The sequence below is a fragment of the Lysobacterales bacterium genome (assembly GCA_014946745.1).
Taxonomy (GTDB): Bacteria; Pseudomonadota; Gammaproteobacteria; order Xanthomonadales; family Xanthomonadaceae; genus Aquimonas.
This window is the reverse complement of the sequence record JADCRD010000002.1, coordinates 691,279-748,949: the sequence shown is the minus strand read 5'-3', so window position 1 is coordinate 748,949 and position 57,671 is coordinate 691,279. Positions and strand designations below refer to the sequence as shown.

The window sequence follows — 57,671 nt, the reverse complement described above, 5'->3', positions numbered from 1 at the left end:
AGATCGAGCTGTCATCGCCGATTTCGACGTCGCCGATCACCGCCGACATCGGGTCGACCCAGACGCGCTGGCCGAGCTTGGGGCTGCGGCCCTGGAAGGCGCGCAAGGGGGAGTAGGGGGCTGTGCTCATGGGCGCGGAGTGTAGCAAGCGCCTTGCCGGCGCCCCGCGCTGCTCTACACTCGGCCGTATGGACCTGCCCAGCACCCCGCTCGAAGAACTGCCGAAGCGCCTCGCCGTGCTGCGCGCCCAGGCCGAACGCGCGCCGCGCACCTACGCCGAACGCCGCGAGGATCTCTACGACCTGCGCGCCGCGGTAAAGCTCAACCTGCCGGAACTCGTGCGCGCCATGGACGCCGATTTCGGCTGCCGCAGCCGGCACGAGAGCCTGGTCTCCGACGGCATGACGGTGCTGTCCGAGATCGACCATCTCATCGCGCATCTGAAGAAATGGATGCGGCCGCGGCGGCGCTGGATCAGCCCGCTGTTCTGGCCGGCTACGGCCGAGGTGCGCTACCAGGCCCTGGGCGTGGTGGGCGTGATTTCGCCCTGGAACTATCCGGTCAACCTGGCCCTGGTGCCGCTGGCGACCGCGCTCGCTGCCGGCAATGCGGTGTATTTGAAGCCCAGCGAGCACACCCCGCGCACCAGCCAGGCCCTGTTCGACCTGCTGCGCTCGATCTATCCGCGCAATCGCGTGGAGGTGGCGCTGGGCGGCGCCGAGGTGGCTGCGGCGTTTGCCGGCCTGCCCTTCGACCATCTGTTCTTCACCGGCTCGACCGCGGTCGGCCGCAAGGTGATGGCCGCCGCCGCGCCGAACCTCACCCCGGTGACGCTGGAGCTCGGCGGCAAGTCGCCGGTGATCCTGGCGCCGGGCTACCCGATCGAACGTGCCGCCGCGCGCATCGCCTCGGGCAAGTTCATCAATGCCGGCCAGACCTGCATCGCCCCCGACTACCTGCTGGTGCCGCAGGACCAGGTCGAGCCGCTGGTGGCGGCGCTGAAGGCCGAGGCGCGCGCGCGCTATCCGGACATCAGCATGGGCCCGGACTACACCCGCATCATCAACCGCGCGCAGTACCAGCGCCTGGTCGACTGGCGCGAAGAGGCCCGCGCCCGCGGCGCTCGCGTCGAGCCCTTGATCGAGGTCGAGCCGGAGCTGGCCGACAGCCAGCGCCTGATCGCGCCCACTCTGGTGCTGGACGCGCCCGAGGACTGCCGGCTGATGCAGGAGGAGATTTTCGGCCCGCTGCTGCCGATCGTGCCCTACCGCGAGTTCAGCGAAGCCATCGACTACGTCAAGCGCCGCGACCGCCCGCTGGCCCTGTATTTGTTCGACCACGAATCGCGGCGCATCGAGCACCTGCTGGAGCACACCATCGCCGGCTCGGTGGCGATCAACGACACCGTGCTGCAGTTCGCCCAGAACAACCTGCCCTTTGGCGGCATCGGCCCCAGTGGCATGGGCAGCTATCACGGTGAGGCCGGCTTCCGCACCTTCAGCAAGGAGAAGCCGGTGTTCCGGCAGGCGCGCTGGTCGGGCATGGCCCTGTTCAAGCCGCCCTATCGCGGTCTGGCCAACCGGCTGGTGCGGTTCCTCACGCGTTAGGAGAGCCCTGATGTGTCGGAGCTTCCGCCGCGCCCGTGGCGTCCGCTGGCGCTAAGGCAACGCTGAAGAATTCAGCGTTGCCTTAGCGCCATGGAGGGCGCGACCACGGATCAAGGCCAGGAGGGACTTGATCTGTGTTGCCCTAGGTTCTTCGCCGTTGCCTTCGGCCGCAGGACGTCGGTCGGTGGGTTGGCTGGGCGCTGGGAGCGGCGCTGTCACCTTGCGGATTCTTCGCCTCCGGTTCGCCCGCTGAACGAAGGCGGGCCCACCCCGGGCTGGGTTGAATTGGGAATATTCCCGCTGCGCCTGCTCTGATTCAGAGCTTTTCAGGCCTAGGCTGCTTGTCCGTGGCCGCGGGGCCATGCATGTTCAGCCGCTCAGTGATCTCCGGGGGCCTGCTTGGACGACTGCAGCCATACGTTTGCCAGCGCGCCCAGCCTTGGTGACTCGCTGGTGCAGGCCATTGCGGCCGGCAGCAGCGCGGCCGAGCGCAGCTTCATCGAGCGCTACGGTCGCGGCGTGCGGGCACTGGTCGTGCGAGCCTGCCGTCCGGGTGACCCGGTGGTCGACGACATCGTTCAGGACGTCCTTCTCACCGTGCTGGGACGCCTGCGCCAGGGCGCCCTGAAGGATCCGAACGCCTTGCCCGCCTACCTCCAGGCCACCATCGCCCATGCCACCCGCGGCGAGTACCGGCGTCGCCACCTGCGCGGCGAGCCGGTCGACAGCGAGTGGCTGGAAGCCCTGCCGGCCCCGGGCCCGGGGCCGGCCGAGTGCCTGCATCAGCAGCATCTGCAGCGCGCCCTGTCGGCGCTCATGGAAACCCTTCCGGTCGCGCGCGATCGTGCGGTCCTGCGCGGCTTCTACATCGAAGAGCGCGATCGCGACGAGCTGTGCGCCGAGCTTGGCATTGACGAGCCGCACTTCCGCCGCGTGTTGCATCGCGCCCGCGAGCGGCTGCGTGCTCTGATCGAATCCTCCGGCCTGGCGCCGGACGATTGAGAGCGGTTGAGAACCCTCCGTCGACTTCCACCCTCGGCGGCGGATCGGAATGCGTTTCGTCCGCCGACCCGGCGACGGTGCCTCTGAGGCCTTCGCTTCGTGCGCGCCAACCGCGTCACAAATCCGCCATCCCGCGTGCGCCGGGCTGGGACAGCCGGGTGAGCATGGGCTCTTGCGAGCAGCAGCCCGATCTCTTCCCGCGTGCCTCTCCATGAGCCTCCCCGACCCTTCGACGCCGCTGCGCCCCTGGCTGGAACAGGCCTGGCTGCAGCGCTATCTCGACCGCGAACTCTCTGCTGACGAGCAGGCCTGGTTCGAAACCTACCTGCTGTCGCGTCCGCAGCTGCTGGAAGCGCTGGAGGTGGACAACGCCCTGCGCGCAGTCCTGGTCGCGCAGACGTCCGGCCCGATCCGAGCCGAGCCATCGCCGCCGCCGCCCGCCGCGGCTGCAGCGCCCGAAGCCAGAACCGAGCGGCCCTCGCCGCCGTCCGGGCAGCGCTTCGGAGGGCTGCTGGCGCTGGCCGCCAGCTTCGTCGGCGGACTGGGACTCGCCTGGCTGCTGCTGCAGGCGCCGCAGCCACACAGTGACCCGCAAGCGGCGATCGAGGCGCCCTCGCGGGTGGTGTTCGATCTGATGCGCGGGGGGCCGGTGGAGCTGCGCGAGGATGTCGGCGACCCCCTCGCGCGGCTGATGGTGGTGGACATCGCGCTGCCGCTCGGCAGCCGCATCGCTTCGGCTCGCGCCGAGCTCGGCCCGCGCCGGGTCGAGCTGCCGGCCGCGCCCATCTCGGGCGAGGGCTTCGCCACCTACACCCTGCCGCGCAGCTGGCGGGGTCGTGCGCAGCTGCACTTCCGGCTGCAGACCGAGAGCGGCGCGGCGCTGCCCGCCGTGGACATCGCCCTGTGAGTCCAGCCGTCAGTGCGGGCCGCGGCTTCGACCTGCTGGCGGCGCGACGCTCGCTGGCGCGGCGCGATGCGCGACTGGCTGCGGCGATGCGTCGGATCGGTCCGATCGACGTCGGCGCGCGCTGGGACGAGCCCTTCGACACGGTGGACGTACTGGCCCGCTCGATCCTGCACCAGCAGCTGTCCGGGAAGGCGGCCGCGACCATCATCGCTCGCGTCGAGGCCGCGGTGGCGGCGGATCACCTGAGCGCGGAGGGGCTGCGACGCGTGGACGACCATGCGCTGCGCGCCTGCGGCGTCTCGGCGGCCAAGGCGCGCGCCCTGCGCGACCTGTGCGCGCGTCGAGAGGCCGGCCACGTGCCCGATGCGGATCGGCTGGCGCACATGGACAGCGACTCCATCGTCGAGCAGCTCAGCGCCGTGCGTGGCATCGGCCGCTGGACGGTTGAGATGCTGCTGATTTTCCGGCTCGGCCGGCCCGACGTGCTGCCGCTGGACGATCTCGGCATCCGTCGCGGCGCGCAGTGGCTGGACGGCCTGGACGCGGCGCCCAGCCGCCGCGCACTGGCCGAACGCGGCAGCGCCTGGGCGCCCTGGCGGAGCCTGGCGGCGCTCTACCTGTGGCGGATCGCTGACGGCGGCTGAGTGACGCCGAGAGCCCTCGGGCCTGCGGCGAACTGGGCGCGACGAAGGGGTAGGCCCGTGCCCACGGGTCGCGCCGACTTCGCGACGGCCTGGGCGGCTGCCGGACCAGACCGCGCTCGCTGGCGGCTCGGTAAGATGCGCGCTCTTTCTTTCGCGCCTGAACTGACCATGCAGCTTGGCATCGATCTCGGCACCACCCACAGCCTCGCTGCGCTCTATCGGGATGGCGGCGTTGAACTGGTTCGCAACAGCCTTGGCCATGTCCTCACCCCCTCGGCGGTGAGCGTGGACGAAGCCGGTCACACCCTCGTCGGTCTGGCCGCGCGCGAGCGCCTGGCGACGGCGCCGCAGGACACCGCGGTCGCGTTCAAACGCTGGATGGGCACCGAGCAGCGTCTGCGTCTGCGCGGTCGCGAGTTCCGCCCGGAAGAACTGTCCGCGCTGGTGCTGCGCGCGCTCAAGCAGGATGCCGAAGCGCACGCCGGCCGGAGCTTCGAGAGCGCGGTGATCACCGTGCCGGCCTACTTCAACCAGGCCCAGCGACGCGCGACCCAGACCGCCGCCGAGCTGGCGGGCCTCAAGGCCACGCGCCTGCTCAACGAACCCACCGCCGCCGGTCTCGCCTATGGTCTGCAGGAGCGACCCGAGCACAGCACCTTCCTGGTGTTCGATCTCGGCGGCGGCACCTTTGATGTCTCGGTGCTCGAATACTTCGAGGGCGTGGTGCAGGTGCGCGCCAGCGCCGGCGATACCCGGCTCGGCGGTGAGGACTTCGGCCGCGCCCTGCAGCAGCTGCTGCTGTCGAAAGCACCGCCGCCGCAGCGCGCCGCCGTCGAGGCGATGCTGCGCTCGGGTGCGCTATGGCAGGCGGCCGAGCAGGCCAAGCGCGAGCTCACCGACCAGCCGCGCTGCGAGGTGCGTCTGGTCTGCGCCGGTGCCGCGATCTGCATCGAAGTGAGCCGCGACGAGTTCGAGCAGGCCAGCGCCGAGCTGCTGGCGCGCCTGCGCAGGCCGATCGAGCGTGCGCTCGGCGACGCGCGCCTGCGCCCGGACCAGCTCGACGAAGTGGTGCTGGTGGGCGGCGCCAGCCGCATGCCCCTGGTTCGCCAGGCGGTGGCGCGATTGTTCCAGCGCCTGCCTTTGCGCAGCATCAATCCCGACGAGATCATCGCCCGCGGCGCCGCCGTGCAGGCGGGCCTCTTGGCGCGCGATGCGGCGCTGGAAGAGATCGTGCTGACCGATGTCATGCCGTTCTCGCTGGGCGTGATCATCGACGGCGACCGCTTCTCACCGATCATCGAGCGCAACACGCCGGTGCCGGTCTCGCGGGTCGGCCGCTACGCCACGGTGCAGAACCGGCAGGCGGTAGTGAACTTCGACATCTGCCAGGGCGAATCGCCGATCGGCAGCGAGAACCTGAAGCTCGGCCACGTGAGTCTGGACGTGCCGCCGCTGCCGGCCGGGCAGGCGCAGATCGACGTGCGCTTCTCCTACGACGCCAGTGGCCTGCTGGTGGTCGATGCCCACGAGCTAGAGGGCGGCCGCCAACGCCAGGTGGTGCTGCAGCAGCAGGCCGGTGCCATCGATCCCCCCGAGCAGGCGCGCATCCTGAAGGCCTTGGACGCACTCAAGGTGCACCCGCGCGAGCAGCAGGAGAATCGCTACCTGATCGAGCGCGCCAAGCGTCTGTACGAAGACCACCTCGGCGCCGAGCGCGCCCAGCTGCAGGAATGGCTGTACCAATTCCAGCACATCCTCGACCGCCAGGACCCTGAGGAAATCGCTGCCGCACGGCTGCGCTTTGCCGAGCTGCTGGACGGCGTCGACCGCGGCTTCCGCCTGTGAGCCTGCGGCTGTGAACCCCTGGCAGGTGCTCGGCATCGAGCCGATCGAAGACCCCCGCGCCATCAAGCAGGCCTACGCCCGCGCCGTGAAGCAGCACCGCCCGGACAGCGACCCCGAGGGCTACCAGCGCGTGCGCGAGTGCTACGAGTGGGCCTTGGGATGGGTGGAGTGGCGGCAGTCACAGGCGTTCGATCCGGGCGCGCCGGCGCCGCGCGCTTCCGAGCCTGCCCACGCGCACACGCCCGAGGTCGGCGTCGAGGCCGATACCGTCCGCGGCGATGCTGCGCCGACCGAGGCGGCGCCCGTCCCTGCGGCCACCATCGAGCCGGCGCCTCAGCCCCAGCCCGCGCCCGCGCCCGAGCCTCACGCTGCTGCGCCCGCCGCCCAGGCCAGCGACGGACTGGGCGAGAAGCGCAGCGATGCCGCGCCTGTCCCGATTCCCGACAGCGAGCCGGCACAGGAGCCCGCGCCGATCGAGATCGTCGAGCCCGCGCCTCTGCTGGCCTCTCTGCACCACTACTGGACGCAGCAAGGCGACGCCGCGCTGATCGATGCTCTGCCGCGTCTGCTGTTCGCCCTCAACGAGGTGCCGCTGGCCTACCAGGCGGAAGCCTCCCACCGCTTCGCCGCCTGGCTGGTCGAGAACCCGGTGCCGGAGGAAGTGGCGGCGGTGCTGCAGCGCCACTTCGGCTGGCGCAGCGACTACCGGGTGGATGCACAGCTCGGCCCCGAGCTTGGCGAAGCGCTGCGCGCGAAGCTGTCCGAACTTGGCCTCGACGGCACGCCGGGCACCCGGGCGGCGGCCGAGCGGGTGCTGTTCGGCGACCTGCGGCGCCTGGTCGAACAGCGCCGGCATTGGCGAGCACGCTGGCGCCTGCTTCGCGAGCCCGGACGCGCGGTGCTGAGGCTGAACCAGGAGCTCGAGCAGCTGACTCTGGGCCGGCCGCGGGTCAACCCGACCCACACCCTGATGAAGTACGCGGTCTCCAATGCCCACGCCCTGCTCTTCGGGCTTGCCGCCGTGGTCTTGGGTGGGCTCGCGGTCCTGTTCTCCGACTCCACGGAAGCGGGTTTTGGGCTGGGCCTGCTGTTTCTGTTCGCCGCCTATCCCCTGGGCATGCTGCTGCAAGGCTTCGCGCAGGGCATGGACCTGCTGTACGCCCGCCTGGGGCGCCTCGCTCCCGCAGGCCCCCGATTGCCCTACTGGCGACTGCTGGCGGCGCTCGCGCTGTGCGCCGCGGCGGTCTACTGGGGTGGCCTGCTGCCCCAGCCCTGGCTGCTGCTGCCGCTGAGCCTGCCGGTGCTGCAGCTGCTGTGGTGGATCGGAGGCCGCTGGAACCTGCTGCTGCTGCCGCTGACGCTGCAGTTCGCGCTGCTGCTGGGGCCGATGCTGCCGGAGCACTGGCCGGCCGCGGCGAGCTGGTGGATCGCGCTCGCCTGGGTCGGGGTTTCGCACTTCGGGCTGCTCCGGTCCGGCACCTATCCCCAGTTCTATCGCGACTCACGCGCGCTGCTGCCCAAGCGACCGCTCGAAGTCCTCTGGTATCTCATCGCCTTCAAGGCGGTGCTGTTCATGCTTGCGCTGGGCTATCTGCTGCTGCTGCCCACTACTCACCTGGTGCAAAGCCTGCGCGAATCGCCGCAGCGGCTTGCGGTCTGGTCGCTGCTCACCAGCGCGCTGCTGCTGCTGACCCGCGCCGAACCCGCGCTGGTGCTGCTGGTGGCGATCGCCTCGCCGCTGGTCTTTCTGCTGCTGGTGCGCTCGGTGGCGGCCTTGGCTGCGCGTCTGCCGGCGAGCCTGCCGCGCTCTGGCTGAGCACGCGAGAAAGCCGGCTCCGCCTGCGGCGGCCACCCGCTCGACGCTGGCGATCTGGCCCACGTGCTCCGCTGCCGCATTGCGCCGCACGCGCCCTGCGCGCCGGCGGTGTTTCGGGTGGCGCCGTGGTGTTGCGACGGTGGCGCTTGAGCTGCGCGCCTGCCGCCCTCACTCTCCGCACCCATGAACGCCAATACCTCTGCCAACCCCCTGCTCGCCGACCACGGCCTGCCCGATTTTCCGACCATCACCGCAGACCACGTTCTGCCCGCCGTCGAGGCGCGCATCGCCAGCTACGAGGCCTGCGTCGAGCAGGTGCTTGCCCAGCCCGGCGAGCCCAGCTTCGACCGCCTGATGGCGCCGCTGGAACGCGCCCAGGCCGCGCTCGACCACAGCTTTGCACCGGTGGGCCATCTGCACGGCGTGGCCGATTCCGCCGAGCTGCGCGAGGTGTACGCCGAGGCCGAAGCGCGCATCACCGATTTCTCGGCGACGCTCGGCCAGCACCGCGGCCTGTTCGAGGCGGTGCGGCGGCTGCGTCAGTCTTCCGAGTTCGACACCCTGCCACGGCCCGAACGCGCGCTCATCGAGGACAGCCTGCGCGGCTTCGAGCTGTCCGGTGTCGCGCTCGAAGAGCCTGCACGCTCGCGCTTCAAGGCGATCCAGAGCGAGCTGTCGCGCCTGTCCACCGCGTTCGAAGAGGCCGTGCTCGACAGCACCGACGCCTGGTTCAAGCCGCTCACTGACGCCGAACTCTCCGGCATTCCCGAGTCCGCGCAATCGATGCTGCGGGCGATGGGTGCAGAACATGAGGTCGAGGGCGCCGTCGCCACGCTGAAAGGCCCGGCCGTGCAGGCGGTGCTGAACTTCGCCGACGACCGCGCCCTGCGCGAGGCTGTCTACACGGCGTACCAGACCCGCGCCTCCGACCAGGGCCCGCATGATCGCGAGCACGACAACAGCGCGCGCATCGGCGAGATCCTGGCCCTGCGCCATGAGGCCGCGCGGCTCTTGGGCTTCGCTTCCAGCGCGCATGTCTCGCTGGCCGACAAGATGGCCGGCGAGCCCGAGCGCGTGCTGCGCTTCCTGCGCGAGCTGGCGGCCAAGGCCAAGCCAGTGGCCGAACGTGAGCTGGCGGAACTGTCGGAATTCGCACGCACCGAGCTGGGCATCGAGGCCCTGCAGGTCTGGGATGTCGGCTACGCCGCCGAGAAGCTGCGCCAGAAGCGCTTCGACTACAGCGACGAAGATCTGAAGCCCTACTTCCCGGTCGACCGCGTGATCGACGGCCTGTTCGCGCTGGCCGGTCAGCTGTATGGGCTGCGCTTCGCACCGCGCGATGACGTGCCGCTGTGGCATGCGGATGCACGCTACTTCGACGTGCTGGATGCCGACGGCCGCCTGCGCGCCGGTTTCTATGTCGACCTCTACGCGCGCAGCGGCAAGCGCGGCGGCGCCTGGATGGACGTCTGCCGCGCCCGCATCGATGCGCTGGAGCACCCGCAGATCCCGGTCGCCTTCCTGGTCTGCAACGTGCCGCCGCCGACGCCCGAGCTGCCGGCGCTCTTGACCCACGACGACGTCATCACCCTGCTGCACGAGTTCGGCCACGGCCTGCACCACATGCTGACCGAGGTCGCTTGGCCGGGCGTGGGCGGCATCAGCGGCGTCGAATGGGATGCGGTCGAACTGCCGAGCCAGTTCATGGAGAACTTCGGCTGGACGCGCGTCGGCATCGATCTGCTCGGCGGCCACTACCAGACCGACGAGAAGCTGCCGCAGGCTCTGTTCGACAAGCTGCTGTCGGCGCGTCACTACCACGCCGGCCTGTTTCTGGTGCGCCAGCTCGAATACGCCCTGTTCGATTTCCGCCTGCATCTGGAGTTCGACCCGGCGCGCGGGGCGCAGGCGATGGCCCTGCTCGATGCCGTGCGCGACGAAGTCGCGGTGATCCGCCCGCCGGCCTGGCAGCGCATGCCGAACACCTTCACCCACATCTTCGCCGGCGGCTATGCGGCCGGTTACTACAGCTACCTGTGGGCCGAGGTGCTCTCCGCCGATGCCTTCGGTGCCTTCGCCGCCGCCGGCGTGCTGGATGCAGCAGCGGGTGAACGTTTCCGCCGCGAGATCCTCGCCGTCGGCGGCTCGCGCCCCGCGCTGGAGAGCTTCATCGCCTTCCGCGGCCGCGAACCCGAGCCCGAGGCCCTGCTGCGGAGCTATGGCCTGGCGGCGTGAGGAGCGGGGATTCGGGATTGGGGATTGGGGATTCGAAGCCAACCCCATGAAGCGCGACGCGGTGCTCTCCTCTCCCCTCGTGGGAGAGGGGCCGGGGGAGAGGGGGCAGCCCTGCGGCAGCGCCTGTTCCCCTGAACGTGTTGCGGACGGCCGCGCTTCGCACGGATGCCCTCAATGCAAGCTGCCAGCGAGCACTCCGAGCCACCGCGGCGGATGACTTCAGTCACCCGCTGAACTCATGGACGGTTTAGCGGAAGCGCTGCATGCTCCGCGCTCACCCACCGGAGCGCCCGCATGTCCCTGTCGCCGCGTCTGTTTGCCCGTTCGGCCCTGTTCCTTGCTCTCGCCCTCGGAGCGCACGCCGCGCAAGCGCAGACGCCGCCGCTGCCGCCCGCCGCCATCGAGGTGCGCGATGTCATGAGCGGCGGCGACCTCGATCGCGCCATCGAACTCGCCGAAGCCTGGGCCGAACGCGAGCCGCAGAACGCCCAGGCGTTTGTTTGGCTGGGCCGCGTCTATGGCCGCCAGGCCCTGGAGGCCAGCGTGTTCACCAAGCTGAGCTGGGCCGGCAAGTGTCGCGAGGCCTGGGAAACCGCGGTCAAGCTCGACCCGGCCAACATCGATGCCCGCTTCGATCTGCTCGGCTACTACCTGCAGGCGCCGGGCGTGGCCGGCGGCGGCCGCGACAAAGCCGAAGCGACGCTGCCCGAGATCGATGCCATCCATCCGTCCTACGGCCAGCTCGCCCGCGGCCAGATGGCGGCGTCCGAGCAGGACTTCGCGGCCGCACGCAGCCATTTCGAAGCGGCTGTCGAGGCCGACCCCGCCTCGATCCGCGCCCGCACGGCGCTGGCGAACCTGCATCTTCGCGAACAGCGCAATGCGGAGGCACGCGGGGTCTGGCAGCAGGCCCTGCAGCGGAAGGCGGATGACATCTATGCGATCTACCAGCTGGGCCGCCTCGCCGCGGTCACCGGCGAGGAGCTCGAAGCCGGCCTGCAGCACTTCGACCAGTTCCTGGCCGTCGAGGACAAGCCCAGCGATCTCAGCGTCGAGGGCGCGCATTGGCGTCGCGGTCAGATCCTGGCCAAGCTCGGTCGCACCGACGAGGCCCGCGCCGCCCTGCAGCTGGCCAGCGCCGGCGACAAGCAGATCGCCGAGCTGGCGCAGGCGGATCTGAAGAAGCTCTAGCGCGGACTCGTAGGTTGGGCCAAGCGCAGCGCGGCCCAACATCGCTTCACCACGCTTGCCACGGGGTTTCGTTTCCGAGCGTTGGGCCGCGCTGCGCTTGGCCCAACCTACCAAGGCGCGCCGCGGGCTCTTGCAGGTTGGGCGGAGCCGCAGGCGATGCCCAAGGTCGCGGCCTCCATGCAGGTGGCGCCAGTCGATAAGGCTGTGGACGTACGGGTGAGGCTCAGCTGCCGAAAACGTGCTGCAGATCGGTCTCGTCAAGCCGCCGCCATTGCCCCGCGCTCAAGCCCTCAAGCGTCAACCCACCTACCGCACTGCGGTGCAGTTCGACCACACGGTTGCCGAGTGCGCCGAACATGCGGCGCACCTGGTGATAGCGGCCTTCGTGCAGGGTCAGGCGCGCTTCGTTGTTGCCCAGGCGCTCGAAGCCGGCGGGTTTCAGCGGGGTGTCCTCGCCGTCCAGCATCAGCGTTCCGCTGCCGAACACCTCGGACTCGTCGCCGCGCAGCGGATCCGCCAGCACGGCCTCGTAGACCTTGGGCACGTGCTGCTTGGGCGAGATGATCCGATGCAGCAGGCTGCCGTCGTCGGTGAACAGCAAGAGACCCGAGGTCTCGCGATCGAGTCGGCCAACCGTCGACAGCACCGGGTCGCGAAAGCGGAAGCGCTCGGGCAGCAGCTCGTAGACGAGGCGGCCAGTGTCCTTGGTCGAGCAGGTGTAGCCGGCCGGCTTGTGCAGCATCAGGGTCAGCGGCGTGACCGGGTCGAGCTCCTCGCCGTCGAACAGCACGTTCGCGGGCTCGACGTTGGCGTCATGGCGCAGCGGCGTGCCGGCGCGATCGGTGATGTAGCCCTCGCGGCACCAGGCCTGCACTTCGCGGCGGCTGCCGTAGCCGAGGTTGGCGATCAGGCGGTCAAGGCGCATGGGACATCCACAGTCGATGGGGGCGCGATGATCCGGTCTGCATGGCGGTGGTGCAAATCCACATGAGGGCTGCGGTGTGCGGCGGCGAGCGCCACAGGTCGAGGGGCGGTGGGTCGAGACCCACCCTATGCCCGCCGGAGGATCGGGGGGATCATCGATCGCCCACAGGCCCTAGGGTGGGTCTCGACCCACCGCAGGCGCGCGATCAACCCGCCTGCACCCTTCCCTTCCACGCCGCCAGCACTTCCGCCTCGCGCTCGGGCTTGATGCCGGCGCGCAGCGTCGCGCGGCGCTCCTCGGGCTGGGCATCGAACCAGGCGAGCGTGGCCGCCACGGTCTCGGCCAGCGGCCGGAAGCTCAGGCCCTTGGCGAGCGCCCGATCATTGCGATGGCGCGAGAAGCCCGCGCTCTCGCCCTGGCCGGGCACCCACACCGGCATGTCGCCCCAGGGGCTGACCTGCTGTTCGGCCAGGAACTCGGCCGACGCCCAGTGGAAGTTCGCTGCCGTGCCGGTCACCGCCTGGATGCCGTAGAGCAGCTGGTCCATGCCCATGGTGTAGGCCGGGCCCATGGCGTTGAAGGCGCCGAACGCGCGCTGCTCGGCCATGCGGACGGTCCACTCGGCGAGATCGCGTGCATCGATGAACTGCACCGGGTCGCGGCCATCGCCCGGGGCGAGGATGTCGCCGCCGCGGCGCACGCGCAGCGGCCAGTAGCTGAAGCGGTCGGTCTCATCGCCAGGACCGACGATCAGGCCGGGCCGGATCAGGGTGGTGATGTCGGGGAACCACTTCAGCGCCTCGTCCTCGCAGGCCGCCTTCATCGGCCCGTACAGGGCCATGTTGGCGATCAGGCTGGCGCGCGTCTCGGCCAGGATGTCGGGGCCGGTGTAGACCGCGCGCGCGGCGTCTTCGTCCTGGCCCGGGGTGGCGCTGTCGCTGTACACCGACAGCGTCGAGATGAACAGGTAGTGGTCGACCTGGCCCTGTAGCACCTGGCCGACATCGCGCACCCAGTGCGGCACGCTGGTCGGATTGTCGATGCAGACGTCCCAGCGTCGACCCTTGAGCGCCTCGACGTCGCCGGTCTCGCGGTCGCCGACCAGCTCTTCGACCTCGGCCGGCCAATCCTGCGGACGCCGGCCGCGATTGAACAGGGTGATGCGGTGGCCGCGCGCCAGCGCATAGCGCACCTGGTGCGGGCCGGTGAAGCCGGTGCCGCCGAGGATCAGGATGTTCAGCGGTTTGGCGGCCCGGGTGACCGCAGGTGCAGCGGCGCTGCTGAAGGCGGGGGCGAGGCCGGTGGCGCCGGCCAGCGCCCCCAGCTTCAGCACATCGCGACGGCGGATCGGCATGGCGGCACTCCTCGACAGCGGCGGAGAGTGCAGCCTGCGCCGGCTCGACGCGCGATGCGCTGGCGGGAAGTCATGCCTGTGCCGGCTGCCACTGCAGGCGGCTGCGGCGCGGGCCGTCCGCGCTGACCACCAGCTCCAGCACCCGGCCCTCGCGCGCGAAGCGCAGGCGTTCGGCGGCCACGCTGGACTCCAGGGCCTCGACCTGCCAGCCGTCTTCGCCCAGCTCGCGGCGGTAGAAGTCGACGACTTCGCGCAGCGGCGCCGGGCCGGCGTAGGCGACGCGGGCTTCGCCTTCGCCCTGCTCGAAGGCGACGCGAACGAAGCCAGGCAGGCGCGGGACGTCGGCGGGGTCGCTGCCGCCGACGTCGCTGCTCGGCAGCTGCAGGGCTGCCAGCGCCGCAGTGGCTGCCGCCAGCGCCGCACCTCCTTGTTGCAAGGGCGCGCGCAGGGCCTCGCTGGCCTCCGCTGCGAGCCCGTCCAAGGGCTGGGTCAGGTTCGGCAGGTTCGCCTTCAAGGCCTCGGCCTGGGCCTGCAGCTCGGCAGCGCGCGCCGCGGCCTCGGGGGCCAGGGCTTCGACGACCTGCCCCGGATCGACCGCCAGCGCCGCCTGGCCTTCGGCGAGGCGTGCCTTGGCCTCTTCGGTCAGCGCGCGTGCTTTCTGCGTGGCCTCATCGAGCGAGGCCGCGCCCAGCGATTCCAGCGGCGCGGCCAGCGCGGGCACGCGCTCGGCCAGTTCGGTGCGGCCGCTCTCCACCGCCGCCGAGCCCCACTGCCATAGCCCAAACAGGGCGGCGGCGCCCAGCGCCAGCGCCAGCAGCGGCAGACCGATCAGGGCAAGGCCGCCGACCACCCAGACCCAGCGCGGCAAGCGCCGCAGCGACAGGTTCGCATTCATGGGTGACTGCCCTCGCTGGGCCACCGACTGAAGCGCGCGGGCAGCTCGGTGCGGGTGCGGCGCATCAGCTGGCGCAGCCGGCCGCTGCGTCGCCCCAGCGCGCGTGCGGCGCGTTCGACGGCGGCGGCAATCGCCGCGTAAAGATCGCTGCGGGTGTCCTCGACCACCACGTCGGGCCGGCCCGGCAGCTGCAGCTGCAGGCGGCAGCGCTTGTCGACGCCGCCGCGGTCGGCGTTGATGTCGGACAGGCGCACCACCACGCGCTGCACGCCGGCGCCGATGCGGCCGAGTGCGAAGCGCAGTCGTCGACGCAGGTGCTCGTTCAGGCCCTGGGTCAGTTCAAAGCCGTGGGTGTGGGTATCGATTTGCATGGTGGCCTCCTGGGGGGCGGATGGGGGCTGTCTGCCCCGGCTCAGGAATACGGCCGCCAACACCTCGAAAAAAGCAGGTATTGTCTTTGCCATTGTCAGGAATGAGCAGAAGCCCATGGAGCGCCTCAATTACCGTCAGCTGCAGCAGTTCTGGACCGTCGCCCGTGCTGGCAGCGTGCGCGCTGCGGCCGAGCAGCTCGATCTCGCCCCGCAGACCCTGAGCGGTCAGATCGCCGCGCTGGAACTGAGCCTCGGCACCGCGCTGTTCCAGCGCGTTGGCCGACGGCTTGAGCTCACCGAGACCGGGCGCATGGTGCGCGCCTACGCCGATGAGATCTTCGAGCTTGGCGATGCGCTGCAGGAGGCCGTGTCCGAGGCGCGCAAGGCGCGCGTGCGGCCGCTGCGCGTGGGCGTGGCCGAGGTGGTGCCGAAGTCGCTGGCCTACGAGCTGCTGTCGCCTGCACTGGCGCTGGATCCGGCGCCGCGCCTGCACTGTCGCGAGGACAGCCTGCCGCGGCTGCTCGCCGAACTGGCATTGCATCGACTGGATCTGGTGCTGAGCGATCGTCCGCCCACCGGCGAGGCCGAGGTCAAGGTGCATTCGAGCCTGCTGGGCGAATGCGGTACCGCCTTCCTGGCTGCGCCTGCGCTGGCCAAGCGCCTGGCCCAGGAGTTCCCGCGCAGCCTGCAGGGGGCGCCGTTCCTGCTGCCCGGCGCCGACAGCCGCGTGCGTGCAGCGCTGCAGCGCTGGCTGGACCAGCACAAACTGCGCCCGCGCATCGTCGCCGAGTTCGAGGACAGCGCGCTGATGAAAGCCTTCGGGGCGGGCGGTGCAGGCGTGTTCGTGGTGCCCGCGGTGGTGGCCTCTGAACTGTGCGCGCGCCAGAACCTGGTCGAGCTGGGCCGCGCCGAAGACGTTCGCGAGCGCTTCTACGCGCTGGCGGGCTCGCGCCGCGACGGCCACCCCGGCGTGCAGGCCGTGCTGGAGTCCGCGCGCAGCCGACTGTTCGCGGAGGCATGACGCTCAGGGCACGCGTGAACTTCCCGTCATGCCCGGCGGTCGCAGCGCCGCCAGCTTGGCGATCGGGAGAGATCTCATGAAGCACAGTCGTTGCCACATCCGCGGGGTTCTCGCCCTGATCGCGCTGGTCTGCTGCGGTCCGGTGGCCGCTGCCGAAGTCGAAGCCGACGCAAGCTTGCGCGCCACCGCTGAAGCCACGCTTGCCCGCATCGCGCCGAATCTGGCCATTGATGCGGTACGGCCGGCGCCGATGCCGGGCCTGATCGAAGTCGAAGCCGCCGGCCAGCTGCTCTATCTGAGCGCCGACGGACGCCATCTGCTGCAAGGCAACCTGATCGACACGATCGAGCGTGTCGACTTGAGCGAGCGTCGACGTCAGCACAACCGCAGTGAGGTTCTGCAGACGCTGGACCCGACGCAGGCCATCGCCTTTCCGGCCGTCGAGGAGCGCCACCGGGTGACCGTATTCACTGCGCTCGAGTGTGGCTACTGCAAGCGCTTCCACGCCGACATCGAGGCCTATCGCGCGGCGGGCATCAGCATCGACTACGTGCTCATTCCGATGCGCGGCGAGGGCTCGGAGGGCGATCTCGCCGGCGCGCGCGTGCACTGCGCGGCGGACCGCCAGGATGCCTTCACCCGCGCCACGGCCGGCGAGCGCATCGAAGGGCCCATGTGCGACTCCGGCTACGACGCCGGCAAGGCGCTGGCGGCGCGCCTTGGCATCCGAAACACACCCACGATCGTACGTGTGGATGGCAGCACCAGCGGCTACCAGAGCCCGGCGGAACTGAGCGCATCATTGGCGGCGCTGACGCGCTGACAGTGGAAGGGTTCGCAGTCGAACTCGAACACAGCTTCGGGCTTGAGCGGGTCGGACGCTGGTCCCACTCAAGGCGTTGCGCCGGCCCGGCATCCGGGCTCGGCTTTCCCGCGCGTGCTGTGGCCTGCGAGGACTTGGACTGCTGGGTGGCCTCTTGCAGCGGGTCGCTCACCTGCATCAAGGTGTCGGCGCCGCGCGTGCTGCGCCCACGACCTCTGTATCACCATGACCGCCGCCGCCTGCCCGCGTCCCCTGCCAGCCCTGCTGTTGGGACTTGCGCTTCCACCACTTGGCCTGCAGTACGTGGGAGCCAACGTGCTCGGCTATCTCTGCCTGCCCCTGCTCCTGGTGGTCGGGCTGCTGGCGTTGCTGTGGCCGAACGTGGGGCTGCCCGCGCTGATCGCTCTGTCGATCGCCGGCGGCCTCGGCTCGGCTCTGCTCGCAAGCCGAGCCCGGTTGGCGGGCGACTGACCGCGCAACCGGGCCGGCAACCTGCTGGTGACCGCTCTGGTGTTCGCGGTGGTGGCCTGGGCCGGTGTCCGCGTGCTGGTGCTCGATGTGCTTCGCGTGCCCTCGGTGGCGATGGCTCCTGCCGTCCAGTCCGGCAGCCTGCTGTTCGCGGATGTTCGTCCGCGGACGCGTGCATGGCTGGCCGAGCTCTGGCCGGCACTGAAGAAACCGGCACTGGCGCCGAAGCCGGGTGAGCTGTGGCTGTTCGACTCCGGGCGCGACGGCATGTGGCTGAAGCGGGTCATCGGCGTTCCCGGTGACCGCCTCGAAGTCGCTCGGGGCCGGGTGCGCTTGAACGGTGTGCAGCTGGACAGTGCCGACGACAAGACCTCTGAGCACTTCGAGCGCCTGGGCGGAGAGCGCTACCGGATTCTGCTCACCGATGGCCCGCTCGACCATCAGACCATTGAGCGCCAGCTGACTGACGACGAGTTCTGGATGATGGGCGACAACCGCGCCAACTCCATGGACAGCCGCCAGCTGGGGCCGATCCGCCGGGACGCGCTGGTCGGTCGTGTGGTGGGTGTGCTGAACTTCTAGCCCAGCCGCCAGGACAGTTCGCCGGAATCGGGATCGACACGCTCCGATCGAAAGCCCCGTAGCGCGCTTCAGCCCTGCGCCAGGCCGCTGCGCTGCGCGCGCGTGAGCCTTGACACCGCGGAGTTGTAGGAGCCGCGCAGCAGACCTTTCAGCTCGCCCATAGCGAGCGCCTCGGGTTGCGTGCGCTGCACCCAGTGCGCCCGCGCCAGATAGGGCGCCGGCCGCAGTCCGGGGCGATCGGTGAACTCGAGGAAGCGCTCGGGGCCGACCCGGAAACTGAGATGGCCGGCCTGCGCGCCGCGCAGGCAGAACACGGCGAACATCTTGCCGCCGACCGAGAACACCAGCTGGTCCTGCCACTTCACTTCGGCGACGACGCCCGGCCAATCGGCGCAGAACCTGCGGAGCGCGGTTTCGTTCATGGCCCGAATATCCATGGTCGTGCGGGTTTGCTGCGCAGCGGATCCGCTCGGATGCCCAGCGGGATGCCGAACACGAAGGAGCCGACCAGCAGGAAGGCCAGCGAGCAGGGCACCATCATCGGCAGCATCTCGCCGAGGCTGAGCTCAGGTCGGTCGCGGCGCATGAAGGCGAGGATGATGCCGGCATACATCATCATTGGCGACACCACAAAGCCCGCCGACGTGCGCGCACCGGCCGCGCTGTCCTGCTCAGCCGTCTGATCGCAGGCGCCTGATTCTCAGGGGCGCGGGCGTGGGCCGCGGGCACGCAGCAGCTTGAAGCCACGCGCGCTGGCGATGCCGTCGATGCGGACGAAACGCTGCGCCAGCACCGCCTCGTAGGGCAGGTGGGCGTTGGCGACGACCCAGGCCTCGCCGTCCGCGTTGAGCGCATCGGCGGCGGCGTGCAGGAAGGCCTGGCCGATCGCCGGCAGGCCGCGACCGCCTTCGTGGAAGGGTGGGTTGCAGAGGATTGCGTCGTAGCGCCCTTCGATGCCGCGGGTGACGTCGCAGCCGTGCACCTGCACCGGCACGCGCGCTGCGCGCAGGTTGTAGCGCGACAGCGCGACCGCGCGCGCGCTGGCCTCGAACAGGTCCAGCGAGGTGATGCCGGGACAGCGTTCGAGCGCTGCCGCCGACAGCACGCCCAGCCCGCTGCCGAGATCGGCCACCGCGCCCGCCAGCGTCGTCGGCAGGTGCTCGATCAGCAGCGCGCTGCCGGCGTCGATGCGATCGACCGCGAACAGTCCGGGTGCGCCCAACAGGGCGGTCGAAACGAGGCCTTCGCTGCGCAGCGGCCGCGCCGCGTCGAGATCGCGCCAAGCGGCCATCTGCGCGCAGTCGCGACCCGCGGCGCGGGCGATCAGCACGCGGCATTTGTGCTTGCTGTGCACCTCAAGCGTCGGGCAGAGCAGGCGCAGATCGGCTTCGAAGGCCTTGGCCCCGGCGTCGTTGGCAACGCTCGCCAGCAGCAGACCGTCCTCGGCCAGCGCCGCCAGTGCGCGGGCGGCTTCGGCGCGCGCCGCTTCGCGCTGGCGCGCCGGGCTCAGCAGCACGAGATTCTGGCGGTCGACAGGCACAGAAGCCTGCAGGCCGTCGCCTGCGGCCGGCGAAAGACAGCGGTAGCCCGCGCGCGAAAGCGCGTCGCTCCAGGGTGTGAAGTCCTGCAGGGCCAGAATCTGCAGGTCTGGCGGCAGATTCAGGCCCGGCCGCGCGCCGATCCACAGCGCGTGCAGCGGTGTCACCGTCGAAGCGACCGGCAGCGTGCGCAGGGCCCAGCCCAGTGCGGCCAGGTCGGCGTCCAACTCGGCCATGCGCCGCTCAGCCGCTGTGCGCGTAGGCGCGCAGAGCGTCCAGTGGCACCACGCCGAGGGCGTTCAGATGGGTCGACTGCAGCACCACATCCGGGGCCAGCCCGTGCTCGTAGGCTTCCATCCAGCGCATCGCGCACAGGCACCAGCGGTCGCCGGGCTTCAGGCCCGGAAAATCGTAGTCCGGCCGCGGCGTTGACAGGTCGTTGCCGCGCGACTTCGAGAACGCCAGGAAGCGCTCGGTCATCACCGCGCAGACGACGTGCAGGCCGCGGTCATCGGGGTCGCTGCGGCAGCAGCCGTCGCGGAACCAGCCGGTCATAGGGTCGGTGCTGCACGGCTGCAGCGGCTGGCCGAGAACATTGAGTGCGGTCATCGCGGTGTCCTGGATCACGGTGCGGCGGGGCGACGCACACCCCGAGGGTAGCCGAGCCCGCGTGATCGCCTCACGCTGCTGCGCGCCATCGAGCCGCCGCCAACCCTCACTCCGCCGGCGGCTGCCAGCGGAATCCCGAGCGCTGCGCAAGCGTGTCGGTGTCCAGCACCTCGCTGTAGCGCTGGCCGCGGATGATCCAGGTCGGATAGTTGGTGACGTTCTCGGAGACGCAGGCGAAAGCCACCGGTCCGCTGCGGCCGTTGGGGCTGCACTCGACGTAGGGCAGGTACTTCTGCGCGGCGCCGAAGCGCGCCTTCTGCTGCTGGCAGACCGGACACCAGAAGGCGCCGTAGAACTTCGCCCCGGTCGACTCCAGATGCTGGGCCAGCGCCACCAGGCGCGGATCCTCACGCGGGCCGATCCAGCCCATCGCGCTGGCGTGCATCAGGCCCAGCACGGCCGCCAGCACGATCGCGTGCTGGCCGATCCACGCGCCCCAGGCCGGCTTCACCGCACTGCGCTCGCGCTCAGCTAGCACCAGCACGAAGATCGCGAGGATCACCGCTTGTGAGGCCAGGCACCAGACGCAGACCGCCTGCAGGCCGATCAGGCCCGCCAGGGTGAGGTAGAGGCTGATGACGAGGCCGATCAGGGCGACGCTGAACAAGCGCTTCCAGCGCGCCGCGGGCTTGCCGCGCGAGAGCGCAAGGAACAGCAGCACGAGATAGGTCACGAAGCCCCACACCGAGACCGGCACGCCCAGGAAGCGCGACCAGACGCTGCCCTGTACCACCGCGCAGCTGGAGCCCTCCGCGCAGCCCGCGGGCAGGCTGCCGAACAGCGCACCCCAACTCAGGTAGGCGGTGATCAGCAGGCCCAGCGCGGACAGCGCGATCAGCGCCAGCTCGCGCGGGCGACGCGGCGCCGGTGCGCTGCGCACGGGTGCAGTCTGGGCGGGACGGGGCGCGGGCTTGCTGCGGGTCTTGCGGCTCATGGACGGTCGGTTCCCTGCGTGGGCGGCGGTGATGCGGTCCGCCATTTGAGGCAAGTCGGGGGCAAGGTGCAAGCCTGTGGGTTGCGGCTGCCGCCTGCGTCGAGCATGACTGCGGGCACTTGTCCGCACTTGTTCAGTGCGGCTACTTTCGACCGGACCTGCGCGGGGGCGCAGGCGGCACGCCTACGCGCGCCACTCATGATCGAGCGCCGCACGGGCCGGGAGCGCCTGTACGGCCACCATTTCGGGGATTCCACAATGCGCACCACACTGATCGCGGCCGCTATCGGCGGCGCGCTGCTCGCCGGCATCGCCGCGCTCTGGCAGCCTGAGCCAAGCCCTGCACCCAACCTCAAGCCCTTCGGCGGTGACTTCTGGGCGCACCGGGTGGCCTATCCCACCATGCACTTCAGCCCGAGCTGGTACATCGAGGCCGAAGCCGAAGACGCAAAGATCGCCTCGGGCGTGCCCGCCGGCGAGCAGCTCGCCTATCTGCAGAAGCGCAGCGCCTCGCCGATCCCGCTGGACACCGGCGCCTGGACCTTCTTGGGCCCGCAGCCCAAGGTGTTCAACAACTACGGCCGCGTGACCGGCCGCATCAACGTGATCGCGGTCGATCCGCGCGGACCCGACGTGCAGGGCCGCCACACGGTGTACGCGGCGGCCGATGGCGGTGGCGTCTGGAAAAGCGAGAACTGCTGCGGCGCCGAGACCACCTGGCGCAATGTCACCGACCAGCCCGACATCAACAGCATCGCGATCGGTGATCTGCACATCGATCCGCGCAATCCCGACGTGGTCTACGCCGGTACCGGCGACCTGCGCTACGGCTCGTTTTCGTTCGGCACGGCCGGACTGCTGAAGAGCACCGACCGCGGCGAGACCTGGAGCGTGCTGGGTGCGGACATCTTCACGCCCTTCTATCCGCCGTCCGCGGGCCTGGGCTTTCCGCAGTACCAGGCGATCGGCAAGGTGGTCACCAGCCCGGCCGACTCGAACACCGTCGTCGTCGGCACCAAGACCGGCCTGTACTTCAGCTACGACGGCGGTCAGCAGTGGAGCGGGCCCTGCTTTACCAACCCGCACGCCAGCCAGCGCCAGGACATCACCGCGCTGGAGGCCGTGCCGCGCGCCGGCGGCGGTACGTGGCTCTATGCCGCAGTAGGCACGCGCGGCAACCCGACCCCGGTGCAGCCGGATCTGGGCAACCTGGGCGCCAACGGCGTCTATCGCACCGAGCTGCCGAGCAGCGGCTGCCCGGGCCCGACCAACTGGACGCTGCTGAACACCGGCTGGCCCGCGGGCACCGGCAACGGTGATCCCGCCGGCAAGGTGCTCGGACGCATCGAACTGGCGATCGCGCCGTCCAACCGGCAGGTGCTCTACGCCATGGCAGCGCACGCCACCGCCAGCAATGTGCTTGGCGTCTGGCGCAGCAACGACGGCGGCGATACCTGGACCCAGACCGCCACCACCGCGACCGTCGAGGCCAACGGCTGCGGCAGCGCCGCGGGCGGCGGTTCGCAGATGTGGTACGACGCCAACCTGACGGTCGACCCGAACGACACCGAGCGCGTGCTGCTGAGCGGCGTGGATCTGTATCGCTCGCTCAACGGCGGCGCCAGCTTCCAGAACATCACCTGCGGCTACGGCAACGGCAATGTGCACGTCGACCATCACGCATCGGCCTTCCTGCCCACCGCCACCGGCATCAGCAGCGACCAGGTGCTGCTGGGCACCGATGGTGGCGTCTATGTCACCAGCAACGTGATGTTCGGCACCGGCGGCACTACGGCCGCCAACCGGCCGACCTACCTCTCGCTCAACCAGAGCATGGGCGCCATCGAGTTCTACTCTGGCGACATCAGCGGCAACTTCGCGACCAGCCCGACCCCGGGCGCCAACGGCGGCGCCCAGGACAACGGCAGCTCGTTCGCGCGCTGGAACGGCGCGGCACAGGGCCCGGCGGAATGGACCGTGCGCCTGGGCGGCGACGGCATCTACACGCGCATCGAGCCGGTGCTGGAACAGCGCTGGTACTGGTCCAGCCAGAACGGCAACATCGCGGTGTCGCCCAGCGGGCCGACCTCGGCGCCCCAGACCGCCACGCCTTCGATCGCCGGCTACAGCACCGACACCAAGAGCTTCGTGATGCCTTTCGAGCTGTACCGCCACGGCGCGCTCGATGCGCCCGGCAGCGGCTGCACCGCCGCGGGCGGCTGCAGCTACATGATCCTCGGCACCAACCGCGTCTGGGAAACCCTGCAGGGCGGCATTCCGCGCACCAGCTGGTATCCGAACAGCCCGGTGCTGACCAAGAACACGCTGGGCAACCGCAGCTTCATCAACCAGCTCGCGCATGCCGTGAAGACGCCCAGCGCGGCGATCGCCGGCACCAACGACGGCAACGTCTGGTACGGCTACAACCTCAACCAGGGCACGGCCGACAGCGCCAGCTGGGTCAACGTCACCGCCGCCAATGCGGTGCTGCCGAATCGCCCGGTGATGGACGTGGCGCTGGATGTGCCGAATGCCGCCAACCCCGGCAGCAGTGCGATCGGCTACGCCGCGCTCGGTGGCTTCGACCAGAACACGCCGAACCAGCCCGGCCACATCTACCAGCTGGTCTGCGAGAACCACTGCGCCACCTTCGCCTGGCGCAACATCAGCGGCAACCTGCCCAACATCCCGGCCAACTCGGTGGCCTTCAACCCGAAGAACCCCCAGCAGGTCTTCGCTGGCACCGACTGGGGCCTGTACTACACCGACAACGCCTTCGCCACCGAGGTGGTCTGGCAGCGCTTCGACAAGGGCCTGCCCAAGGTGATGATCTGGGACATGGCGATCGACCGCGGCTTCACCACGCTGGCGGTGTTCACCCGTGGGCGTGGCGCCTGGGCCTGGCCGCTGCCGGCGGCACCGGCCGGTGACGTCTTCGCCGACGGCTTCGAAGCCGCCGCCGCGCCGCGCTGACATATGCGGGGTGCCCTGGCAGGCGGGCTGAGCGGCCTGCCGGGGCGCTCTGCGCGCATGCATTCCGCAGCCGCGCCGGGGTTCCGCCCCGGCGACGGCTTGCCGTCGGTCCGGGCCTTGCATACGGTGGCCACCCCGGCTTCGGCGTTCCGGCCATGGCGATCTTGCAGCCGCGTCCCGCGCGGCCCTCTTCCGAATCTTCACCGCCTGCCAGCGACCCGGCGTCCCGGCACAGCGCGCTGCGCTCGTCGGCCTTGACGCTGCTGCTCGCGTTCGGAGCGGGCCTGCTCGGTGCGGCAACCGGCTCGGGCTGGCTGGCGCTTGGGCTGATTCAGGGGCTGGCCCTGCTGCTGGCGGGCGCCCTGCTGGGCGGCTGTCTGGCTCGCCTCCGGTGGCCTCCGTCGCCCGCCGCGCCTGCGAACGACGCCGCGCCAGCCGTGGATCCGCTCACGGGCGCGCACGGCTTCGAGCAGCTGCAGCGCGACCTTGAACGCCCGTTGGGCTCGGGCGCGCGGGGCCTCGTGGCGGTGCTCGACATCGATGGCTTCCGACCGCTGTGCGCGGAACTGGGCGTCCACGCCGGTCAGCGCGTACTGCTGGGCCTCGCGGAACTGCTGGATCAGCGGCTGCGCCGGATCGATGGCTTCTATCGGATCGGCGATGACGTGTTCGCACTGCGCCTGCCGGGCCTGAAGCTGGAGGAAGCCACGCCCCGCCTGTACGCGCTGCACGCCGAATTGAATGCCGGGCTGTCGCGCCTGCCCGGGCGCGCCACCCTGTCGATCGGCGCTGCTCACGCTGACCCGGACGAAGACGGCGGAAGCTGGCTGGCGCGCGCCCAGGCCGCGCTTCGCGAGGCCCGCAGCGAAGGCCCGAGCCGCGTTTGCGTGGACGGCGGCGTGCGTGCCCAGCGCGTCGAAACCAAGCACGTTCGGCGCGCGCATCCGCAGTTTCTGCCGCCGCCGCGCTGACGGCAGGCGCCGAAGGCGTCCGCCGGTGGTGGCCGCCGCTGCCGGCAGCGCGTTACGCGAACCCGGCGGTCATCGGGTTCCCCCGGGAAAGTCTGAACACCTGCATCCTGCAGTCGTTCAGAGGGCGCGAGTCCGGTGCGGGTCCGCCCTCACTCAGGCTCGATCCAGCGCGCGCTCGATCCGCGAGCGCGCTGGACTGGCGCGCGGAAAGCTCCGATAGCTCAGAGCTTCCCAAACGCCCTTGAGCTCGCGTAAGGCGCTTTGCCAGATGCGCTTTGCCAGGAGCGCCCAGAGACGCCCTCGCTACGGCGTCTGGATGTCTCCGACTCTCCGAGGCCTGCGCCGGCAGTGAACCGGCCTCAGCTGCCCAGCAGGCGCCAGCGCACGTTCTCGCCCGCGCGCATCGGCACCACGGTGTCGCTGCCGAAGGGGTAGGTCTCGGGCACCTGCCAGTCTTCGCGCGCCAGCCGGATGCGGTCGGTATTGCGCGGCAGGCCGTAGAAGTCGGGGCCGAAGTGGCTGGCGAAGCCTTCCAGTCGATCCAGTGCACCGGCGTCTTCAAAGGCTTCGGCATACAGCTCGATCGCGGCATGCGCCGTGTACAGCCCCGCGCAGCCACAGCTGGCTTCCTTGGTGTGGCGCGCGTGCGGGGCCGAGTCGGTGCCGAGGAAGAAGCGCGGATTGCCGGAGATCGCCGCCTCCATCAGCACGCGACGGTGCTCCTCGCGCTTCAGCACCGGCAGGCAGTAGGCGTGCGGTCGGATGCCGCCGGTGAACATCGCGTTGCGGTTGAGCAGCAGGTGGTGCGCGGTCAGGGTCGCCGCCACGCCCTCGCGCGCGGAGCGCACGAACTCGATGCCCTGACGGGTGGTGACGTGCTCCAGCACGACCTTGAGGCGCGGATAGGTCTCGACCACGCGCTGCAGGTGGCGCTCGATGAACACCGCCTCGCGGTCGAAGACATCGACCGTGTGGTCGGTGACCTCGCCGTGCATCAACAGCAGCAGGCCGGTGCGCTCCAGCGCTTCGAACACCGCTTCGCAGCGGGCGAGGTCGGTGACGCCGGAGTCGCTGTTGGTGGTGGCGCCGGCCGGGTAGTACTTCACCGCCTTGACGAAGCCGCTGGCAGCCGCCGCCTCGATTTCCGAGGCCGGCGTGTTGTCGGTCAGGTACAGGGTCATCAGCGGTTCGAAGCGCAGGCCCGCGGGCAGGGCGTCGAGAATCCGCTGGCGATACGCCGCCGCCTCGGCGACCGTGCGCACCGGCGGGCGCAGGTTCGGCATCACGATCGCGCGGGCGAACTGCGCGGCGGTATGCGGAAGCACCGCCGCCAAGCCTGCGCCGTCACGCAGGTGCAGGTGCCAGTCGTCGGGGCGCAGGATCTCGAGCATGGTCAGGGGCCTGGAGGGAGGGCGCGCGGATGTTAGCAGCCGCTCCCGATGACAGGGCCGCTGCGGCGTGGGACTTGCATCGACCAGGCTGGGCGTGCGCCCGAACCGCCGGGATGGGTGCCGTCCCCTCACGCAGGCAGGACGGCCTGCGTGCCGACCGCCAAGCTGGCTGCCCCGCAGGAGTGCTTTGTGCCAAGCCCGCTGCACCGAAACCTGGGTGTCCTGCTGGCTGCGTTAGCGCTCTACCTGCTGGCCGCGTGGCTCAGCGTGGGCTTCATGCGCAGCGCCGACGACATCGCGCTGATCTGGCTGCCGGCCGGCGTCGGGCTCGCGCTGATCATCCTGTTCGGCTATCGCGCTGCGCTGGCGCTGCTGCTGGCGGTGCCCTTGATGCATGCGCTGGTCGCACCTGTGCCCTGGAGCTTTCTGCCGTTCTCGATGCTCGCCAACACGCTCGGCGCAGTGGCCGGCGCGTGGGCCTTCAGCGCCCTGGGCGGCAGTGCAGCGAGCCGGCTCACCGTGGAGACCGGCTTCCATATCCTGATCGGCGCCTTCGCCCTGGCCGCGGTCAGTGCAGTGCTCGGCACCCTCGGACTCACGCTGTCGGGTCTGAGCCCGGCCCATGCCTGGCCGACCACGGCCTTGGCCTGGGCGCTGGGCGACGTCTTCGGAGTGATCGCGCTGTGCGCCACGCTGCTGCTGGCGATGGCGGCAGTACGCCGTCGCCAGCAGGGCGGACGTCAGGACGGGCCGCTGGAGCCTCGCCGCAGCCGCTTCGAGTACGCGCTGTGGTCGATCCTCAGCCTGGCCGTCATCGCCCTGGTCTTCGCCGTGGGCGGGCACAGCGGCAGCCAGGCGCTCGGCCTCGCCGGATTGCCGATGACCCTGCTGCTGTGGAGCGCGATCCGCTTTCCGCCCCTGCTCACCTTCATCCTCACCACCGTGTTCGCGCTGGTGGTGGCGGCCTTCACCGGGCTCGGCATCGCCGGCTTCACGGTGCCCAGCGGCGCGATCGAAAGTGCGGTGCTGGTGGGGTTTCTGTGCATCACCATGGTGGTGCCGCAGATCCTTGCCGGCGCCATCCACGAGAACCGCGTGGCTGCGCTGCGCCTGCTGCGGCGCGCGCTGCGCGATCCGCTCACGGGCCTGCCCAATCGCGCGGCCTTCGAGGAGGATCTGCGCACGGCGCTCGCCTCGCCCAGCGCGCGTCCCCTGCTGGTGGCCTACCTCGATCTCGACCAGTTCAAGATCATCAACGACACCCTGAGCCATGCGGCGGGCGATGCCCTGCTGCGCGAGCTGGCCGGGCTGATCCGCGCTGCTCTGCCCGAGCATGCCTACCTGTTCCGCATCGGTGGCGACGAGTTCGCCGTGCTCCAGCCCGGCTCCGAGGACGAGGATGCCCAGCAGACGCTTGAGCAGCTCTGCGAGCGCATCGCCGACTTCCGCTTCGCCTGGCAGTCCGGGCTGGTCTCGACCCGGGCCAGCATCGGCTGGGTGCTGGCCCGCGAGGGTGAGATCGACGCCGGCGATCTGCTGGCCCAGGTCGATGCCGCCTGCTTCACCGCCAAGGAGCTGGGCGGCAACCGCGTGCAGCGCGCCGACGCCGCCGACGCCGCCGTGCGCGAGCGCACCTCGGCCATGCACTGGGTGATGCGCATCAACGAGGCCCTGGAGCAGGACCGCTTCGAGCTGTTCTGCCAGGACATCTCGCCCCTCCAGGCCGACAGCCAGGGCCGCCACTTCGAAGTGCTGCTGCGCAAGCGCGAACCCGGCACCGGCGCCCTGCTGGCGCCCACCGAGTTCATTTCCGCCGCCGAGCGCTTCGGCCTGTCGGCGCGGCTCGACACCTGGGTGGTCAACCGCTGCCTCGACTGGCTCGAAGAGCATCCGCAGCAGGCGGCCAGCGTGCGCCTGTGCTCGATCAACCTGTCCGCGGCCTCGCTGGTCGACCCGGGCTTCGGTCGCTTCCTGCGCCAGCGTCTCGCCCGCTCCCGCTTCCCGCCGACGCGGCTGTGTTTCGAAATCACCGAGACCGGTGCGGTCAGCGACCTTGGCCGCGCGGTCGACTTCATCCGCAGCCTGCGTGCGCTCGGCTGCCGCTTCGCGCTGGATGACTTCGGCACCGGCTTCTGCTCGTTCTCCTACCTGCCCAAGCTGGAGGTGGATCTGCTGAAGATCGACGGCAGCTTCGTCCGCGAGGCCGCCGACTCGCCGCTGGCGCTGGCGATTGTGCAGTCGATCGTGCAGATCGCCCGCGTCACCGGCCGCCAGAGCGTCGCCGAGTGGGTCGAGAGCCCGGCCCTGGTCGAGCAGATGCGCAGCCTCGGCCTTGACTACGCGCAGGGCTACGCCTTCGGCCGGCCGCGACCGATGGCGGAGTATTTCAGTGAGGCCGGGAGTGGGGATTCGGGAGTGGGGATTCGACCGCAGGTCACGCCGGCAGCGCAGAGCTGAGCCTGCGCTCAGCGCGGCCACCGCGCAGAGCATTCAGCGCGCTATCAAGCCCGCCTGCAGACGCCGCAGCGCCGGCGTCTGCTCACCCCCGCGCGCGTCCATCACGCCCGGCCGCTGGGGTGGGCGCTCGGGTAGGGCGAGAGGTAGGCGGCCTCCTGCCGGCTCAGCTCGGCGCGCAGCGTCTCCGCCACGCTTGCCACCTGATCGCGGGTGAGCGCGCCCGGCAGCGCCGGCGGCGCGATCGGCGTCGGGAAGGGCGCGTCGTAGACCAGCAGGTTGATGGCTTCGACAGGATCCAGGGCGAGGTTGTAGAGCTCCCACTCGTCCGCCGCCGGCTGCGCGCTCCAGGGGTCGCAGTAGCGCACCAGCTTCCACTCGGCGGAGCGCAGCGCGCGCACATGCGCCGGCTGCGGCACCGGGCCGGGCCTGAGACCCGGCCTGAACCGATGCGGCGAAGCGCCTTCTGCAGGTGGCGTGCGCAGCCGGTCGACCGTGGCCAGGAACACCGCGTACTGCTGCTGTGACTGGACATTGTGGGGATCGTCGTCGAGCGGCAGCGGCTCGGTGATCATGTCGTCTGTCGCAAACAGCACGCCCTTGCGCGGCACACCGTCCGGGCCCAGCACCGGGCCGCCGCCCGAGTCGATCAGCGGCAGCAGATCGGCGCCCGGCAAAGGAGCGGCCGTGTGCGTCTTCGACAGCGATCGGCGGGCGCGCTCGATGGCGGCGCGGTCGGCGCCCGCGATCGCCAGCAGCGTGGGCAGAACATCGATGTGGCTGGTCTGCGCGTCGATGCGCTTGGGCGCGTTCCGCTCCGGGTTGTAGCGCGGGTGACTGATCAGCAGCGGTACGTGCAGCGCTTCCTGATAGGCCGCATGCCACTTCTCGATCATCATGCCGTGGGCTGCGCCGTACTCGCCGTGGTCGGAGCAGAACACCACCACGGTGTTCTCGCGCAGCCCGACCTCCTCCAGCGTTTGCAGCACCCGCAGGATGTGCCGGTCGACCATCGCGATCATGTAGGCGTAGTACTGCAGAAACCCCGTCGCCGCGCCCTCCGAATCGAGCTGCAGCTGGAACGGAATCGGAATCGAAAGAGTGGCTTCCACCGCGTTGTTGAGCACGGTCTGCGGGTCACCGCCCATCTGCTGTGCGATGGTCAGCCCCGTCTTCGCCGCCAGGCCCAAGGCCACCTTGTACGAGTAGTCGTACTGCGCGCGTGGCTTGTTGTTGCCGAGCAGATCTTCGTCCTGGGTTGCGGTGGCGCTGGCGCAGGCCTGCGGCAGGCCCAGGGGATTCATCGGAATCTGGAAGCTGCCGTTGCTGGGCGCAGCACTGAGCGTTCCGGGCAGGGGCACGGGCACCGAGCCGCCCGGGCCGAACTGCGGCTGCTGGAGCTTTTCGCCGTCAGGAAAACTCGGCTTGAGCGCCCGCGGCAGCGTGGGATAGGTGGCGATGTCATGCGGGTTGGTGAACGAACACACCGCAAAGAACGGCTTCGGCACTGGCACCTCAGACACTTCCGGCGCAGCGGCCGAAACGCGTCCGCTGCTGCGCGCGAACGGCACACCCAACGCCCGGCCGCGCAGGAAGCTGCAGGCGAGATCGGCGAACTGGTAGTCGCGGTAGGCGCCCAGGTTGTTGATCAGCGAGCCGTGCGGCTCCGGCCAGGACAGCTCCCAGTCGCCAAAGCCGAACCCTTCGAGGCTGTGTTCAGGCGGATCGCTGACGTGCCACTTGCCGAAGTAGTGCGTGCTGTAGCCGAGCTCGCGGAAGTAGTCGCCCGCAGTGGGCGCGCCGCCGGGCTGCAGCCACGGAAAATTGTGTGCGTCGCCGCTCTTGAACAGGCCGTCGGTCTGGGTGACGCCGGTGCGCGGGCCATACTGGCCGGTCATCAGGCTGGCGCGGCTGGGAATGCAGGCCGATTCCGCAATGGTGTGATCGGTGAACACCGCCGCGAACTCGCGCAGCTTGCAGAAGCCCGGAAAGTAGCGAGCCCAGGGATTGCGCTCAGGATCGGCTTCGCCGAGAAAGCTGAGCACCTCCTTGATGCCCTCGGCAAAGCCGCCGCTGTCGCGGCCGGGCTGCGGATAGAGCAGCTGATCGACCAGGATCAGCAGGATGTTGTCGCGCGAGCGCAGCGCGCCCACCGCGTCCTGCAGTGTCTCCTTCCGCGTCTGGGTGTCGTCGCCCTGTGCTGCATCGGCAGTGCTGTTCTGGCCCTGCATGACTATCGCTCCGTGTGCGCATGGTGGAAATCCGCGAGGCCTCGTGGCTGTCGCGACTCAGGTCCTATGCTGAGCGACAGCGCTGTCAGCACAAGCTGCTGAATCTGACAGGGGCGTGCGCGGGCCGTCGGCCGCCCTTCGCACGCCGCGGGCAAAGGCAAACGCTGGCGAGGGCGAGGGCGAGCGCAAGCGCAGCGCCTGTCAGGTGGCGCTGACAAGCGACGTACGTGTCGGCACCCACGCTTCCCGAAAGGTGCCCCAGATGTCCCACGCACTTCGCGCGTTCGCCGCACTCGCCCTGCTGTTCGTCAGCGCCGGTGTCCCTGCGCAGTCGCTCAGCGGTTTCGTCGATCCCAGCTTCAACGGCTACGGCTTCGCCCAGGGCCCGTTCCTTGGCGAGAACGAACGCTTCAGCAGCAGCGCCGAGAATGCGCAGGGCGTGCTGGTCGCGGTCGGCAGCCAGGGCAGCACCAGCTCGCGCTGTGTGCTGGTGCGCTATCGCGATGGCGCGCCGCAAGGCTCGGGCGGGCTGTCGCTGCCGGGCTTGAGCTCGCTGTTCTGCAGCAAGGTGCTGGCCCTGCCGGACGGCCGCTTCCGCGTGCTCGGCTTCGGCCTGCAGGGCAACGGCCGCTACTCCGGTCTGGTCATCGGGCTGACGGCAGAGGGCGTGCTCGACACCGGCTTCCAGCAGCAGGGCGTGCGCGTGCTCGAAGCCGACTTCAGCTGGCGCGAGAGCACCGCGCAGACCCTGCTGACTTCGGCGACGCTGGATGCGCAGGGGCGGGTGCTCGCCGTGGGCCGGGTGATCAACGCCGGGGACAACAGCCAGCGCGGCCTGATCCTGCGTCTGCTGGAAGACGGCAGCCCGGACCCGACGTTCGCGGTGGACGGCTCCCGACCGCTGGCCGACTACAACCCGCCGCGAGTGCTGGGCGTGAGCACCGCGCTCGACAGCAGCGGCCGCGTCTATGTGCTGGGCATCACCAGCAACCCGGGCATTCCCGACGCCGGCGTGATCTTTCGCCTGCTCGACGATGGCGCCGTCGACACCGGCTTCGGCAGCGGCATGGATGCGCCGCTGCGGACCGGCGACGGAGGCCGTGGCTTCGTGCGTCAGTGCTATCGCGTCAGCAGCCTGCTGCTGGACGCGCAGGACCGAATGCTGCTGGGCTGCCAGCCGGATACGAGCGGCACCACACCGGGCCCGATCCTGGAGCCCGGCGTGCTGCGCCTGCGCGCCGATGGCCAGCCCGACGGCAGCTTCAGCGGCGACGGCTACGTCGAACTGTTGCCCTCCGCGCTCTTGGCGGGCGTGCTTCTGCACGCCCCGCGGGTGGCCTTGAGCGACAGCGGTGAACTGGTGGTGGGCAGCACCCTGTGGCGCGGTTCGGGCAACGCCGATCCGCAGGACATCTACATCACGCGGCTGCGCGAAGACGGCAACCTGGTCGCCCGCTTCGGCGAGGGCGGCAGCCATCAGTCGCACTACACGCGCGAGCTCTGGCGCAGCAGCGATGGCCGCAACGACGAACTGGGCGAGCTGCGCCTGGACGCCCGCGGTCGCGTCGTCATCACCGGCAGCCAGGCCGATCCGCTCGCGGGCGTGGCCGGCACCGCGAGCCTGATCGCCCGCCTCGGCATGGCCGACCCCGAACGCCATGCGGGCTTTCTCGACCCCGACCACCGCACCCGCGTGATGCGTATCGATGAAGTCAGCGGGCCGCGCCGCTCGACCATCACCGAGGATCTGCGCATCGACGCCCAGGGCCGCGCGCTGATCGCGGGCACGCTGTATCTCGAAACCTCACCGGTGAGCGCGGTCTGCGGCGTCAGCCGCCTGCTGCCCGACGGCCAGCCCGACGCCAGCTTCGCCGGCAACGGCGAGCGCGGCCTGAGCCTCGTCGCGGGCGGCGAAACCTACTGCAACGCGGTCGAGCCCCTGAGCGCGGGCGGTCTGCTGCTGGCAGGCTCGCGCGGTGGTGCCGCGGCCGGCGGCGTGGTGATCAAGCTGCGCGAGGACGGCAGCATCGACACCGGCTTCTGGGGCGATGGCGTGCTCGACAGCGGCAGCGAACTCGGCCTCAACGCGCGGCAGATCCGGGTGCGCTTCAGCGCGGTCCGGCAGGACCCGCAGGGGCGGATCGTGCTGCTCGGCAACGGTGTCGCCACGGGCCCGCAGGATCCGCAGCTGCGCTGCGGCTTCGACCAGCCGAATGACGAGTGCGCCGTGCTGGTGCGGCTGCGGGCCGACGGCAGTCTCGACACCGGCTTCGGCAACGGCGGCCTGCAGGTGCTGGTCTCACCGACCAACCCTTCGCGCCTGCGCGCGAACGGGCTGGCCTTCGATCAGGCCGGGCGGCTGCTGGTGGCGGGCAGCGACGGCTCAACCACGTTCGACGAGTCGGCCGTGCTGTTCGACATCGCCGAAGACGGCCAGGGCCCGCGCAACGCGATCCGCCTGCGCAGCAGCACCGGCTGCCGCTTTGCCGGCAACGCGCTGGCGGTCGACGCTGGCAATGCGCGCCTGCTCGGCTGCAGCCTGGGCACGGGCGGCGCGGTGCTGCGCCTGCTGCCGAACAACGCGCCCGATCTCGACTTCGGTCTCGCCGGTGTGGTCGCCATCGACTTCGATCCCTCAAGCGGCGGCGACAGCGCCTCGATTGCCGCGGTCCTACCGCAGTGGGACGCGAGCGTGATCGTGGTCGGCACGCAGACGCAGGGCGCGCCCTGGGCGGCAGCGTTCGGCGGCGCCGACCTCGCGGTGACCAAGCTCGATCCCGCCGGCAACCGCGTGGGCTACCCCGACTTCGGCGCGGACACGGGCACGCGCCTGCGTTTTCCGGATCGGCCGGGCGCGTACGACGAGTACCCGGCCGCCGCGGTGCAGCAGGCCGATGGCCGCTTTCTGATTGCCGGAACGCTCGCCGACGCCCGCCCTGGGGTACCGCAGCAGGACAACACGCGGATGTTCCTCACGCGTCTCGGCAACCCGCAGCCGGTGCCGCTGTTGCCGGAGATCTTCCGCGACGGTTTCGAGTAGGCGAGGCGGCCGTCGACAACTACGTCTGGATGACGAGGACCCGCAGCCGCAGCTTCGCGCACTGCGGGTCCTCGCTCGGGCTCAGGCTCAGAGCGACTCGAAGCCGTCAGCGAACACCGGGCTCAGGGCATAGCGACCGACCTCGCTGGTATTGCCCTCGGCGTCGGTGGCCAGCAGCTGCACCGCGCCGTCGGCCAATGCTGAGAGCGGCAGCTCGATCGACACCACGGTCTGCGCCTCGGCCAAGGTGATCGTGCGCTGGGCCAGGTGTTCGAGCAGATCCGCGCCGCGCCCGCGGAAGGCATCGACGCGCAGCGGATAGGTCGCATTGCCCGGCGCGCTGTCGACGCGCAGATCGAGGCGGAAGCGATCGGCGCCGACCGGTACGGCGTCCACGACGTCGGGTGAGTTCTGCAGGCGGTTGCCGCCGCTGTCGGCATCGCCCGCGTCGTTGGCGGTGGGGCCGTCGGCGAAACTCGTGGCGGAGGTGTCGATCGCCATGCCGCGATGGCCGATGTGCAGGTTGCCGGCGGCCGCCACCCGCGTGCAGGTGCCGACCAGGATGCCCTGCGCGCCGCCGTGGGCGATGAGGTTGGATTCGCCGGCGCCGAAGCCACCGATCTGCACGCTGCAGGCGCCGCCGGCGAACAGCAGGATCGAAGGCTGCGGCTGGCTGGGGCTGGCCGCATTGCGGCCGTTCGGAATCGGCAGGCTGCCGCTCCAGTCGGTGCCGATGTGGTTGCCCAGCACGCGCAGGTTCGGAAACGTCGCCGGCGCCGTGCCGGCACCGAGCTGGATCGCGGTGAACTCGTTGCCCGAGATGACATTGCGCGCCGCCGGCGTGGTGCCACCGATGACGACACCACGGAAGCTGGTGAGGTCGATCCCGTAGCTGCGGTTCGCAATGGCCGCAGTGCCGGCGGCATTGGTGCCGATCAGATTGCCGCGGATGCGCAGACCGTTCGGCACCGAGAACGACACGATGCCGCTCAACAGGCCCGACAGCACGTTGCGCGCGGCCGGCGTCTCGCCGCCGATCACATACGGCCCCTCGCCCTGCACGCGCACGCCGATACCGAGGCCCGAATTGCCGGTCTGCGACGGCGCGGTGCCGCGGATGTCGGTGCCGAGAAAACAGCCCTCGACGCGATGCGCCGCACCGCCGCTCAGCACCACCTGCGAGGCGAAGCGGCTGATCGCCAGCCCGCGCAGCACGAGTTGCGCATTGAAGTTGGCACTGCTGCTGTCGATACCGGTGTTGGACGACTGCCCGGCATTGCGCAGCTCGACCTTCAGCACGGCGTTGCTGCCGCCGGCCTCGGGCGACTGCGTGTTGGCGAGCGCGCCGGGCTGGGTGTAGCCGTCGATCTCCAGATCACCCGCGTTGTTGGGCATCGCGCTCTGCGCCTCGATGCGCCAGTGCGCGCTGGCCGGCTGGTAGCCGGGGTCGCTCTCCAGCAGCGCGAACTCGATGCGGTCGGCGCCGGGCAGGCCGTTGGCGGCGAGGATCGCGCCGCGCAGCGAGCAGTCGGCCGGCGCCGGCGTGCAGGCGCTCAGCGCGGCATCGCTGCTGGTGTCGACGGTGAGCACGGCGGCCTGGCTGGGGCCGGCGATGAGCAGGGCGGCGGTCGCCCCGGAAGCTAGACGATTCATGGGCAGTCCTCGGGTCGAAGTGCGGGGTCGGCGTCACTCGCTGCAGCGCAGGTAGCCGTCCTCGATGCGCAGCGCGCTGCCAGCGCTGCTCATCAGCTGGCCGGTGAAGCGCGCTTCGACGCGGACGGGGTCGGCCGAGACCGCGAGCAGCTCGACGGTGATGTCGAAGCCCATCGCGCCGCCGTTGAGAATGCGCGCGGCATCCAGATTGGCCAGCTGGATCGTGTGCACCCAGGAGGCGCTGCTCTGCAGGTGCACGCGCCCCGGACCGTCGACGCCGGTGAGGTTCAAGTTGAAGGTCTGCTCGTTCGCATCCTTCGGGCCCAGCGAGGCGCTGACCAGCACGGCGCGGTCCATCCCCGGCGGATGCACGGCGCAGAAGAACTCGCGGTCGGCCTGCCAGTCGACGCCGTCGACGCGCATGCGCACGACGTTGCCGGTTTCAGCAGGGGGCGCCGCCGCAGCGGCAGCGGTGTTGGGCGCCGAAGCGGTCGCGGCGGGCGCCGCGTCGCGTTCAGCGGCATCGCAGGCGCCGAGCAGCAGCAGGCAGGGCAGGGTGAGGGGCAGCAGACGGCGCATGGGCGGAACTCCAGGTGGGCTGCCCGCACGTACGCCCTTGTGTGCCGGCGCCTGACAACGTGCAGGCAGCCCTTTGCGGAGCAGGTGTTCTTGGAGAAACCCGAGGTAGACCGCTCGCGCTTTTTGCAGCCTGTTTGCAGGCGACCGCGGCCTGCGCCCTGCACACCCCCAGCCGGTCGCGAGCAAGCTCGCTCCTACAAACAGCCGGGCTTCGCGGGGGCGAAGATCAATCGGCTCGCAAGCACTCCGCTTCTTCAGAGGGCGCCGCACGCGTAGCCCGCGCACGCGCCCCTGTCAGGTGCCCGCTCCGCAGGACGTACGTGCCCGCATGCACCCGATCCCGTCCGCCCGTCGCTCTCGCCCGCTCGCCCGCAGGCGAAGTCCGCCGCAAGCCCCGCGCCCGGCTCGGCTATCCTGCGCCGTGGCAAGGCGCGGGAAGCCAGGCATGACGACGTTGGGCGAGGCGGACATCACCGGCTGGCTGGCGCGCTGGGGCGAGGGCGATCTCGACGCGCTCGATCGCGTGCTGCCGCAGGTCTACGACGAGCTGCGACGCCTCGCCGCCCACACCCTGCGCGGCCACCGCGACCACGACACCCTGCAGCCGACCGCCCTGGTGCACGACGTGTTCGTGCGCCTGCTCGGCGCGCGTTCGGTCGACATCCGCGACCGCAAGCACCTGTTCACGACCGCGGCCAAGCTGATGCGTCAGGTGCTGATCGATCGCGCGCGCGCCGCCCAGCGCGACAAGCGCGGCGGCGGCCAGTGGCAGCAGGTCGAATGGGTGGAGCTCTTGCATCTGCCCATCGAAGCCGACATGGATCTCGCCGAACTGGATGAGGCCTTGAAGGCCCTGGCCAAGCACGACGAACGCATGGCGCAGATCGTCGAGTGGCGCTGCTTTGGTGGGCTCGAAGTGCTGGAGGTCGCGAACCTGCTGGAGGTCGACGAACGCACGGTGTATCGCGACTGGGCGATGGCCAAGGCCTGGCTGCGTCAGGCGCTGGATGCCACGTGAGCCACGCGCCGGACGCGGACTTCCAGCGCCTGCGCGCGGCTTTCCACGACGTCTGCGAGCTGTCTGACGAAGAGCGTGCGCAGGCCCTGCGCGACTGGCAGCAGCGCGATGCCGCCTTCGCCGCGCAGCTGCAGGGCTTGCTGAGCTATCTGCATGCCGACGACCTGCAGCCACCGGCGCTGGACCTGCCGCGTTTCGGCGCCTTCCAGGCGCGTGAGTGCATTGGCTCGGGCGGCATGGCGGACGTGTTCCGCGCGGAGCGCATCGGCGCCGAGTTCGTACAAACAGTGGCCCTCAAGCGTCTGCGTGCCTCGCGTCTGGATGGCCTGCAGCAGGCGCGCTTCGCGCAGGAGCGGCAGCTGCTGGCGCGGCTCGATCATCCGAATATCGCGAGGCTGATCGACGGCGGCATCAGCGCGCAGGGGCAGGCCTGGTTGGCGATGGAGCTCGTCGACGGCGCCTCCTGGGCGGAGTGGGCCGCGCGCACGCCGGGCTATGCCGAACGGCTGGCGGTGTTCCGGCAGGTGGCCGAGGCGGTGGACTACGCGCATCGGCATCTGGTGGTGCATCGGGACATCAAGCCCTCGAACCTCCGCCTGACCCGTGACGGCCTGCCCAAGCTGCTCGACTTCGGGATCGCCAAGGGTCTGGACGAAGACGCTGACGAGCTCACCCAGAGCGGGCTGCGTCTGTTGACCTGGCGATACGCCGCGCCAGAGCAGATCCTGGGGCAGGCCGCGACCACGGCCACCGACATCCACGCGCTCGGCGTGCTGCTGTTCGAGCTGCTGAGCGGCGAGTCGCCGCACGGTGAGACGACGGGCAAGCCTCTGCCCTGGGCCGAACGCATTCTGCAAGGCCCGGTGCGACGCCTGCCTGCGCGTCTGCCCGTGCACAACGCGCCGACGGGCTGGCGTCGACGCGCGCTGGAGGCCCTGCTGGCGCGCTGTCTGGAGAAGCCACCCGAGCGCCGCTATGCCTCGGCCTCTGCGCTGCTGGACGACCTGCACGATCTGCAGCATGACCGTGCCCTGCGCAGCGGCACCGGCGGGTTCGCGCGCCAGTGGCGCTGGCGGATCTGGCGCCATCGCCGCAGCCTGGCCGTGTTTGCGGGCCTGCTCCTGGTCGCGGTGCTGGGCGTCGTCAGCACCCTGCGTCAGGCGCAGCGCGCCGAGCAGCAGGCCGCGCGTGCGGAAGCGCGCTTGAGCGCGCTGCTGGACGTGATCGGCGGCGCCGTGCCCGCGGAATACAGCGGCCATGAGCCGCGCAGCGTCGACCTGCTGGTGGCGGCCGCCACTCGACTGCAGCAGCGTCACGCCGACGACCCGCTGCTGCTGCGCCAGTCGCTGGGCGATATCGGGCACGCCCTGCTGAATCAGGGCCAGCCGCAGGCCGCCGTGCCGGTGCTGCGCGCGGCCCTGCAGGCGCAAGCCGAGGAGACCCAGCCCTCCGCCTCCGTTCGACTCAGTCTGCTCAAGCTGCTGGCGTTCTCGCTTGAACTGCCAAGCCAGCGCAGCGACCTGCGCGCGATCGCCAGCGAGGTGGAGTCCCTGTGCAGCCATCCGCGGGTGAGCGACTCGCAGCGCATCGACGTGCTGGGCAGCGTCGCGGGCGCACTGTCCAAGCAGGGCGATTTCGATCGTGCCTTCGAGGTGCTGGACACGGCCAGCGCATCGCTGAGTGCCGCTGAGATTGCGCCCTCCGCACGCGAGAACTTTCTGCGTCAGCAGGCCTGGGTCTACCTGCGCGCCGAGCAGTTCAATGATGCGGTTCGAGTCTTCAGGCAAGCCGTGGCCCTGATCGAATCGCAGCCGGACGCCTTCGTCGCCATGCGCCGCGCCGAGGCCTACGCGCTGCTCGCGCAGGCCGCGCTGGGCGCGGGCGACAACGACGCAGCGCTGTCAGCATGGAAGCAGGCCTGGCCCGACTACCAGCGCGCCTTCCCGGAAGGACATCCAGAGCGTGAACGCATCAGGGCCTTCGGCAAGCAGGCAGAGCAGGGCGTCCTTCGCAGGTCGCCCTGAGCGCTTCGAAGCCTCGCGTGGCAACTGAGTGCTCAGCTCCCCTCTCCGCGCGTCGACTGGGGACTTTGCATCCCTCTCCGCGCGTCGACTGAGTGCTGTGCTCCCCTCTCCCCTTGTGGGAGAGGGGCCGGGGGAGAGGGGGCGATCTTGCCGCGAGCGTTCCCCCCTCTCCCCAACCCCTCTCCCTCCAGGGGAGAGGGGCTCAACAGCAGCCTGTGCTCTGCACGCAGCTTGCGGCCTGCACCCAGCTTGCGGGTCGCGAGCACGCTCGCTCCAGCGAACAGCCGTACTGCGCGGCAGGGCCAGCGGGCCGCAAGCATTCCGCTTCGTACGCCTGCTGTCAGGTCCACCCCCCATCCAGCGTGTGTCGCAGCAAAGGCGCCTTCCCGCGCCGACCGCTGAGAACCGCAGATGACACACCCGATCGCCCGGCTCATCGCACTCGCTCTGCTGGCCACGCTGGCGCTGGCGGCACAGGCCAACGGTCAGCTGGATACCGGCTTCGGCCCCGTCGCCAGCGGCAAGGCCACCACCTTCTTCCCCATCGACGGCAGCCTGCAGCGCGGCGCCACCCGAGTCATCAAGGTACTGGTGCAGGCGGACAACAAGACGCTGCTGATCAGCAACACGCCGACGCCCTTCGGCTCGCAGTTCGCCGGCAACAGCCAGATCGGCATCACCCGCTTGAACGCGGACGGCTCGCCCGATACCAGCTACGGTCCGCGCGGTCAGCAGCTGTTCGATGCTGGCGTCGATTTCGAAGTGAGTGCGGTCGACGCCGCGCTTCGTGCCGATGGCGCGGTTCTCGTGCTCGGCACCTTGTTCGGCCCGTTCAACCAGAGCGACATGGCGGTGTGGGCGGTGCTGCCCAACGGCAGCCTCGACTCGAACTTCGCCAGCGGCGGCCTGCTGCGCATCCGCCGCGGCGGAACGCCGTCTGACATCGCCGGCGCGATCGAACCCTACGAGTTGAACCTCAACCGCTTCATGATCGCCGGCGCGATCCGCGACGGTGACAGCGGCCCGCGCGACCTGATGCATGTGGTGCTGTTCGCCAACACCGGCCAACTCTGCGGCGCCGCCGAATGCGGCAACGTCATCGGTGGCAACGTCGGCCAGCCCAACCCGTGGTACGCGCTGCGCATCGGCGCCAACTTCGATGTGCAGGTCGCCGACCTCGCCGCCGAGTACGTGCCCGGGGCCAGCGTGCCGCTGCGCTTCCGAACCCTGTTTCGCCGCGGCATCGTCAACTCGCAGGGCCAGTTCGACACGGCGGTGGTCGGCACCTCCTTTCCTTCGGCAACGCCGGGCTATGGCATCGACCCCCAGTTCGGCAGCAACGGGTTCCGTAGTCTCTTCTTCAGTGCCGCCCCGGAGTTTCGACACAACACCGGCAATCGACTGGCCCTCCAGCGGCGGGGCGGCAGTTCGCGGCTGATCGTGGTCGGCTACGCCGCCAACGCCAGCGACACCGACCCCTCGATCGGCGTCAGCGTGATCGACACTGTGACGGGCGCGAACGATCCGGGCTTCCTCGGCGGCGCAGCTTTGAGCTTCGACTACACCGCCAGCGGCATCCACGGTGACGCCTATGCCGCCGACGTGCTCGCGACGCCCGACGGCAAGATCCTCATCGGCGGCGGCTACGAGTACGCGGGCTTCAGCTTCGGCGATGCCGCCCTCGTCCGCCTCAATGCCGACGGCAGCTTCGACAGCAGCTTCGGCAACCTCAACCTCGGCCTGCCGGGCCGGATGGGCTACGGCCACAGCCTGTTCGGCAGCGACCGCGACAACCGCCTGGACGGCATGGCCCTGTCCGCCGACGGCGAACGCGTAGTGTTCGGCGGCTATGCCTATGCCAGCAACGACGGCAGCTTCTACGGCAGCGCCATGCGGGTGCGACTGTATGCGCAGGATCTGCTCAGGGATGGGTTCGAGTGAGCGGCTGCGAACGGGAGGTGGCAGGGCGGTTCGACTGCGCGCTGACTTCCAGCGCCGACTGCTCCGAAGAAGGCGCTCAGGGTGCTGTCTGAGGCCGGCATCTCGTCCGGCTCTGGCGATGAACGGCTGCAAGCGGGGGAGCGAGAGGTCAACCGCTGGCCCAGAGCGGCGCTAGGCTGGCGACCCCTTGGAGAGGTCTGCGCGGAAGCCCTCGCGATGCGTGTCGCGAGTCGTGGTGCAGCACTTCGACAAACCCTTCCAGGGCGCGCACTCGCCCCACTCCCATCCCGTCATCCCAGGAGGAGCCGACATGCTCCGCAGTCTCGCCCTGATGCTTGCCGTCCTGCCGTTCCCGGGCATTGCCAAGGAACCCGCTCCCAGCGCATCGGCGCCCGCCGCCGAGCAGGCCACCGCGTCAACGCATCGCATGGCGGGCTGGAGCCCAGGCCTTTCCAACACGAAGATCTCTGGCGCCAGCCACCTGCGCCCCCTCGGCTTCGTCCCCGACCTGTTGTTCGATGGGGAACGGGATCCCGTGGGTGCGACAGCGCTGAATCGAAATGAGACCACCGTGCAGAACTATCGCGTTGCGGAGGGCACCAAGGCCTATCAGCTCACGATCGCCCGGGGCGTCGACTGGTCGTGGGGCGGTGAAATCACCTGGCCGCGAACACTGGTCAAAGGCGAGACCGTGCATTTTCAAGGGTCCTTTTACTTCCCGTCGGCCACCTTCGACTGGACATCCAATGCCGAGGGCGCACACCTGAAGTTCCTGCGCTTTCGTACCGAAAGCGCCTCAGGCGCGAACGAGGGCTATCAGGACATCTACATCGACAACGCCTGGGCTTCAGGCCCAGCCAGGGATGGGCACCTCAAGCACATATTCGAAGGCTCTGCCGCGTGGACCGATTCCGGCGTGAATTTGGTCAAGGATCGCTGGGAAACCGTCGAGTTCCAGGTGACCTTTGACGACGTCCCGGTGGACGCGGGCGGTCAAGGGCGGGTGAGGTTGTGGCGCTACAACGGCAACCAGATGCAGCTGATTCTGGACATCACCGACCGGAAAACGCTGGTCTCTCCCACCTCGGTCGCCGTGTTCATGTACGTCTTTTCGTACTGGAACGGTGGCTCACCGCAGGACAACGTCATGCAGGCCGATCGACTGGTGCTGCAGTTCGACCAGTCCAGGCTGGTGGAGACAGATGCACACGGCAACAAGATCATCGGCGGAGTCAGTGCGGTCGGCGCGCTGTTCCGCGACGGTTTTGAATGAGGGCACAACCCGGATCATTGGCGCGGATCAAAGTGCAAGTTCCGCGGACAGCTGCTGCGCGGGCGTGTGAGGCCCGCTGATCGTTTCCTCCCCGCTCGGCGCTGCAGTGTCTCCTCGATCACCTGTCGGAAGCGATCCGCAGCGAAGGCGTGCCGGCACTGCGGGCGCTGTCTGACGCCGTCGACATCCTCCGGCGTGCTGGCGGATGTGACCCCGGCGCGGTAGACATGCTGGCGTACCCTGTCCACGGCATGCGGCTGGAGTGCCCCCGGCCCGAAGCGCCGACATCAGGTGCATGCACACCCAGTCGTATCCGACCAAGTCGAGTCAGTGGGGAAGGCGATGGAGATGAAGGCTGAGGTGCCGCGTCTGGGTTTCGTCGGTCTCGGCGCTATGGGCGAGCCCATGGCCATGAACCTTCTGAACGCTGTTGGTGCGCTCTGCGTCTGGAATCGCAGTCCGGAACGCTGCGTGCCTCTGGCCGAGGCTGGCGCGAAAGTCGCGGCATCGCTGGACGAGCTGTTCGAACACAGTGAGGTCGTGTTCCTGATGTTGACCGATGGGGCGGCACTGGACGAGGTGCTGGGCCGGGGTGGCGAACGCTTCGGCTGGCGTGTGGCCAGTCGCATCCTGGTCAACATGGCGACCGTCTCACCCGCCTACTCAAGACAGCTGGAAGCCGACATCGGCGCGCACGGTGGCGCCTACGTCGAAGCGCCGGTGTCGGGCTCCCGCGCGCCAGCGCAGAAGGGTCAGCTGGTCTGCATGCTCGCGGGGGCAGATGCTGCGGTGGGGCAGGTGATTCCACTGCTGCGGCCGCTGTGCCGCGACGCCCTGGCGTGCGGGCCCGTGCCATCGGCCCTGGTGATGAAGTTCGCCGTCAATGTCTTTCTCATCGCGACAGTCACAGGCTTGGCGGAAGCCGCGAACTTCGCCCAAGGCCACGGACTCGATCTCGGCCGCTGGGCCACGATCGTCAACGCGAGCCAGATGGCGAGCGACATCTCGCGCATCAAGGTCGACAAGCTGCTTCGCGACGACTTCAGCCCGCAGGCAGCGATCTCGAATGTTCTCGAGACGACGCGACTGATCGCTGCCGCCGCCGAAGCGCAGGGCATCCATGCACCGCTGATCGCTTCTAGCCTGCAGTTGTACCGGCACGCCCAGTCGATGGGACTGGGCAGCGAAGACATGATCGGCGTCGTGCAGGCCTTCCAGCGGATCGCCGCAGACTCGGCCTAGCCAGAACGGAGTCAACCGCACCTGTCTTCGGCATGCAGCGCCAGCTGCTGCGGGTGCGGGCTGACCAGCGGGTCGGTCGCGCCCTGCGCGTTTGCTGCGTAGCTCGACCAGGCCTAGTCGCTGGCTTGGCTGACCCCGCGCGCATGGACCGGATTGAGTTCGATGTCGCGGCAGCAGCGCGGCGAGTGATACTCGCAGTGCACTGGGCAGGGCTTGAAGCGGCTTTCCCAACGGGTGCCGGTGCGGCGGTCGCGATCATGGATGTAGCGGACGTCGCGACGGCCCAGCGAAGCCTGATGGCGCTGACGCAGCCGATTGCCGCGGGCGTCAGCAGCAGCGGCACGTGGTGAGTCAGCAGCACATCGGCATGTACGGTGCAGCCGTGTCGGGAGGCGGCCTCGCGCAGTTCGTCGAGGTAGCGCGTGCGGTCGATGGGCGCGAAGAAGCAGGGGCGGCGATCGTTGCTGCGCTGCACGAGCTGCTGCGGCACGCCGGGCAGGTCGATGCGTGGCTGTCTTGGCGGGACGTCGAGGAGGTCTTGATCAAAGGCCCATGCTCGATGCCGACGCGCGCGTGGAGTCAGGTTCTCGATGCCCTTGGGGTAGGAGAACCTCTCAGCCTTCGACATCAGTCACGCCGCAGCAATCGCGACATGGAAGAATCGCTCTCACTTCGCGCTGCTTGGAAAGTGCGCTCTGCCCGCGGACTTTCGCGACGGTCTTGAATGAGGGCACAACCCGCTTCCAAAGCGCGAATCACAGTGCAAGTTCCGCGGACAAGTGCTGCGCGGGCGCGTGAGGCCCACGGATCGCTTCCTCCCCGCTCGGCGCTGCAGTGTCTCCTCGATGACCTGTCGGAAGCGATCCGCAGCGAAGGCGTGCCTGCACTGCGGGCGCGGCCTGACTCCGTCGACATCCTCCCGCGTGGTGGCGGATTTGACCCCGGCGCGGCAGACATGCTGGCGTACCCTGTCCACGACTGCGGAAGCAGTGCACTCAGGCCTTCCGGTGAGTGCCGCTGCAACGCGTCAACTGCTCTCCATGGTGCAGAAGACGCGGGAGAAGTCGTGCGCCGCCAGGTCGCGCTTGTGCGCGACAAAAAAGAGTTCGCCCGCATCACCCCACTGCATGTCGAGGATCGACTTCACCTGCAGCAGGATCACCCAGTCCTCGGGATTGCCCTTGCGAACGAGTGCGGCCTGGTGCTCCGGGTCCTCGTGTTGGGTGAAGCCATAGCCACCTACGGCCACGTCGAAGGGGAACCGTGCCTCAAGGGGCGCGGTGAAGTGGTCGTGCGCCATGGCCTCCAGGAAGTGTTCATCCGCGGCCAGCGTGGCGGCCGGGCCTCGCAGCAGATGCGGGTTCGACCGCACGGCATACCAGTGCGGGGCGCTCACCAGCGGCCCGGCCACCGCCCGCCGCGCCTCGTAGGCGTCGCCTGACATTTCGAAATACTCACTGGCATCGATGCGCAGCGCCCGCCCCGACGCCAGCGCTTCGCGAGGACCATCAAACCAGAGCACCCGAGGTGCGCGCGCATCGTTGCCGTAAAGGTCGTGCAGGGTGGACAGGAAGAAGTACAGAAATCCCGACCGTGGGAGATAGTCCTGGAACCTGGCGAGGTCGGCGCAGTCGAGCTGGCACAGGAATTCGTACGGCTTGCTCGCGCCATCGCAGTCGAAACGCGGATAGGGCATCGAGGGCGGAAGGTCAGGCATGCCGCCCACCCGGTGGTTGCCGAGCTGGGCGTAGTCCTCGGCGTCGCCGAGCCTGATCGCCACGCCGCGCTTGGCCAGGAACCGCAGCGCATCGGCATGCGCAGTCGCCTGCGGGCTGGCCGCGAGCACCTCGTCCACCACCGCCGCGAGTGCTGCACTGGAGCGTGCGTGGTAGGAGTCCTCGTTCCAGATCACGTCCGTCGCGCCGTCGCGCCCGCGATAGGTGAAGTCCAGCAGTCGTCGCTTGGAGGCGATGTCGAGCGCGATCGCGAAGCGGTCGGCGTTCGCGGCCTCGGGCAGGGCCTCCCACGGATTCCCATCGAGGTCCAGGCTCTCAAGATTCGGGAGCGCGAACAGGCTGTCTGGCAGCAGACGCAGCGCGTTGTTGGAGAGATTGATGGACGTCAGCGCCGGCAGCGCGATCTGCGGCGGCAATCGTTCTATCCGGTTGCCATCGAGCAGCAACCAGCGCAGCGACGGCAGTGTCCAAAGTGCGTCCGGGGTTTCCGTGAGGTCGCAACGGGTGAGCGCAAGCCGCACCAACGAGGTCGAACGACCGAGGGCGTCCGGCACGCGCGGCAGCGCGATCGAGTGAATGGTCAATTCGGTGAGGTTGGCCATGCCGAAGATCGACTCCGGCACGCGGACCGCCTGTGGCGTGCCCCAAGCGCGATGGCGCAGAAACAATGTGCGCAGCTCGGTACACCGTTCGAGCAGGCTCAGATCATCGCCCTCCTCGAGGCTTGTGAGCTGGACATGGCGCACCTGCTCCGGTGGCGCGCTGGCAATCTCTTCGATGCTCGTGAACTCGTACTCGGCCCATTCAATGGCGGCTGCATCGAGAGGCACGCAGACATCGACATCGAATCGCGTCTGCCTGTCGTAGCTCCTGTAGATGGCACCGCGCAGCGACATCCAGCCGTCGATGAATTCCAGCAGCCCGTTGAACTCGCACCCGTATGCGAGATCGGTGACGCGAACCGAGCTGTTGTAGGCCGGCCCCTTGCCATCGCGAATGGCGAAGCGTCCACGTGGCATGCCACTGCCGTGATAGACCCCCAGCACCGACACGGCCATCTCGACCCTTCCAGCGTTGGCGTACTCCGACAGCACCCCGCTTTCCAGGGCCGACACCGGGTCCGGAAACCGCATCGAAACTCTCACGCTCAGCGCCCGCGAAGACTCGGGCACGACGCAGCGCGCGACCACCTGATCGAGGCGCATCCCTGCGACGCGCGCATGTTCGCCGCCATCGTGCGGGACGGTGAACCCAGCCAGCGCCGTGAACTCAGCGTCTTCGTCGGTACTCGCCTCGCTGTTGCCCAATGCCCCCAAACGCGACAGCAGGTCATCGATCGCGGCCATCTGCTCCGCGTGTGCGGCCTCCTGCGCATTGATCGCCTCGCGCGCACCGCCGGTGTAGACATACGACTCGATGGCCGCCCAGAACAGCGGCTCATAGGTGTCGCGATCGGCCAGCGCGCAGTCTGCCGAGAATTCCTGCACGAACTCGGCGTCGAGCGGAATGTTGACGAACAGTGCGAAGTTCTCCACCGGCGTATCCGCACCGACATCGCGCAGGTAGCTCAGTGTCCGGAACAGTGCGGGCCTGCCCGCAAGTACACGCTGTCCGTCGACGAAGTCGGCCACGTCGGGACGCTTGCTGTCGAAGTAGCTGCGCACGCGCCCCTCGTAGTCGTCGTTGAAGCCAGCCTTGGGCTCGAAGGACGACACGAAGTCGATGCGCTCGCTGAGCGCGAAGTTGAAGATCGGCGGCTGCACGCCGCGCTGGATCGGCTGCACCCAGACGCTGCCGGACTCGAAGGACGTACGGACGCCATCGAAGCGATCATCGATGTCGAAGGCACAGGTCGAAAGCGTGATCCGCATGGGTCGGCGTATCCCATTCGTGAGTCGGGGGGGGCGCCATGGTGGCGCGAGGCCGCCACCCTATCGGTACACGAGGTCCGACACCACAGGCTCGACCACGTGCTGACCGCCGGGTCAGTGGCGGATGCATTGTGATGTGCGCGACGCCGGCGCGATCGGGCTTGTCTGCGACTGCGCGCCCGGCAGGGACGCTCAGGCAGGCATCCACGCTCAGCCGAAAACGGGGTCAGGTTCACTTCCGACAGCCCCGCGCGCCGAAGTCCTACAGCCTCGCCAGCGTTGTGCCCACGCATGGTCGCCACCGCTGCAGCGATGCTGTGCACATGGCCCGCCAACCTCGACTCGACCTGCCCGGCATTCCGCAGCACATCGTGCAGCGTGGAAACAATCGCCTTCCCTGCTTCCTCGACGACACCGATCGCGCCTGCTATCGCCATCTGTTGCGGGAGGCGCTGCTCGCCACGGGCTGCACGCTGCACGCCTATGTACTGATGGACAACCACGTCCACCTGTTGGCAACGCCGCCCGAAGTGGGTGCCACAGCTTGCCTGATGCAACAGCTCGGCCGGCGCTATGTCGGGCAGTTCAACGCGCGCCATGCGCGCACCGGAACGCTCTGGGAAGGTCGGTACAAGGCCTGCCTGGTCGATAGCGAACACTATCTTCTGCGCTGCAGCCGCTACATCGACCTGAACCCCGTCCGCGCCCGCATGACGGACGACCCTGCCGCATTTCCGTGGTCGAGCTGCGCGGGCCTGTGCGGGCTCCGCGAGGATCCGCTGCTGACCCCGCACCCCTTCCAGCAAGCGATCGGTGCAGACCACTATCGCGCCCTGCTCGCCGAGGCGATCAGCGACGAAGACCTGGCCGCGATCCGGCTCTACCTGCAGCAGCAACGCGCCTACGGCCGCGACGACTTTCGAGCGATGGTCGAAGCCAAAACCCAGCGCTTCGCCAGCGCGCGGCCGGCACATCGGCCGGCCAGATCAAAGAACGCGACCGGGTAAGTGAACCTGACCCCCTTTTCGGACGTATCGGCGCGCCAGCGAAGCATCAGGCCGCTGACCCAGCCGGTGACAGCGGGCGTCAGCAGCAGATGCACGTGCTGGGTCGTCAACACATAGGCGGGCGAACTCAATTCCAAGGCGCAACGGTTTTGCGACGCGGCGTCTCGCAGTTCGTGGAGCTAGCGCGTGCGGTCGATTGGCACGAAGAAGCAGGGGCGGCGGTCGTTGCCGCGCTGCACGAGGTGCTGCGGCACGCTGGGCAGGTCGATGCGTGGCTGTCTTGGCATGGCGTCGCGAGGGACTTGACCCAAGGCCCATGCTCGACGCCGACGCACGCGTGCCAAATCGGGCTGTCGATGCCCTTGGGGTAGGAGAACCACCTCGTCTTCGACTTCACTCACGCGACAGCAATCGCCCCAAGGAGGCGTCGCACTTCCAGCGCGCTGCCTGAAAAGTGGACTCTGACAGCTCCTTTTGTCAGCTGGATCGTCACCGAATGCGCCGCAGATCAAACTGCGCTGTCAACGCCCAATGCTCGCCGTCCGCCTGCAGTTGGTAGCCCTGCCAAGTGAAACGGTCGTCGCTGATATCGATGAATTGCCAGCGATGCAGCACGCCGTCGATCTTGCCGAGCAGTACGATCCGATCGTTCTTTCGGCGACCTTCCAGCTGATTCTCGGCACCGCTGACGGGATTGGTCCAGCGGATGCGCCAGCTGCCACGAGCGTGCTCGAACGTTCGCAAGGTCGTGCCGTAGCGGTTGCTGGATGCGCTGAGTGCGGCAGTCGCGCCCTGGGACGTGTCGCCGCGCGCGGCGCGCGGAGGAGAGATCCATACATCCTGCATGGCGCGGCCCTCGAGCACCCAGGAGAACCACCACTCGCCGACGCCGATACGGGTGCTGCCGTCGGCGTCGAAATCGCGAACTTCGGCCTGCCACCCCCCAACCAGCCAGGAAAAGTCATCGCTGACCTGACCGAGCGATTCATGCGGTGCGGTCGCGATCAATGCGTCGGAAAACCCTTGCCCAGCGAGCTCGATCGGACCGTCGTGACGACCGATCAATCGCCAAATGCCGGCGTAGTGACGCGGCAGCGACCAGTCATCGATTTCAAGCTCCGCACTGAAGCCACTTGCCACATTCAGGTATCGCCACTGTGTGTCATCTAGCTGCCGATAGGCTTGCAAGGCAGGCTCCACACGCAGGCCCGGAAAGCGGACCCATGCGGCACGAATCTCGGCCTCACGGGTGTGGTCGCGTCGCAGACGCGCCAGTGGCAGAGCATTGGTGCTTGGGCTCAGGCCCAAATCGATATCGAGGCATCCCGCAAGTTCGAGCGCGGGTTCACCGTCGCGCCACCAGTTGCCCTGGCCGTCATGCCACAGGCTGAGCCGACGCTCGCCTTCAGCATCGGCCAGTCGAAGCTGCAGGGACTGGCTGATGCCGTCGGCGTTGGTCTGCAGGGTGTAGTGCACCTCGATGGGAGTACCGGCATCGACTGCAAGAATGCGGCCTTCGATGCGCAGCCGTTGGCCCTCGCTGAAGACCACGGCATGCTCGTGACTGCCGGCATCCATCTCGCGATGCCAGACGTAGGTGCGTGCGCTGCGGGTCGGTGCGGACATGGCGCTTTCCTTGTCGTGGGCGGGAACTTGGGCTGCGGCATGCAGGAGTCCAAGGGTGAGCAGCGCGATCAGAAGGTTCATGGGTGCTTGGGCGCCGCTCGGGAATGTGAGCCGCTAGAATCCGCAGTCGCCGCCCGCGGCGTCTTGGGGAAAATTGCCATCGCTGACTCGCCCGCCGTCGACACCTTGATGGACGCGCGACCGGTCGCCGCCGGCGATCGCTGGCGAGTGCGCGAGTTGATTTGCCGCGCCGGGCCCGATTCGCCCAGGTTCGAGGAGCAGCACGCCTGGACCGGCGTTGCCGTGGTGATGTCGGGCAGCTTCCACTACCGATCGCAGCACGGGCGCGAGACGTTGGTGCCGGGTGCGCTGCTGCTCACCAACCGCAATGCCTGTTTCGAGTGCGGACACGAGCACAGCAGCGGTGACCGCTGTATGGCCTTCCACTTCGCGCCCGAGCTTGCGGAAAGCGCCTTCGGCGGCGATGCCCGATTCCATCGCCACCGCATCCCGCCGGTCAACGCCACCCTGCGTCTGACGACCAGTGCGGGCATGGCGTCCACCGACACAGGCGTCTGGGAAGACCTCGCCCTCAACCTGTTGGACGCTGCCATCGATCTGTCGGGCAAGTCGCTGCCGCACCGCAGGCTTGATCCACGCGCGCACTCAGCGGTGGAGCGCCTGAGCCGCGAAGTGGATGCCCAACCGCAACAGCCCTGGACGCTGCAGAGGATGTCCGACGACAGCGGCCTGGAAACGATCCGACTGATCCGACAGTTCCGCCGTTGTGTCGGCTGCACGCCCTACCAGTACGTGCTGCGCCAGCGTCTGACTCGCGCCGCGCAGTTACTACTGAAGAGCTCGGAAACGGTGCAGCAAATCGCCCTGGACTGCGGCTTCAACGACCTCTCGGAGTTCACGCGACGCTTTGCGCGTCTGTTCGGCCTACCGCCCAATAGCTTCCGGAATCGGCACCGACTTGCGATGCGCCGGCCTGGAGGTTGACCGGGAAACGGCGGAAAACGGAAAACGGGGTCAGGTTCACTTCCGACAGCCCCGCGCGCCGAAGTCCTACAGCATCGCCAGCGTTGTGCCCACGTAGGGTGGCCACCGCTGCAGCGATGCTGTGCACATGGCCCGCCAATCTCGACTCGACCTGCCAGGCATTCCGCAGCACATCGTGCAGCGTGGAAACAATCGCCTTCCCTGCTTCCTCGACGACACTGATCGCGCCTGCTATCGCCAACTGTTGCGGGAGGCGCTGCTCGCCACGGGCTGCACGCTGCACGCCTATGTACTGATGGACAACCGCGTCCACCTGTTGGCAACGCCGCCCGAAGTGGGTTCCACAGGTTGCCTGATGCAACAGCTCGGCCGGCGCTATGTCGGGCAGTTCAACGCGCGCCACGCGCGCACCGGAACGCTCTGGGAAGGTCGGTACAAGGCCTGCCTGGTCGATAGCGAACACTATCTTCTGCGCTGCAGCCGCTACATCGACCTGAACCCCGTCCGCGCCCGCATGACGGACGACCCTGCCGCATTCCCGTGGTCGAGCTGCGCGGGCCTGTGCGGGCTCCGCGAGGATCCGCTGCTGACCCCGCACCCCGTCCAGCAAGCGATCGGTGCAGACCACTATCGCGCCCTGCTCTCCGAGGCGATCAGCGACGAAGACCTCGCCTCGATCCGGCTCTACCTGCAGCAGCAACGCGCCTACGGCCGCGACGACTTTCGTGCGATGGTCGAAGCCAAGACCCAGCGCTTCGCCAACGTGCGGCCGGCACATCGGCCGGCCAGATCAAAGAACGCGACCGGGTAAGTGAACCTGACCCCGTTCTTGGACCCCGTTCTTGGCGGCGCAATGGTGACCCCGCTCCTCGCCTCAGACACGCCGTGGCGGCGAGACCTCCCGCACCGCGCTATACCCTCCCCAGCCAGAGGCACAGAGAGTTGCAGCACCATATAGGCCGAGCAAGATGCCGCTAAAGCCGCCCGCTGCGTAGCCCATAAATAAGTAAAATGCAAACCAAAAGAGGCCCGCGAGAACAACCACTACTAACGCGGTCCATGCGGCTGTTCGCACATGAAGCCAAGCCGTCCAATACTTCTCGGCATATTCGCAAGTAATTCCGATTCCGGCGTAGTAGACAAACCAGCCAAGAATAATAGGAATTAAGTCAATTGCGTGGAGGCTTTCACCATCCCAAGCGTATCGCCCGCCACTTCCGCTGCCGAACAACAATCTGAAGAGCGGATCGATGTAGTTGTTCCATAGAAGCAGGCCCAACGCATGCAGGCCTACAAGAAGAAGAGCGACTAAAAGCCCGAAAAGGACGGCTGAGATGTACTTCATCTTAACGGCTCGGCTGGATGGACATAAGCTGGCCACTACGCTCGCGGCCATTCTCCGTTTCCTACTCAATGGAGCTCAGGAGCACCAAATGTGGGGAAGGAAGTGAACCTGACCCCTTTTCCTACTCTGCTTTCTCGACCGGGTAAGTGAACCTGACCCCCTTTCCGCACCCTTTCCGCAGCACGATTGCGTGCGCGCGGCAACGCTTTGCTGCTTTGCTAGCTCTGACCCAGAGCTCTCGAGATCAGGCCACGCTCTCCGTGGCATGTGGCAAAACAAGACCTGAAGACTCATCGCGCCGCCCCCGACTGCTGACAGGACAGTCCAAGGTGCGGAACCTAGCTGGCTCATGTCCAGCAGCAGTAGGAGGCGGCGATGACACTGTACGCAGCGATTGATCTTCATTCCAACAACGGGGTGCTGTCCGTCATCGACGAGCAGGACGAAGTGGTGTTCGAGCGACGTTTGCCGAACAGCTTGGAGCACGTGCTGCAGGCGCTTGGGCCCTTCCTCAATGCGCTGAAGGCGCTGGCGGTGGAGTCGACCTACAACTGGTACTGGCTGGTCGATGGCCTGATGGATGCCGGCGTTGATGTTCGTCTGGTGAACACGGCCGCGATTCCGCAGTACGCAGGCCTGAAGCATGGCAATGACCACACGGATGCGCGGCATCTTGCCCATCTGCTGCGCCTGAACCTGCTGCCCGAGGGCTACATCTACCCGCGTGAGCGACGCGGCGTGCGCGATCTGCTGCGACGACGCTTTCTGCTGGTTCGCCAGAGCGTGACGCTGACCAATTCGCTGCAGAGTGCGTGGTCGCGGCGTATGGGCCACGGCATCCGCACCAACGACCTGCGGCAGCTGACCGGCGAGGCGATCGAGAGCACGTTCATGGACGTTCATGAGCGCCTGGCGGTGCTGTCAGAACTCAAGCTGTTGCAGTGTTTGCACAGCCAGGTCGACCAGATGGAACGCTGGGTGCTGGAGTCGATCCGTTGCACGCCCGAACTGCAAGCGCTGCGCAGCGTGCCGGGTATCGGTGTTGTGCTCGGTAGCACCATCCTCCTGGAGACGGGCGAGATCTCACGCTTCGAAAGCGTCGGCGACTACGCCTCGTACTGCCGCATGGTCGAGAGCACGCGGCTCTCCAACGGCAAGAAGAAGGGCAGCGGCAACGCCAAGTGCGGCAACCGCTACCTGAGCTGGGCGTGGATCGAAGCCGCGAACTTCGCGATCCGCTTCAGCCCCGAGATCCGCCGCTGGTTCGATCGCAAGGCGAGCAAGAAGCCGCGCCCGGTGGCGATCAAATCCGTGGCCCACAAGCTGGCACGCGCCGGCTACCACCTGATCAAAGACGGAGGCCACTTCGATGTGAAGCGGGCGTTCGGCTAAGCACACCGGCGGCGCCTGAGGTCGGAACATGGGGTTGGTTTGCAACCACCAGATCTGAATGATCCAGGCGTCGTCGGACCCGATTCAAAGGCAGGGGCCGCCTGCCCGGCGAGCCAACGAAGGGTTGGACGCGCACCGCGCGAACCACGTTACCTGTGCAGCCAAAACCGGCCACATGGACGCCAGGGCAGAACCGATGAGTGTTTGGGGCAGCGATGCCTGGGGCTCCCGAAGGAGCCTAGATCCAAAATGGTGACTGGTGCGGCCAAGAGCCGCAGCCACACGTGAACACAGGCGGGGACGGTCAAGCCAAGAGCGGGTCAGCAGGAATAGAGAGAAGCCCGGGAAGCGGGAGGAGTTTTGTCAGCCCTGTTGACACGGGCGGCGCAATGGTGACCCTCGGCTTCTCATTTTCGCCACCTCCTTCCGTATCCTCCCGATGCTACAAGACTAGACCTGACCCTGTCGTCTTGCTGTCGTCTTGGCCCAACTTAACTTGAGGTCGAACAGCTCGGCTAGTTGCTCGTAGCGTTCGCGGACTTCTGAGTCATGAAGCCCCGAAGTCTCTGCAGCGCGAGCCACCTGTGCTTCCGAGATAACATTGCCAGGGTCCAGCCAAGTTGCCTTGGCGTAAGATCTTTCGGCAAGAAGTGCCCGGTCGATTAGCTCTTCGCGGGTTTGTGCGAGTGCTCCTAGGGCTGCCCGCCTCACCTCTTCGCTACTGTGTCCAAGGTAGGAAGCAATCGCCACAAACTCATTTTTGCCTCCGACCTCTCCAACAGTGCTGAGTATTCGGGATTGCGTGCGCGGTGGAGCGTAAGGTAGCTGCCGAAGCAGAGCCGGGACGGCCTCTGTTGTTCTGTGCGAGGCAACTATCCAACTGAGAAAGTACAATGCCTCACTGTCGCAATCTGTACGTTCAATCGCCTCGACCACACGAGCCAACTCGACAGTCCCGAGGTCAACTGATTGCGACTTGTTCGGCTTGTCCGTTATCCAGGCCAGCGCCCATGCGGCCGCATGGCTAACCGCCGCGCCGCCAGATAGCCAACGTGTCAGCCCCTCTGCCAGGTCATTGAACTTGTATTCAGTTCCTTCATAGGCCATTTCCATTGCCATTAGAGCGACGCTAGCCGCTTCGCGTTCAGTGGCTTGCTTTAGAAGAATTGTGGCCTGCGCAAGCCGACTTGTATCTTGATCATTTCGTTTCCGCTGCAGTATGGCGTAAAGAGACCCACTGCTGCTCCGCCTGAAGGGTTCAGATTCCCTGAAGAACTGGTCCAGAAGTGCCTCAGCCGTTGGGCTGGCCCAGCGCGACCCGGCAAGTTGAACAATAGCTGCGTCTAGGCTGCTATTCACATATCCCTCGCCATCACAGGGTCGAATTGCGGCAATGAGGGATTGGATAACGTCACCAGCCACTTCTGGGCTAACATTGGGCTCGTCAGCAAGGCATAAGGCTGCTTGTACAGCCCGCGGCCTGGCTGTTTCCAGCTCTCCAGGAAGCGGGCGCAAGACGCCACGTAGTGCTCCATCGATTTGCTCGTCAGGGCACAGCGCCAAACATAGGCGAATTGCCTCTCGCCAGTTTTCAACCACTGCCATGTCAGCCTCTGCGTCAACTACGCCAAACTCTGAATCCCCAACTTGGCCCGCGAGCGGTGCGATAACCTCAGCCAGGCTCTGACCAGCTTCTCTACCCCTATAGTGCCCCTGCACCAAGGCAAGTCCGGCCAGGAACTCCTGCAGAGTCAGATGGCGGAACTCGTAGACCGGCCTGCTGCGGCCCTGATGACGAGAGTAACCGCTCTGTATCAAGAGGCCCGTCCGACGCTCTAGAAGGGCAAGAAAATCTTCCGGACTATGCTGAGTCAATGGGTGTATGTTCGGGTAGTCCGTGCGGCACTGTCGAAGCAAGTCCAACGCTTGGTCTTCGCGCAGTTGTTGAATTCCCTCAGCACACATCGCGTGAGCTATATACTCCAGTTGTGGTAATGCTTCGCGATCGTCCAATGCCGTATCTACAGCACTGCGCCAATTAAGTAAGACTTCTACTGCCTTCTCGTACAAGTCGACTCGACGCTGTGGCAAACGTCCAATCTTTCTTTTAATCAACGCCATTGTCGTAAGCAGCATCGGGTTGCCGGTAAGTCGCTCAATCCGGTCGCTAGAATGAATGTCGTTAATCAATTCTGCTGCTGCGGCCTGTTGCCGATCAGGTTGCTCGGTGAGGGCGCACCACCGGCGAGCAAAATCGTCCTTATCTTCGTGCGACAAGTCAGCGACGGTGAGATGTTCAAATCCAGCTCGGATTCGGTGGCCCATTTCCCTATAGCCTACTATGCGTGAGGTGGCAACCACTGGCGCTAAAGGGTGTGCGCGATGGATCAGCTCTATCTGTTCAGCCAAGCGAATTCGTGCACTGGGGTCGGTTACCTCGTCGAGGCCATCGATCAATAGTAGCGCCTCCCCACGTTCGAGCTTTCCGCGCAACAACTGCTTCAAAGCGTCGCATTGATCTTCCGTCAACTCGCTTTTGCGCAGCGTGTGTTGGAGCATGCTGTCTAATGTCACCGTCTCGGGTGGCAGGTCGCGGCAACGAATCAGAATAGGAAGCCAATCGTTTGCTGGCAAACTGGCAATGTCCGGCAGCGCCTGCCAGTCTCCGTCTGCTTGTAGGCGCAACAAATATGCTGTAGCGATCCAACGCAATAGGGTGCTCTTCCCTGCCCCTGGGTCACCCAGAACTACAAGGCGTTTAGCCGCAGCAAGTCGCTCTCCAACAGAAACAAGTTTTGTTTCTGCCTCTTGCCTTTCGCGTGGTGCCCCCCACCCTGCGCGCCTCTGCGCTTCGAGGGCCAGTAGAGTCTGCTCCCCCACTTCGTCATCAATCCGTCCTTCAAGGCGCAGGCGAAGGGCAACATAAAGGCGGCGTAGTTCGAGTTCGCGCGAGGCTAGGTGGCGATCGTCTTCCGGAAGGTTGGCGAGATCGACGATGTCACAGGCGCAGAGGGTGAGGGCCCTGTAACGCGACTCGAGATCGAAAGCTCGCTGCATCTCGCGTGTATCTGCGTCAAGTGGACAGCGCGCAAGCAAAGCGGTCAATAGATCGCTGACACCTTGTGCAGGATTACTATGGTACTCGGAAATCCTCGCGCCTAGCGCAAGAACCTCAAGATGCGCGTTTGCCTCCATTCGCACAGGAAAGATGAATATCTTGCTTCTTTGACTGCGTGCAGCGTTGAGAAGACGATATGGCAGCCCGGTCCCGGCAGCTTTTATTGTCCCGCAAAGAACCAAAGGTCCATTAGCGGCCAACAGATTAGAAGCTTCTTCGGTGAAGGAGTCCCCGACTAGAATTGTGCCATAGTGAATGGGTTCGTAGCCTGCTTTCCGAATCGGTTCGGCTAGCAATTCAGCCCAGCTTTCTTCACCCTCTGCGTGGACGATCAGCACCTTTACGCTCACTGCATTGCCCTCAGTAGGTCGTTGACTGCCTTATTCCAGTCTGAGACTAAGTCGGCAAACTTAATGTCCGCCACTATCGCTGATGGTTCGCCGCCGCTCAATCGGGCTGGCAATACTTTGATGGGCTGGCCAGAGAGTTGGCGGTGCAAGGCTGAGTGGAACTCTCTATCGGTCCAGTCGGAGGGTCCGGCGGCCGAATAGCACAACACCAGATAATTTGCTGCACTCAAACCCTCTTCAATTTTGGCGACTATTGAATCGCCGACGCCTATCCTCCAGATGTCTAACCAAACCTCATGTCCAGCTGCGCCAAATTGCTCTGCGAGTTGCATGGCGAGTGCCTTGTCGGCGCTGCGGTGACAAATGAAGACCATCGACATTCGAGATTCCTTTGTAGGGAGACTAGGCATTTGAAGTGCTTTCTAATGTGCCACCGCTGGAAGCTATGGCATTGTTTGAACTGGTGGATTTCTACCCGCGAAAAGGCGAATCGCTAGTTGACTCACTGAGATTTGGTTGTCAATATTCTTTTTGGGGTTGCTTCCGTAGAGCGTTCTCGAAACCGTGGTCAGGTCTTGGAATCCGGGGTCAGGCCCTTTTGTGC

At 68.1% G+C, this 57,671-nt stretch carries 45 protein-coding genes (1 of these 45 running past the window's edge); 26 read left to right on the top strand and 19 right to left on the bottom strand.

What is annotated here, in order from left to right; genetic code table 11:
* Positions 1 to 130, bottom strand: the 5' portion of a protein-coding gene (locus tag H4O13_15320) for a gamma carbonic anhydrase family protein (GenBank protein MBE5316760.1). 428 nt of this gene lie to the left of the window's left edge; 130 of the gene's 558 nt are visible here — the first part of the coding sequence; its start codon is at positions 128 to 130; its stop codon lies off the left edge, out of view.
* Between the two features lie 58 nt (positions 131 to 188).
* Here H4O13_15320 and H4O13_15315 point away from each other — a divergent pair, with 58 nt between their 5' ends.
* From H4O13_15315 to H4O13_15280, 8 genes are all read left to right on the top strand, one after another.
* Entirely contained in the window at positions 189 to 1,607 is a 1,419-nt protein-coding gene (locus H4O13_15315; GenBank protein ID MBE5316759.1) for a coniferyl aldehyde dehydrogenase, read from the top strand.
* A gap of 399 nt (positions 1,608 to 2,006) precedes the next feature.
* Positions 2,007 to 2,609, top strand: a complete 603-nt coding sequence (locus H4O13_15310) for a sigma-70 family RNA polymerase sigma factor (GenBank protein ID MBE5316758.1) — start codon at positions 2,007 to 2,009, stop codon at positions 2,607 to 2,609.
* 211 nt (positions 2,610 to 2,820) lie between these two features.
* The gene (locus tag H4O13_15305; GenBank protein MBE5316757.1) at positions 2,821 to 3,516 is read left to right on the top strand and encodes a hypothetical protein; all 696 of its coding nucleotides are present in this window, start codon (positions 2,821 to 2,823) and stop codon (positions 3,514 to 3,516) included.
* Positions 3,517 to 3,602: 86 nt separating this feature from the next.
* Entirely contained in the window at positions 3,603 to 4,160 is a 558-nt protein-coding gene (locus H4O13_15300; protein MBE5316756.1) for a DNA-3-methyladenine glycosylase 2 family protein, read from the top strand.
* 168 nt (positions 4,161 to 4,328) lie between these two features.
* The gene (locus tag H4O13_15295; protein ID MBE5316755.1) at positions 4,329 to 6,005 is read left to right on the top strand and encodes a molecular chaperone HscC; all 1,677 of its coding nucleotides are present in this window, start codon (positions 4,329 to 4,331) and stop codon (positions 6,003 to 6,005) included.
* Positions 6,006 to 6,015: 10 nt separating this feature from the next.
* The gene (locus tag H4O13_15290) at positions 6,016 to 7,821 is read left to right on the top strand and encodes a J domain-containing protein (protein ID MBE5316754.1); all 1,806 of its coding nucleotides are present in this window, start codon (positions 6,016 to 6,018) and stop codon (positions 7,819 to 7,821) included.
* Between the two features lie 183 nt (positions 7,822 to 8,004).
* A complete protein-coding gene (locus H4O13_15285) occupies positions 8,005 to 10,056 on the top strand; it encodes a M3 family metallopeptidase (protein MBE5316753.1) in 2,052 nt (683 codons plus the stop codon).
* Between the two features lie 294 nt (positions 10,057 to 10,350).
* Positions 10,351 to 11,247, top strand: coding sequence for a tetratricopeptide repeat protein (locus H4O13_15280; GenBank protein ID MBE5316752.1), 897 nt, complete (start codon positions 10,351 to 10,353; stop codon positions 11,245 to 11,247).
* Positions 11,248 to 11,470: 223 nt separating this feature from the next.
* On the opposite strand, the gene H4O13_15275 is transcribed toward H4O13_15280, so the two are convergent.
* From H4O13_15275 to H4O13_15260, 4 genes are all read right to left on the bottom strand, one after another.
* Positions 11,471 to 12,172, bottom strand: a complete 702-nt coding sequence (locus H4O13_15275; GenBank protein ID MBE5316751.1) for a 16S rRNA pseudouridine(516) synthase — start codon at positions 12,170 to 12,172, stop codon at positions 11,471 to 11,473.
* A 205-nt stretch (positions 12,173 to 12,377) separates the two neighbouring features.
* Entirely contained in the window at positions 12,378 to 13,526 is a 1,149-nt protein-coding gene (locus H4O13_15270) for an epimerase (protein ID MBE5316750.1), read from the bottom strand.
* 70 nt (positions 13,527 to 13,596) lie between these two features.
* On the bottom strand, positions 13,597 to 14,421 hold the full coding sequence (locus H4O13_15265) for a hypothetical protein (GenBank protein MBE5316749.1): 825 nt from the start codon (positions 14,419 to 14,421) through the stop codon (positions 13,597 to 13,599).
* On the bottom strand, positions 14,418 to 14,792 hold the full coding sequence (locus H4O13_15260; protein ID MBE5316748.1) for an HPF/RaiA family ribosome-associated protein: 375 nt from the start codon (positions 14,790 to 14,792) through the stop codon (positions 14,418 to 14,420). Before H4O13_15260 ends, H4O13_15265 begins: the two co-directional genes overlap by 4 nt.
* Before the next feature lie 115 nt (positions 14,793 to 14,907).
* On the opposite strand from H4O13_15260, the gene nhaR reads away from it, so the two are divergent.
* The 4 genes from nhaR (at position 14,908) to lepB (ending at position 17,686) form a co-directional block, all read left to right on the top strand.
* On the top strand, positions 14,908 to 15,813 hold the full coding sequence (gene nhaR / locus H4O13_15255) for a transcriptional activator NhaR (protein MBE5316747.1): 906 nt from the start codon (positions 14,908 to 14,910) through the stop codon (positions 15,811 to 15,813).
* Between the two features lie 76 nt (positions 15,814 to 15,889).
* Positions 15,890 to 16,636 carry a DsbC family protein gene (locus H4O13_15250; GenBank protein ID MBE5316746.1) on the top strand — a complete coding sequence of 249 codons (747 nt, stop codon included), beginning with the start codon at positions 15,890 to 15,892 and terminating at the stop codon, positions 16,634 to 16,636.
* 225 nt (positions 16,637 to 16,861) lie between these two features.
* A complete protein-coding gene (locus H4O13_15245) occupies positions 16,862 to 17,107 on the top strand; it encodes a hypothetical protein (GenBank protein ID MBE5316745.1) in 246 nt (81 codons plus the stop codon).
* Between the two features lie 27 nt (positions 17,108 to 17,134).
* Complete coding sequence (gene lepB / locus H4O13_15240) at positions 17,135 to 17,686, top strand: signal peptidase I (GenBank protein ID MBE5316744.1); 552 nt, start codon at positions 17,135 to 17,137, stop codon at positions 17,684 to 17,686.
* A 68-nt stretch (positions 17,687 to 17,754) separates the two neighbouring features.
* On the opposite strand, the gene H4O13_15235 is transcribed toward lepB, so the two are convergent.
* From H4O13_15235 to H4O13_15215, 5 genes are all read right to left on the bottom strand, one after another.
* Complete coding sequence (locus tag H4O13_15235) at positions 17,755 to 18,108, bottom strand: MmcQ/YjbR family DNA-binding protein (protein MBE5316743.1); 354 nt, start codon at positions 18,106 to 18,108, stop codon at positions 17,755 to 17,757.
* Positions 18,105 to 18,305: an AbgT family transporter gene (locus tag H4O13_15230; GenBank protein ID MBE5316742.1), complete on the bottom strand. Its 201-nt coding sequence runs from the start codon at positions 18,303 to 18,305 to the stop codon at positions 18,105 to 18,107. The genes H4O13_15235 and H4O13_15230 overlap by 4 nt, the downstream gene beginning before the upstream one ends.
* A gap of 81 nt (positions 18,306 to 18,386) precedes the next feature.
* On the bottom strand, positions 18,387 to 19,460 hold the full coding sequence (locus tag H4O13_15225; protein ID MBE5316741.1) for a methyltransferase: 1,074 nt from the start codon (positions 19,458 to 19,460) through the stop codon (positions 18,387 to 18,389).
* A gap of 7 nt (positions 19,461 to 19,467) precedes the next feature.
* A complete protein-coding gene (locus H4O13_15220; protein ID MBE5316740.1) occupies positions 19,468 to 19,833 on the bottom strand; it encodes a DUF2237 domain-containing protein in 366 nt (121 codons plus the stop codon).
* A 106-nt stretch (positions 19,834 to 19,939) separates the two neighbouring features.
* On the bottom strand, positions 19,940 to 20,827 hold the full coding sequence (locus H4O13_15215; protein MBE5316739.1) for a vitamin K epoxide reductase family protein: 888 nt from the start codon (positions 20,825 to 20,827) through the stop codon (positions 19,940 to 19,942).
* A gap of 258 nt (positions 20,828 to 21,085) precedes the next feature.
* On the opposite strand from H4O13_15215, the gene H4O13_15210 reads away from it, so the two are divergent.
* Both H4O13_15210 and H4O13_15205 read left to right on the top strand, forming a co-directional pair.
* Positions 21,086 to 23,800, top strand: a complete 2,715-nt coding sequence (locus H4O13_15210) for a hypothetical protein (GenBank protein ID MBE5316738.1) — start codon at positions 21,086 to 21,088, stop codon at positions 23,798 to 23,800.
* Between the two features lie 254 nt (positions 23,801 to 24,054).
* On the top strand, positions 24,055 to 24,771 hold the full coding sequence (locus tag H4O13_15205; protein ID MBE5316737.1) for a GGDEF domain-containing protein: 717 nt from the start codon (positions 24,055 to 24,057) through the stop codon (positions 24,769 to 24,771).
* 359 nt (positions 24,772 to 25,130) lie between these two features.
* Here H4O13_15205 and pyrC read toward each other — a convergent pair whose 3' ends face one another.
* Positions 25,131 to 26,168 (bottom strand): dihydroorotase, encoded by a 1,038-nt coding sequence (gene pyrC / locus H4O13_15200; GenBank protein MBE5316736.1) that lies wholly within the window; start codon positions 26,166 to 26,168, stop codon positions 25,131 to 25,133.
* A gap of 144 nt (positions 26,169 to 26,312) precedes the next feature.
* Between pyrC and H4O13_15195 the strand changes: the two genes are divergently transcribed.
* A complete protein-coding gene (locus tag H4O13_15195) occupies positions 26,313 to 28,619 on the top strand; it encodes an EAL domain-containing protein (protein ID MBE5316735.1) in 2,307 nt (768 codons plus the stop codon).
* 101 nt (positions 28,620 to 28,720) lie between these two features.
* On the opposite strand, the gene H4O13_15190 is transcribed toward H4O13_15195, so the two are convergent.
* Complete coding sequence (locus tag H4O13_15190) at positions 28,721 to 30,847, bottom strand: sulfatase-like hydrolase/transferase (protein MBE5316734.1); 2,127 nt, start codon at positions 30,845 to 30,847, stop codon at positions 28,721 to 28,723.
* Between the two features lie 262 nt (positions 30,848 to 31,109).
* Here H4O13_15190 and H4O13_15185 point away from each other — a divergent pair, with 262 nt between their 5' ends.
* A complete protein-coding gene (locus H4O13_15185; GenBank protein ID MBE5316733.1) occupies positions 31,110 to 33,887 on the top strand; it encodes a hypothetical protein in 2,778 nt (925 codons plus the stop codon).
* 87 nt (positions 33,888 to 33,974) lie between these two features.
* Here H4O13_15185 and H4O13_15180 read toward each other — a convergent pair whose 3' ends face one another.
* Positions 33,975 to 35,540, bottom strand: coding sequence for a hypothetical protein (locus H4O13_15180; GenBank protein ID MBE5316732.1), 1,566 nt, complete (start codon positions 35,538 to 35,540; stop codon positions 33,975 to 33,977).
* 33 nt (positions 35,541 to 35,573) lie between these two features.
* A complete protein-coding gene (locus tag H4O13_15175; GenBank protein MBE5316731.1) occupies positions 35,574 to 36,119 on the bottom strand; it encodes a hypothetical protein in 546 nt (181 codons plus the stop codon).
* 445 nt (positions 36,120 to 36,564) lie between these two features.
* Here H4O13_15175 and H4O13_15170 point away from each other — a divergent pair, with 445 nt between their 5' ends.
* From H4O13_15170 to H4O13_15145, 6 genes are all read left to right on the top strand, one after another.
* On the top strand, positions 36,565 to 37,137 hold the full coding sequence (locus tag H4O13_15170; GenBank protein MBE5316730.1) for a sigma-70 family RNA polymerase sigma factor: 573 nt from the start codon (positions 36,565 to 36,567) through the stop codon (positions 37,135 to 37,137).
* A complete protein-coding gene (locus H4O13_15165) occupies positions 37,134 to 39,161 on the top strand; it encodes a serine/threonine protein kinase (GenBank protein ID MBE5316729.1) in 2,028 nt (675 codons plus the stop codon). The genes H4O13_15170 and H4O13_15165 overlap by 4 nt, the downstream gene beginning before the upstream one ends.
* 411 nt (positions 39,162 to 39,572) lie before the next feature.
* A complete protein-coding gene (locus H4O13_15160) occupies positions 39,573 to 41,102 on the top strand; it encodes a hypothetical protein (GenBank protein ID MBE5316728.1) in 1,530 nt (509 codons plus the stop codon).
* Positions 41,103 to 41,412: 310 nt separating this feature from the next.
* Positions 41,413 to 42,375, top strand: a complete 963-nt coding sequence (locus tag H4O13_15155) for a hypothetical protein (GenBank protein MBE5316727.1) — start codon at positions 41,413 to 41,415, stop codon at positions 42,373 to 42,375.
* 348 nt (positions 42,376 to 42,723) lie between these two features.
* The gene (locus H4O13_15150; GenBank protein ID MBE5316726.1) at positions 42,724 to 43,617 is read left to right on the top strand and encodes an NAD(P)-dependent oxidoreductase; all 894 of its coding nucleotides are present in this window, start codon (positions 42,724 to 42,726) and stop codon (positions 43,615 to 43,617) included.
* Between the two features lie 346 nt (positions 43,618 to 43,963).
* Positions 43,964 to 44,341, top strand: a complete 378-nt coding sequence (locus H4O13_15145; protein MBE5316725.1) for a hypothetical protein — start codon at positions 43,964 to 43,966, stop codon at positions 44,339 to 44,341.
* A 303-nt stretch (positions 44,342 to 44,644) separates the two neighbouring features.
* Here H4O13_15145 and H4O13_15140 read toward each other — a convergent pair whose 3' ends face one another.
* Positions 44,645 to 47,224: a DUF1963 domain-containing protein gene (locus H4O13_15140; protein ID MBE5316724.1), complete on the bottom strand. Its 2,580-nt coding sequence runs from the start codon at positions 47,222 to 47,224 to the stop codon at positions 44,645 to 44,647.
* Between the two features lie 323 nt (positions 47,225 to 47,547).
* Between H4O13_15140 and H4O13_15135 the strand changes: the two genes are divergently transcribed.
* Positions 47,548 to 48,231, top strand: a complete 684-nt coding sequence (locus tag H4O13_15135; protein ID MBE5316723.1) for a transposase — start codon at positions 47,548 to 47,550, stop codon at positions 48,229 to 48,231.
* A 489-nt stretch (positions 48,232 to 48,720) separates the two neighbouring features.
* Here the strand turns inward: H4O13_15135 and H4O13_15130 are convergent, their stop codons facing one another.
* Positions 48,721 to 49,938: a putative glycolipid-binding domain-containing protein gene (locus H4O13_15130; protein ID MBE5316722.1), complete on the bottom strand. Its 1,218-nt coding sequence runs from the start codon at positions 49,936 to 49,938 to the stop codon at positions 48,721 to 48,723.
* 108 nt (positions 49,939 to 50,046) lie between these two features.
* Here H4O13_15130 and H4O13_15125 point away from each other — a divergent pair, with 108 nt between their 5' ends.
* Entirely contained in the window at positions 50,047 to 50,862 is an 816-nt protein-coding gene (locus H4O13_15125) for a helix-turn-helix transcriptional regulator (protein MBE5316721.1), read from the top strand.
* A gap of 127 nt (positions 50,863 to 50,989) precedes the next feature.
* On the top strand, positions 50,990 to 51,673 hold the full coding sequence (locus tag H4O13_15120) for a transposase (GenBank protein MBE5316720.1): 684 nt from the start codon (positions 50,990 to 50,992) through the stop codon (positions 51,671 to 51,673).
* A 63-nt stretch (positions 51,674 to 51,736) separates the two neighbouring features.
* On the opposite strand, the gene H4O13_15115 is transcribed toward H4O13_15120, so the two are convergent.
* Entirely contained in the window at positions 51,737 to 52,207 is a 471-nt protein-coding gene (locus H4O13_15115; protein MBE5316719.1) for a hypothetical protein, read from the bottom strand.
* A gap of 375 nt (positions 52,208 to 52,582) precedes the next feature.
* On the opposite strand from H4O13_15115, the gene H4O13_15110 reads away from it, so the two are divergent.
* The gene (locus tag H4O13_15110; protein MBE5316718.1) at positions 52,583 to 53,599 is read left to right on the top strand and encodes an IS110 family transposase; all 1,017 of its coding nucleotides are present in this window, start codon (positions 52,583 to 52,585) and stop codon (positions 53,597 to 53,599) included.
* Between the two features lie 450 nt (positions 53,600 to 54,049).
* On the opposite strand, the gene H4O13_15105 is transcribed toward H4O13_15110, so the two are convergent.
* Both H4O13_15105 and H4O13_15100 read right to left on the bottom strand, forming a co-directional pair.
* On the bottom strand, positions 54,050 to 57,055 hold the full coding sequence (locus tag H4O13_15105) for an NACHT domain-containing protein (GenBank protein ID MBE5316717.1): 3,006 nt from the start codon (positions 57,053 to 57,055) through the stop codon (positions 54,050 to 54,052).
* Positions 57,056 to 57,063: 8 nt separating this feature from the next.
* Positions 57,064 to 57,447 (bottom strand): toll/interleukin-1 receptor domain-containing protein, encoded by a 384-nt coding sequence (locus tag H4O13_15100; GenBank protein MBE5316716.1) that lies wholly within the window; start codon positions 57,445 to 57,447, stop codon positions 57,064 to 57,066.
* Positions 57,448 to 57,671: the final 224 nt, after the last annotated feature.

Coding starts and splice junctions, on each gene's coding strand:
- H4O13_15315 (MBE5316759.1), top strand. CDS start 189: ATGGACCTGCCCAGCACCCCGCTCGAAGAACTGCCGAAGCGCCTCGCC.
- H4O13_15305 (MBE5316757.1), top strand. CDS start 2,821: ATGAGCCTCCCCGACCCTTCGACGCCGCTGCGCCCCTGGCTGGAACAG.
- H4O13_15300 (MBE5316756.1), top strand. CDS start 3,603: ATGCGTCGGATCGGTCCGATCGACGTCGGCGCGCGCTGGGACGAGCCC.
- H4O13_15295 (MBE5316755.1), top strand. CDS start 4,329: ATGCAGCTTGGCATCGATCTCGGCACCACCCACAGCCTCGCTGCGCTC.
- H4O13_15285 (MBE5316753.1), top strand. CDS start 8,005: ATGAACGCCAATACCTCTGCCAACCCCCTGCTCGCCGACCACGGCCTG.
- H4O13_15280 (MBE5316752.1), top strand. CDS start 10,351: ATGTCCCTGTCGCCGCGTCTGTTTGCCCGTTCGGCCCTGTTCCTTGCT.
- H4O13_15275 (MBE5316751.1), bottom strand. CDS start 12,172: ATGCGCCTTGACCGCCTGATCGCCAACCTCGGCTACGGCAGCCGCCGC.
- H4O13_15270 (MBE5316750.1), bottom strand. CDS start 13,526: ATGCCGATCCGCCGTCGCGATGTGCTGAAGCTGGGGGCGCTGGCCGGC.
- H4O13_15265 (MBE5316749.1), bottom strand. CDS start 14,421: ATGAATGCGAACCTGTCGCTGCGGCGCTTGCCGCGCTGGGTCTGGGTG.
- H4O13_15260 (MBE5316748.1), bottom strand. CDS start 14,792: ATGCAAATCGATACCCACACCCACGGCTTTGAACTGACCCAGGGCCTG.
- nhaR (MBE5316747.1), top strand. CDS start 14,908: ATGGAGCGCCTCAATTACCGTCAGCTGCAGCAGTTCTGGACCGTCGCC.
- H4O13_15250 (MBE5316746.1), top strand. CDS start 15,890: ATGAAGCACAGTCGTTGCCACATCCGCGGGGTTCTCGCCCTGATCGCG.
- H4O13_15245 (MBE5316745.1), top strand. CDS start 16,862: ATGACCGCCGCCGCCTGCCCGCGTCCCCTGCCAGCCCTGCTGTTGGGA.
- H4O13_15235 (MBE5316743.1), bottom strand. CDS start 18,108: ATGAACGAAACCGCGCTCCGCAGGTTCTGCGCCGATTGGCCGGGCGTC.
- H4O13_15230 (MBE5316742.1), bottom strand. CDS start 18,305: ATGATGATGTATGCCGGCATCATCCTCGCCTTCATGCGCCGCGACCGA.
- H4O13_15225 (MBE5316741.1), bottom strand. CDS start 19,460: ATGGCCGAGTTGGACGCCGACCTGGCCGCACTGGGCTGGGCCCTGCGC.
- H4O13_15220 (MBE5316740.1), bottom strand. CDS start 19,833: ATGACCGCACTCAATGTTCTCGGCCAGCCGCTGCAGCCGTGCAGCACC.
- H4O13_15215 (MBE5316739.1), bottom strand. CDS start 20,827: ATGAGCCGCAAGACCCGCAGCAAGCCCGCGCCCCGTCCCGCCCAGACT.
- H4O13_15210 (MBE5316738.1), top strand. CDS start 21,086: ATGCGCACCACACTGATCGCGGCCGCTATCGGCGGCGCGCTGCTCGCC.
- H4O13_15190 (MBE5316734.1), bottom strand. CDS start 30,847: ATGCAGGGCCAGAACAGCACTGCCGATGCAGCACAGGGCGACGACACC.
- H4O13_15185 (MBE5316733.1), top strand. CDS start 31,110: ATGTCCCACGCACTTCGCGCGTTCGCCGCACTCGCCCTGCTGTTCGTC.
- H4O13_15180 (MBE5316732.1), bottom strand. CDS start 35,540: ATGAATCGTCTAGCTTCCGGGGCGACCGCCGCCCTGCTCATCGCCGGC.
- H4O13_15175 (MBE5316731.1), bottom strand. CDS start 36,119: ATGCGCCGTCTGCTGCCCCTCACCCTGCCCTGCCTGCTGCTGCTCGGC.
- H4O13_15170 (MBE5316730.1), top strand. CDS start 36,565: ATGACGACGTTGGGCGAGGCGGACATCACCGGCTGGCTGGCGCGCTGG.
- H4O13_15160 (MBE5316728.1), top strand. CDS start 39,573: ATGACACACCCGATCGCCCGGCTCATCGCACTCGCTCTGCTGGCCACG.
- H4O13_15155 (MBE5316727.1), top strand. CDS start 41,413: ATGCTCCGCAGTCTCGCCCTGATGCTTGCCGTCCTGCCGTTCCCGGGC.
- H4O13_15150 (MBE5316726.1), top strand. CDS start 42,724: ATGAAGGCTGAGGTGCCGCGTCTGGGTTTCGTCGGTCTCGGCGCTATG.
- H4O13_15140 (MBE5316724.1), bottom strand. CDS start 47,224: ATGCGGATCACGCTTTCGACCTGTGCCTTCGACATCGATGATCGCTTC.
- H4O13_15135 (MBE5316723.1), top strand. CDS start 47,548: ATGGCCCGCCAACCTCGACTCGACCTGCCCGGCATTCCGCAGCACATC.
- H4O13_15130 (MBE5316722.1), bottom strand. CDS start 49,938: ATGAACCTTCTGATCGCGCTGCTCACCCTTGGACTCCTGCATGCCGCA.
- H4O13_15125 (MBE5316721.1), top strand. CDS start 50,047: ATGGACGCGCGACCGGTCGCCGCCGGCGATCGCTGGCGAGTGCGCGAG.
- H4O13_15120 (MBE5316720.1), top strand. CDS start 50,990: ATGGCCCGCCAATCTCGACTCGACCTGCCAGGCATTCCGCAGCACATC.
- H4O13_15115 (MBE5316719.1), bottom strand. CDS start 52,207: ATGAAGTACATCTCAGCCGTCCTTTTCGGGCTTTTAGTCGCTCTTCTT.
- H4O13_15110 (MBE5316718.1), top strand. CDS start 52,583: ATGACACTGTACGCAGCGATTGATCTTCATTCCAACAACGGGGTGCTG.
- H4O13_15100 (MBE5316716.1), bottom strand. CDS start 57,447: ATGTCGATGGTCTTCATTTGTCACCGCAGCGCCGACAAGGCACTCGCC.